This window comes from Actinoplanes sp. NPDC049599, from assembly GCF_044465625.1.
Taxonomy (GTDB): Bacteria; Actinomycetota; Actinomycetes; order Mycobacteriales; family Micromonosporaceae; genus Actinoplanes.
The window spans coordinates 55,210-112,880 of the sequence record NZ_JBITLX010000017.1; the positions used below are offsets into that span (position 1 = coordinate 55,210).

Annotated in this window: 41 protein-coding genes and 3 pseudogenes (2 of these 44 only partly in view); 17 read left to right on the top strand and 27 right to left on the bottom strand. The window is 73.1% G+C overall.

Going from position 1 to position 57,671, the window contains the following annotated elements; all coding sequences use genetic code 11:
- On the top strand, nt 1-837 hold the 3' portion of the coding sequence (locus ACIBQZ_RS26900) for an ABC transporter ATP-binding protein (protein ID WP_396091561.1). The gene continues 561 nt to the left of window position 1, outside the view; the window shows 837 of its 1,398 coding nt (coding positions 562-1,398); its start codon lies off the left edge, out of view; it ends in the stop codon at nt 835-837.
- A complete protein-coding gene (locus tag ACIBQZ_RS26905; protein ID WP_396091562.1) occupies nt 834-1,637 on the top strand; it encodes an energy-coupling factor transporter transmembrane component T family protein in 804 nt (267 codons plus the stop codon). Before ACIBQZ_RS26900 ends, ACIBQZ_RS26905 begins: the two co-directional genes overlap by 4 nt.
- Nucleotides 1,638-1,654: 17 nt before the next feature.
- Here the strand turns inward: ACIBQZ_RS26905 and ACIBQZ_RS26910 are convergent, their stop codons facing one another.
- From ACIBQZ_RS26910 to ACIBQZ_RS26920, 3 genes are all read right to left on the bottom strand, one after another.
- Nucleotides 1,655-3,859 (bottom strand): BTAD domain-containing putative transcriptional regulator, encoded by a 2,205-nt coding sequence (locus ACIBQZ_RS26910; RefSeq protein WP_396091563.1) that lies wholly within the window; start codon nt 3,857-3,859, stop codon nt 1,655-1,657.
- 175 nt (nt 3,860-4,034) lie between these two features.
- Nucleotides 4,035-4,313, bottom strand: coding sequence for a hypothetical protein (locus ACIBQZ_RS26915; protein WP_396091564.1), 279 nt, complete (start codon nt 4,311-4,313; stop codon nt 4,035-4,037).
- Between the two features lie 816 nt (nt 4,314-5,129).
- Nucleotides 5,130-8,921, bottom strand: coding sequence for a hypothetical protein (locus ACIBQZ_RS26920; RefSeq protein ID WP_396091565.1), 3,792 nt, complete (start codon nt 8,919-8,921; stop codon nt 5,130-5,132).
- Between the two features lie 164 nt (nt 8,922-9,085).
- Between ACIBQZ_RS26920 and ACIBQZ_RS26925 the strand changes: the two genes are divergently transcribed.
- The 4 genes from ACIBQZ_RS26925 to ACIBQZ_RS26940 all read left to right on the top strand — a co-directional run bounded on the left by ACIBQZ_RS26925 (nt 9,086) and on the right by ACIBQZ_RS26940 (nt 12,274).
- Nucleotides 9,086-9,595: a hypothetical protein gene (locus ACIBQZ_RS26925; RefSeq protein ID WP_396091566.1), complete on the top strand. Its 510-nt coding sequence runs from the start codon at nt 9,086-9,088 to the stop codon at nt 9,593-9,595.
- A 163-nt stretch (nt 9,596-9,758) separates the two neighbouring features.
- Nucleotides 9,759-11,480, top strand: coding sequence for a histidinol-phosphatase (locus ACIBQZ_RS26930; protein ID WP_396091567.1), 1,722 nt, complete (start codon nt 9,759-9,761; stop codon nt 11,478-11,480).
- Nucleotides 11,477-11,965 (top strand): hypothetical protein, encoded by a 489-nt coding sequence (locus ACIBQZ_RS26935; RefSeq protein ID WP_396091568.1) that lies wholly within the window; start codon nt 11,477-11,479, stop codon nt 11,963-11,965. The genes ACIBQZ_RS26930 and ACIBQZ_RS26935 overlap by 4 nt, the downstream gene beginning before the upstream one ends.
- Before the next feature lie 105 nt (nt 11,966-12,070).
- The gene (locus ACIBQZ_RS26940; RefSeq protein WP_396091569.1) at nt 12,071-12,274 is read left to right on the top strand and encodes a hypothetical protein; all 204 of its coding nucleotides are present in this window, start codon (nt 12,071-12,073) and stop codon (nt 12,272-12,274) included.
- On the opposite strand, the gene ACIBQZ_RS26945 is transcribed toward ACIBQZ_RS26940, so the two are convergent.
- The 3 genes from ACIBQZ_RS26945 to ACIBQZ_RS26955 are packed head-to-tail and all read right to left on the bottom strand — an operon-like array spanning nt 12,271 to nt 13,824.
- Nucleotides 12,271-12,765 carry a phosphotransferase gene (locus ACIBQZ_RS26945; protein ID WP_396091570.1) on the bottom strand — a complete coding sequence of 165 codons (495 nt, stop codon included), beginning with the start codon at nt 12,763-12,765 and terminating at the stop codon, nt 12,271-12,273. The two genes, ACIBQZ_RS26940 and ACIBQZ_RS26945, sit on opposite strands and share 4 nt — an antisense overlap.
- A gap of 32 nt (nt 12,766-12,797) precedes the next feature.
- A complete protein-coding gene (locus tag ACIBQZ_RS26950) occupies nt 12,798-13,205 on the bottom strand; it encodes a RidA family protein (RefSeq protein WP_396091571.1) in 408 nt (135 codons plus the stop codon).
- A 58-nt stretch (nt 13,206-13,263) separates the two neighbouring features.
- On the bottom strand, nt 13,264-13,824 hold the full coding sequence (locus ACIBQZ_RS26955; protein WP_396091572.1) for a GNAT family N-acetyltransferase: 561 nt from the start codon (nt 13,822-13,824) through the stop codon (nt 13,264-13,266).
- A gap of 199 nt (nt 13,825-14,023) precedes the next feature.
- On the opposite strand from ACIBQZ_RS26955, the gene ACIBQZ_RS26960 reads away from it, so the two are divergent.
- Together ACIBQZ_RS26960 and ACIBQZ_RS26965 are read left to right on the top strand one after the other, a co-directional pair.
- The gene (locus tag ACIBQZ_RS26960) at nt 14,024-14,320 is read left to right on the top strand and encodes an MTH1187 family thiamine-binding protein (protein WP_396091573.1); all 297 of its coding nucleotides are present in this window, start codon (nt 14,024-14,026) and stop codon (nt 14,318-14,320) included.
- Nucleotides 14,317-14,991 (top strand): HAD family hydrolase, encoded by a 675-nt coding sequence (locus tag ACIBQZ_RS26965; protein ID WP_396091574.1) that lies wholly within the window; start codon nt 14,317-14,319, stop codon nt 14,989-14,991. Before ACIBQZ_RS26960 ends, ACIBQZ_RS26965 begins: the two co-directional genes overlap by 4 nt.
- A gap of 16 nt (nt 14,992-15,007) precedes the next feature.
- On the opposite strand, the gene ACIBQZ_RS26970 is transcribed toward ACIBQZ_RS26965, so the two are convergent.
- Both ACIBQZ_RS26970 and recO read right to left on the bottom strand, forming a co-directional pair.
- Nucleotides 15,008-15,787, bottom strand: coding sequence for an isoprenyl transferase (locus tag ACIBQZ_RS26970; RefSeq protein WP_396091575.1), 780 nt, complete (start codon nt 15,785-15,787; stop codon nt 15,008-15,010).
- On the bottom strand, nt 15,784-16,560 hold the full coding sequence (gene recO, locus ACIBQZ_RS26975) for a DNA repair protein RecO (RefSeq protein WP_396091576.1): 777 nt from the start codon (nt 16,558-16,560) through the stop codon (nt 15,784-15,786). The genes ACIBQZ_RS26970 and recO overlap by 4 nt, the downstream gene beginning before the upstream one ends.
- 208 nt (nt 16,561-16,768) lie before the next feature.
- Between recO and ACIBQZ_RS26980 the strand changes: the two genes are divergently transcribed.
- A complete protein-coding gene (locus ACIBQZ_RS26980) occupies nt 16,769-17,572 on the top strand; it encodes a DUF4097 family beta strand repeat-containing protein (RefSeq protein WP_396091577.1) in 804 nt (267 codons plus the stop codon).
- Here the strand turns inward: ACIBQZ_RS26980 and ACIBQZ_RS26985 are convergent.
- The 11 genes and pseudogenes from ACIBQZ_RS26985 to ACIBQZ_RS27035 all read right to left on the bottom strand — a co-directional run bounded on the left by ACIBQZ_RS26985 (nt 17,569) and on the right by ACIBQZ_RS27035 (nt 28,179).
- Nucleotides 17,569-18,795, bottom strand: a complete 1,227-nt coding sequence (locus ACIBQZ_RS26985) for an MFS transporter (protein ID WP_396091665.1) — start codon at nt 18,793-18,795, stop codon at nt 17,569-17,571. The two genes, ACIBQZ_RS26980 and ACIBQZ_RS26985, sit on opposite strands and share 4 nt — an antisense overlap.
- Before the next feature lie 2 nt (nt 18,796-18,797).
- On the bottom strand, nt 18,798-19,856 hold the full coding sequence (locus ACIBQZ_RS26990; RefSeq protein WP_396091578.1) for an acyltransferase: 1,059 nt from the start codon (nt 19,854-19,856) through the stop codon (nt 18,798-18,800).
- Nucleotides 19,857-19,931: 75 nt separating this feature from the next.
- Nucleotides 19,932-20,816 (bottom strand): GTPase Era, encoded by an 885-nt coding sequence (era, locus tag ACIBQZ_RS26995; RefSeq protein WP_396091666.1) that lies wholly within the window; start codon nt 20,814-20,816, stop codon nt 19,932-19,934.
- Nucleotides 20,817-21,958: 1,142 nt separating this feature from the next.
- Complete coding sequence (locus ACIBQZ_RS27000; RefSeq protein WP_396091579.1) at nt 21,959-22,342, bottom strand: cytidine deaminase; 384 nt, start codon at nt 22,340-22,342, stop codon at nt 21,959-21,961.
- Nucleotides 22,335-23,702, bottom strand: coding sequence for a hemolysin family protein (locus tag ACIBQZ_RS27005; RefSeq protein WP_396091580.1), 1,368 nt, complete (start codon nt 23,700-23,702; stop codon nt 22,335-22,337). Before ACIBQZ_RS27005 ends, ACIBQZ_RS27000 begins: the two co-directional genes overlap by 8 nt.
- A 5-nt stretch (nt 23,703-23,707) precedes the next feature.
- On the bottom strand, nt 23,708-24,178 hold the full coding sequence (ybeY, locus tag ACIBQZ_RS27010) for an rRNA maturation RNase YbeY (protein ID WP_396091581.1): 471 nt from the start codon (nt 24,176-24,178) through the stop codon (nt 23,708-23,710).
- Nucleotides 24,179-24,196: 18 nt separating this feature from the next.
- Nucleotides 24,197-24,562, bottom strand: a pseudogene (locus ACIBQZ_RS27015) (PhoH family protein); the annotation flags it as partial.
- A gap of 258 nt (nt 24,563-24,820) precedes the next feature.
- Nucleotides 24,821-25,648 (bottom strand): annotated as a pseudogene (locus tag ACIBQZ_RS27020) (LAGLIDADG family homing endonuclease); the annotation flags it as partial.
- Nucleotides 25,637-26,335, bottom strand: a pseudogene (locus tag ACIBQZ_RS27025) (PhoH family protein); the annotation flags it as partial. The pseudogenes ACIBQZ_RS27020 and ACIBQZ_RS27025, both read right to left, overlap by 12 nt.
- Nucleotides 26,336-26,461: 126 nt before the next feature.
- Nucleotides 26,462-27,835 carry a serine hydrolase domain-containing protein gene (locus tag ACIBQZ_RS27030; RefSeq protein WP_396091582.1) on the bottom strand — a complete coding sequence of 458 codons (1,374 nt, stop codon included), beginning with the start codon at nt 27,833-27,835 and terminating at the stop codon, nt 26,462-26,464.
- Nucleotides 27,832-28,179, bottom strand: coding sequence for a histidine triad nucleotide-binding protein (locus tag ACIBQZ_RS27035; RefSeq protein WP_396091583.1), 348 nt, complete (start codon nt 28,177-28,179; stop codon nt 27,832-27,834). The genes ACIBQZ_RS27030 and ACIBQZ_RS27035 overlap by 4 nt, the downstream gene beginning before the upstream one ends.
- Before the next feature lie 23 nt (nt 28,180-28,202).
- On the opposite strand from ACIBQZ_RS27035, the gene ACIBQZ_RS27040 reads away from it, so the two are divergent.
- Together ACIBQZ_RS27040 and ACIBQZ_RS27045 are read left to right on the top strand one after the other, a co-directional pair.
- The gene (locus ACIBQZ_RS27040) at nt 28,203-28,964 is read left to right on the top strand and encodes an SDR family NAD(P)-dependent oxidoreductase (protein ID WP_396091584.1); all 762 of its coding nucleotides are present in this window, start codon (nt 28,203-28,205) and stop codon (nt 28,962-28,964) included.
- Between the two features lie 34 nt (nt 28,965-28,998).
- The gene (locus ACIBQZ_RS27045; protein ID WP_396091585.1) at nt 28,999-31,389 is read left to right on the top strand and encodes a beta-glucosidase; all 2,391 of its coding nucleotides are present in this window, start codon (nt 28,999-29,001) and stop codon (nt 31,387-31,389) included.
- 58 nt (nt 31,390-31,447) lie between these two features.
- On the opposite strand, the gene ACIBQZ_RS27050 is transcribed toward ACIBQZ_RS27045, so the two are convergent.
- The gene (locus tag ACIBQZ_RS27050) at nt 31,448-31,912 is read right to left on the bottom strand and encodes a hypothetical protein (protein WP_396091586.1); all 465 of its coding nucleotides are present in this window, start codon (nt 31,910-31,912) and stop codon (nt 31,448-31,450) included.
- A 1,057-nt stretch (nt 31,913-32,969) separates the two neighbouring features.
- Nucleotides 32,970-34,271, bottom strand: coding sequence for a lysine N(6)-hydroxylase/L-ornithine N(5)-oxygenase family protein (locus ACIBQZ_RS27055; RefSeq protein WP_396091587.1), 1,302 nt, complete (start codon nt 34,269-34,271; stop codon nt 32,970-32,972).
- Between the two features lie 103 nt (nt 34,272-34,374).
- Here ACIBQZ_RS27055 and ACIBQZ_RS27060 point away from each other — a divergent pair, with 103 nt between their 5' ends.
- Nucleotides 34,375-35,364 (top strand): methionyl-tRNA formyltransferase, encoded by a 990-nt coding sequence (locus tag ACIBQZ_RS27060; protein WP_396091588.1) that lies wholly within the window; start codon nt 34,375-34,377, stop codon nt 35,362-35,364.
- Here ACIBQZ_RS27060 and ACIBQZ_RS27065 read toward each other — a convergent pair.
- Complete coding sequence (locus ACIBQZ_RS27065) at nt 35,325-36,068, bottom strand: SDR family NAD(P)-dependent oxidoreductase (protein WP_396091589.1); 744 nt, start codon at nt 36,066-36,068, stop codon at nt 35,325-35,327. The two genes, ACIBQZ_RS27060 and ACIBQZ_RS27065, sit on opposite strands and share 40 nt — an antisense overlap.
- A gap of 317 nt (nt 36,069-36,385) precedes the next feature.
- On the opposite strand from ACIBQZ_RS27065, the gene ACIBQZ_RS27070 reads away from it, so the two are divergent.
- On the top strand, nt 36,386-37,054 hold the full coding sequence (locus ACIBQZ_RS27070) for a response regulator (protein WP_396091590.1): 669 nt from the start codon (nt 36,386-36,388) through the stop codon (nt 37,052-37,054).
- An 18-nt stretch (nt 37,055-37,072) separates the two neighbouring features.
- Here ACIBQZ_RS27070 and ACIBQZ_RS27075 read toward each other — a convergent pair whose 3' ends face one another.
- The gene (locus tag ACIBQZ_RS27075) at nt 37,073-37,531 is read right to left on the bottom strand and encodes a hypothetical protein (protein WP_396091591.1); all 459 of its coding nucleotides are present in this window, start codon (nt 37,529-37,531) and stop codon (nt 37,073-37,075) included.
- Between the two features lie 233 nt (nt 37,532-37,764).
- On the opposite strand from ACIBQZ_RS27075, the gene ACIBQZ_RS27080 reads away from it, so the two are divergent.
- Entirely contained in the window at nt 37,765-38,961 is a 1,197-nt protein-coding gene (locus ACIBQZ_RS27080) for a sensor histidine kinase (RefSeq protein ID WP_396091592.1), read from the top strand.
- On the opposite strand, the gene ACIBQZ_RS27085 is transcribed toward ACIBQZ_RS27080, so the two are convergent.
- A complete protein-coding gene (locus ACIBQZ_RS27085; RefSeq protein ID WP_396091667.1) occupies nt 38,949-39,287 on the bottom strand; it encodes a hypothetical protein in 339 nt (112 codons plus the stop codon). The genes ACIBQZ_RS27080 and ACIBQZ_RS27085 overlap by 13 nt on opposite strands.
- A 15-nt stretch (nt 39,288-39,302) precedes the next feature.
- A complete protein-coding gene (panD, locus tag ACIBQZ_RS27090) occupies nt 39,303-39,722 on the bottom strand; it encodes an aspartate 1-decarboxylase (protein WP_396091593.1) in 420 nt (139 codons plus the stop codon).
- Nucleotides 39,723-39,833: 111 nt separating this feature from the next.
- Between panD and ACIBQZ_RS27095 the strand changes: the two genes are divergently transcribed.
- Both ACIBQZ_RS27095 and ACIBQZ_RS27100 read left to right on the top strand, forming a co-directional pair.
- Nucleotides 39,834-40,850 (top strand): ABC transporter substrate-binding protein, encoded by a 1,017-nt coding sequence (locus ACIBQZ_RS27095; RefSeq protein WP_396091594.1) that lies wholly within the window; start codon nt 39,834-39,836, stop codon nt 40,848-40,850.
- A gap of 228 nt (nt 40,851-41,078) precedes the next feature.
- On the top strand, nt 41,079-41,819 hold the full coding sequence (locus ACIBQZ_RS27100) for a DUF6082 family protein (protein WP_396091595.1): 741 nt from the start codon (nt 41,079-41,081) through the stop codon (nt 41,817-41,819).
- Nucleotides 41,820-41,824: 5 nt separating this feature from the next.
- On the opposite strand, the gene ACIBQZ_RS27105 is transcribed toward ACIBQZ_RS27100, so the two are convergent.
- Nucleotides 41,825-42,079 carry a hypothetical protein gene (locus ACIBQZ_RS27105; protein WP_396091596.1) on the bottom strand — a complete coding sequence of 85 codons (255 nt, stop codon included), beginning with the start codon at nt 42,077-42,079 and terminating at the stop codon, nt 41,825-41,827.
- A gap of 151 nt (nt 42,080-42,230) precedes the next feature.
- Here ACIBQZ_RS27105 and ACIBQZ_RS27110 point away from each other — a divergent pair, with 151 nt between their 5' ends.
- A complete protein-coding gene (locus ACIBQZ_RS27110; RefSeq protein ID WP_396091597.1) occupies nt 42,231-42,926 on the top strand; it encodes a hypothetical protein in 696 nt (231 codons plus the stop codon).
- A 49-nt stretch (nt 42,927-42,975) separates the two neighbouring features.
- Here the strand turns inward: ACIBQZ_RS27110 and ACIBQZ_RS27115 are convergent, their stop codons facing one another.
- Nucleotides 42,976-57,671, bottom strand: partial view of an amino acid adenylation domain-containing protein gene (locus ACIBQZ_RS27115; protein ID WP_396091598.1) — the 3' portion only. Its footprint extends 6,370 nt past the window's final position; the window shows 14,696 of its 21,066 coding nt (coding positions 6,371-21,066); its start codon lies off the right edge, out of view; its stop codon occupies nt 42,976-42,978.

A 57,671-nucleotide genomic window follows, 5' to 3' on the forward strand; every position in this document is an offset into this window, starting at 1 on the left:
ACCACGCTGATCGTCGTGGAGCACCGGGTCGCGGAAGCGCTCCCGCTGGTCGACCGGGTGGTGGTGCTGGAGCCGGGCGGCGGGGTGCGCGCGGACGGCCCGCCGGGCACGGTCTTCGGCGCGCACGGCGACCGCCTGGCGGCGGAGGGGGTCTGGGTGCCGGGTCACCCGGTCGCCCCCCGCAAGGCCGTCACCGGTCCCGGTGCTCCCCTGGTACGCGCGGAAGCCGTCACCCTGCGGCACCGTCTCCCGGCCGCCACGCTGACCGCCCGGGCCGGCGAGGTGCTGGCCGTCACCGGTCCCAACGGCGCCGGCAAGTCCACTCTCGCGTTGCTGCTCGGCGGGCTGCTCAAGCCCACCTCGGGCACGGTCGACGCGGGACCGGGCGGGCCGCCGTACCGGTGGCGGGCGGTTGAGCTGACCACCCGGATCGGCTCGGTCTTCCAGGACCCGGAGCACCAGTTCGTCACCCACCGGGTCGCCGACGAGCTGGCCCTCGGCCCGCGCCGGATCGGCCGCACCGAGGCCGAGGTGAGCGGGATCGTCGACGAGCTGCTCCAGCGGCTGCGGCTGGACAAGCTGGCCGGCGCGAACCCGCACACCCTCTCCGGCGGCGAGGCGCGGCGGCTGAGCGTCGCCACCGCCCTGGCCACCGCGCCCCGGCTGCTGGTGCTCGACGAGCCCACCTTCGGCCAGGACCGGCGCACCTGGATCGAGCTGGTCGACCTGCTGGCCCGGCTCCGCGACGACGGCCACGGCATCGTCGCGGTCACCCACGACGAGGACTTCGTGGCGGCCCTCGCCGACTCGATCCACCGGCTGGAACGGGCCGCATGACGCTGACCCTGCCGACCTTCGAGGCCAGCACGGCACCGCTCGCGCGGCGCAACCCGGTCGCCAAGCTCGCCGCCGCGGTGCTGTTCAGCGGCCCGCTGATCGCGACCCTGGACCCGCTGACCCCGACCATCGCCCTGGCGGTCGAGCTGGCGGTGCTGCCGCTCTTCGGCGTCCGGTACGGCACCCTGTTCCGGCGCGCCTGGCCGCTGGTGCTGGCCGCCGCCGGCATCGTGATCACGCTGGTGCTGTTCGCCGCCGAGCGCACCGGCGCGACGCTGGCGACGCTGGGGCCGTTCGCGGTGACGACCGGGGTGCTGGTCACCGCGCTGGGCATGGTGCTGCGGGTCTTCGCGATCGCGCTGCCGGGCATCATCGTGTTCGCCACCACCGACCCCACCGACCTGGCCGACGCCCTGGTGCAGAACGTCCGGGCCCCGGCCCGGTTCGCGATCGGCGCGCTGGCCGCGTTCCGGCTGGTGCCGCTGCTCGGTCAGGAGTGGCAGATGCTCAGCCTGGCCCGCCGGGCCCGCGGCATCGACGCCGGCCACAGCCCGGCGGCCCGGCTGCGGCTGTTCGTGTCGACCGCGTTCGCCCTGCTGGTCGGGGCGATCCGGCGGGGCACCCGGCTGGCGGTGGCGATGGACGCGCGCGGCTTCGACTCGGGCCTGCCCCGCACCTACGCACGCCGGCAGGTGTTCGGCCGGGCCGACGCCGCCCTGATGGCCGGCGCGGCGTTGCTGTCGGCCGCGGCGCTGACCACCAGCGTCCTGCTCGGACTGTTCCGGCCGATCATCGGCTGACCAGCCAGGCGACGCTGTCAGTGTCGGCTGACGTCGTCATCGACCGGCGGGCTTCCCGCCATGGCTGCGAGTACGGCCTCCTCGCCCCGGGTATCGCCCTTCTCCCGGCACGCCCTCAGCGCCGTCAGGCTGGTCACTCGCCAGTCCTCGGTATACCCCCGGACGGCATAGAAGGGGCGTGCTGTGACGGCGAGACGCCAGCAGCACTCGGTCAGTCCGAGATCAGCAGTGTGCTCTACCGCGGCGCGTAGGTTAACCCGTTCCGATTCGAGCCAGTCGAGCGGAGGTCGGTCGAGACCCGCGGATGGATCCGGCGGCACGGGCGGATCGAGGTCGTGGCGACCGATGCCGAGCTCCGCTCGGGAAGCGAGGGTCAGCATCGACGCATACACCCTTCGCTGTACGGCGAGGCGGTCCTCGCGTGCCGGGTACCGGATCTCTGCCCGGCGAAGGGCGAACTCACGGGTCAGGTCATGCAGCGTGTACCGCGAGTCCAACCGCGCCGGTTCGACGAGGTGCGCGGCTGCCAGCGTCGCAAGCGTGTCCGCGGCGTCCGCGGCGTCCGCGCCGAGCACCGCTGCGGCTGTCCAGACCCCGAAGACAGGCAACGAGAGCAGTCCGAGTCCGAGGAGTAGCGACTGCGACGACTCGTCAAGCCGATCGAAGCTGGCTCCGATGGCGCGTTCCACGCTGTGGTCGCCGTAGACCAGCCCTGGCAGCACGGCACCGGCGAGCCGATCCGCAAGCAGCGTCCCCGTCTGACCCCGATCCCGGCCGCGGAGCGCGCCCGCCACTTTCAGCGCCAGTGGCAACCCCGCGCAGAGCTCGACTATCCGCGCGGTAGCTTCCGGCTCGCCGCTTATGTCCACCCCGGCCATCTTGGTCACGAGCCGATACACCTCCGTGGCCGACCTGCGGTCCAGGGGGTCGAGAGCCGGTAGGTGACGGGCGGAATCCAGGCCGGGGAGACGCCTGCGGCTGATGATCAGCACCCCACACTCGGGGGCGCCCGGAATGAGGTCACGGACCTGCGCCTCGTCGAGCACGTCGTCGAAGACGAAAAGGAGACGCCGTTCCGCGGCCAGGGAGCGCAACAACGCAGCCCGCTCGCCCCGCGATCCCGGCACCTCGGGCACCTGCAACGCCCGTAGCAGCTGTGCCAGCGAGTCCGACGGATTGACCGGCTGGAGGGAGGTTCCGAGAAGATCCAGGTACAACTGGCCATCGGGGTAGTGGTCGGCGACCCGGTGAGCCACATGGACGGCCAATGCGGTCTTGCCGATCCCGCCGGGGCCGGACAGCACCAACGATGTCTTCCGATCCGGCACCTGCGTCAGAAGCCACTGCGCCTCCGCGATGATGTCTGCACGGCCCACCAGATCGCCCGGGTCCGGCGGCAGCTGTCGGGGAGTGAGGGCCTGTATGGTGCGGCGGCCCGCGGCCGACGTCAGGACCACCCGGACGTGCTGGGTGACCGCGGCTTCATTACCGCTCCCGATCGCGTACGCGAGCCGACGCAGGGCCGGATCGGGTCGAGCGGCGGTCGACCGTTCCACCGCGGCGGCATGGCCCTCGTACATCTCCACCGCTTCGACGGAGCGCCCGGTAAGGTGCAGTGCGATCATGCCAAGCTCGCACAGCCGCTGGTCATCCGGGTAGTCCAGCGCGATGGCGAGGAGTTCGTCGAGGACCTGCTCGGTCCTGCCGGCGGAGAGGTCCAACTCGGCCAGCCGCGCCGCGGCGCGCTTGCGCCGCTGCTCGAGGATCGCGATGTACTGCCGAAACGAGTCCGCTCTGGTGCCGGGCAGCACCTGCGGGCCGCTCCACAACCGCAGCGCCTCGCGCAGCAGGTCAGCTTCGTCCTCGTTTCGTCCGGCAGAGCCTGCTCGTTCAGCCTCCAGGATGTGCCGCTCGAACAGGGTCTTGTCGAGGTCATCGGGCTCGACCCGCAGCTCATAGCCAAGCCGCGGATGGGTGACCACGTGCCCGCGGATGCCATCGCTCGCGAGCAGGTGACGAATCGCGGAAACCGCCTTGTGCAGCTGGGCTTCCGCCACTGCCGACCCGCCCCAAGCCACCCGCATCAGATCCGCGGTCCGCACCGGACGGTTGGCGTTCACCAGCAGGACACCGAGCACCGCCAGCCTGACCCCGGCCGGCAAAGGCACTTCCCGTTCTTGGTCGTCGCGCACTGAGAACTGGCCGAGGATGCGGTACTTCACGCGCGCTCCCCATGCATACACCGGCGTGCCTTCAGCGACGATCGGCGCGATGCCGCGCGTCGGCATGCCTCGGGCCGGCGCCCGAGCGGCGCAGTTCGCCCGGCCGAGGCGAACCGCACCCCTTCTGGTGAGACAGGCGGCGCAATGGAGGCGACAGAAGCTGCTTTCACACCGCTCAGCGTCTCAGGAACCGGCCGATGCTCAGCAAGGCGGGCCTGCCGTACACAGCCGCCAGACCGAGAGCCGTGGCTCCCGCAGCGGCACGCAGGGCAGCAGGAACATCCAGGCTCGCCCACCGGACGCCGGCGAAGACGAACGCCAACTGGCCGAGCACCATCACCACCGCCGTGAACCCGGCGTGGGGACTGCTGTCCGGCGTGACCGGACCGGCCTCCTGCGGAGATGGCGTTGGGTGTCGGTTCAACCCGCCGGTGGGGATCGGCGCGTAGTCCACAAGCTTCCCTTCCCGCGTGGGAAGCGACCGATCTGCGCAGACGATCATGCCATTCCCTCGCTCAATCGACCCGGATAGGACTTCGGTCGACGATGCTGATTGGCGTCACCACGTCGACTTGGGCGAATATTCGCAGAATCCGGAAGCACAATCCAGGGGCTTCCGTCAAGATGGCACACCGTTCGACGGTAGGAAAACGGTAGAGAACCGGAAGGTCGACGTCGCACGCTGGTCGAAGGCACGGCGTGCCTGGAGTTCCCGATGCTTGCCATACCCGGATAGGCGAACGGAACCCCGGTGGCAACCCGTTGGCGCGGGCCCACCGACGAAGCCTCCCCCTCGGGGAGGCTTCGTCATTGATCATCCCGGATCGCACGCCTCAGTGATTCGAGGCTGAGGTAACCGTCACCTGTTCGCTCGCCGGCCACTCCGGCGACACTCGATGTTGCGATGCGGCCGCCGTATTGACCTGGTCATCCTTGTCGGTCATCGGGAGCCACAGGACATGGGTCACGGCCATCACCACCACGACCAGGTAGATCGGGCGTCGAGCGCTGTCCGCGCGGCGCGTTCGGCGCGAGCGCCGCCAGGTACGAAGTGATCTCCGCTTTGCCGATCGCCTGCGGCTCGCCGCGCTCCACCGGCACGGCGGCCGACCCGGCCGTGGGCGCGGCCGGGGTGGGTCCGGCGGCGACGGCGACGAGGGACCCGATCGTGAGCATCCCCGCGAGGACTGTGCGCTGCGGCATGTGTCTGGTCATGGATCCAGTTCTCGCAGCTGAACAGTGTTCGCAGCCCTCGCCGCCACACCGAACATCACCGCGGGCAGACATCCCGGTACGGAGCCTCGGGCAGGTACGCCGCCCACACCGCACGGGACAGGGTGCCGCCGGCGCGCCCGCACACCTCAGCGGCGACCGCACGAGATCCGACCGGGTAGGTGCGGAGTCCGGTGTGCTGTCCCACCGCGGACAACTGCTCGCCGTCCGGGCTGAACGCCACCGCCAGTTGCGCGTCGCCCGGCGTCGGCAGCGGGGCGCCCAGCCGCAGGTGCGCCGACGTGTCCCAGAGTTGCAGCGTGCCCGCGCTGCCCGCCACCGCCAGCGTGCGGCCGTCCGGGGAGAACGCGAGACCCGACACGGCCTCGGTCCCGTCCGCGGAGGTGCCCGGGTAGACGCCGAGCCGGCGCCGGACGTCGCCGTCCCAGAGGGTCACCCGGCCGAGGTGGTCGCCGGCCGCCAGGTACCGCCCGTCCGGGCTGAACGCCAGCACCGACGTGTCCCCCACGCCGAGCGCCCGCTGCTCGACCCGCCGCGACCGCAGGTCCACCAGTTGGTCGTGGGAGGTCACCAGGAGCGCGCCGTCGGGCCGGATCACCAGCGCCTCGCCGCCGACGTCGGGCACCGTGCCGGTGCGCACGCCGCGGCGCACGTCCCAGATCTCCGTGACCTCACCCTCCGGGGTGTGGGAGATCAGCAAGGTTGCGCCGTCCGGGCTGAGCGCGATGCCGTTGGCCTCGTTGACGGTCTGCTGCTCGGGGTCGTCGGGCGGCTCCGCGAGGCGCAGCGTCCGCGCCGCCCGGCCGGCCGCCAGGTCCCACACCGGGAAGAGCACCGGTAGCTCCGGCGGGGTGGGTCCGGCGGCGTAGGCGGCCGTCCGCCCGGCGGCGTCGAACGTCAGCAGGCTCAGACACGAGTCACCCTGCCCGATGCCCACCCGCGGCTCGTCCGAATCCGCCGCGAGCGGGATCAGGTCCGGCGACGGCTCCGGCCCGGCCGGGTCGGCCGGGCAGAGGTCGCCGGGCAGTTCCCGGCCGCGGCGACCGGTCCGGCCGTCCCACAGCTGCCAGCGGGCGTGGTCCCCGGTGCGCGGCATGGTCGCCAGCGTCGCCCCGCCGGGGCTGAACACGGCGGCTTCGAGCGGCTCGGCGTGCCAGGCCGGCTCGACCGCGCCGGTAACGTCGAGCGTGCGCACCACCGAGCCGGAGAAGCTGTCCAGGTAGCGGATCCGGCGCTGGGCCACGTCCAGGCGCAGCTGGGTGGGCTCCTCGCCGGCCAGCGGGTGCCGGAAGACCGGCCGGTCGGATTCACCGGTGCGCCACAGCCGGATGTCGTCCGCGTCCGAGGTCACCACGAACGCACCATCCGGGCTGACCGCGATCTCCTCGATGCCGGGCTGGGCGAAGACCGCGCGCAGCCGTCCGGAGGCGACGTCCCAGACCCGTACGCCGGCGCCGACCACGACCACCAGGGTGCGGCCGTCCGGGGTGAGCCGGGCGTGCTGGACGCAGCCCTGGCGGACCCCGGACGCGGTCAGCGCGGGCAGCCGCTTGCGGCGCACCACGTCCCACACCTCGAGCGGACGGCCGGACGAGCAGAACGCCACGGTCCGGTCGTCAGCGCCGGCGTCCGCATGCAGCGTGCCCTCCGGTCCGGCGGATTCGAGGGGCTGGTGGAACAGCATGCGCCGCTGCCGCAGGTCCCAGATCTGGACCCCGGTGCGGCCCGTGCCCGGATCGGTGACGTCCCTCAGGAAGATCCGCCCGCTCGGCCCGAACGACCCGCTCTCGTCCTGCGTGGCGTCCGGCAGCACACCCGACAGACGGCCCGACGCCAGGTCGCGGAACTGGATCCCGCGGTCTGTCGACAGCGCCAGTGTCCGCCCGTCCGGGCTGACGTCGGTGAGCACGGACCAGGCGTCGGCGTCCAGGCCCGGCGCCGTGGCGGTCCGGCGGTGGGTGGCCACGTCCCAGGTCAGCACCGCCTTGGCGCCCACGCTGACCAGCGTGCGGCCGTCGGCGGTGAGGAAACGCTCCGCGCCCGGCTCGGGATCGGGTTCGGCGAACGCGTCCTGCTCCCGCTGGGCCAGCGCCGCGAGCAACGCCGACCGGGTCTCCGGGGTGTCGGTGGTCCGCCAGGCCGCCACGCTGAGCAGCATCGCCGAGGCCGGGTCGACGAAGCGGCGGCCGTCCGCGACCGCGGTGAGCCGCAGGGCCGCCGCCTGGATCCGCTGCCGCCGGCTGGTCTCGTTCTGCCGCCAGGCGACCAGCCCGCTGGCGGCGGCCAGCACCAGCAGCACGGTCAGCCCCGCGACCAGCGCGCGCAACCGCCTGGTGTTGCGGGTCGCGGCCCGCTCCCGCAGCTCCCGCGCGGCGCGGCTGGCGTCGAGGAAGTCCCGCTCCGCGGCGTTCAACTCGGCGGTGTGCAGTTGTTGCTCCGCCGTGGCCAGCTGGATCCCGCCGTAGAGGGCGCCGGGATCACGCCCGAGCTCCCGCCAGGTCTGCGCGGCGGCGGCCAGCCTGCGGTGCACCCGGAGCCGGTCGCGGTCCTCGTCCAGCCAGCCGCGCAGCCGCGGCCACGACGACAGCAACGCCTCGTGCGCGATGTCCACGGTGGAGCCGTCGAGCGTCAGCAGGCGCGCTTGGGCGAGCCGTTCCAGCACCCGGTCGACGTCGGCCGGCGAGCCGGTGTCCAGCTCGGCGCGGTCCACCGGGCGCCGGGTGTCCGGCGCGCCGTCACCGGGGTTGACCAGCCGCAGCAGCACCCACCGGGCCAGCGCGGCCTGCTCGGGCGACAGCTCCGCGTAGACACGTTCGGCGGTCAGCGCCACCGCGCCGCGCACCCCGCCGCTGGTCTCGTACGCTTCCAGCGTCAGCATCCGCCCGCGGCGCCGCCGCCACGTCTCCAGCAGCGCGTGCGACATCAGCGGCAGCCCGCCGGGCTCGGCCGCGACATCCGCCACCACCCGGGCGGTCAACGCCCGCTCGACCACCAGGCCCGCGGCGGCGGCGGGCTTGCCCACCGCCGCGCGCACCTCGTCCGGGCTCATCGGCCCGACCAGCAGGTTGGCGTCGCGGAGCGCGCGGACCAGCCCGTCGTGGTCGGCGCAGCGCCCGTAGAAGTCCCCGCGCACCCCGAGCACCACGCGCAGCCCGCTGCCCCGCTCCCGGGCGGCGAGCAGCAGGTTGATGAACTCGGTGCGTTCCGCGGCGTCGCCGCAGAGCGTGAACACCTCCTCGAACTGGTCGACCACGACCACGGTCTCCCGGCCGGGTTCGCGGGCGGTCAGCAGGGCGGCGTGGGTCCGGGCCGGCCGGTCGCCGGGGGTGATCACCCGGGTCGACACCGGCCGGCGCGGCCCGCCCGGCGCCGGCGCCAGCGCGGGCAGCAGCCCGGCGCGCAGCAGCGACGACTTCCCGCTGCCCGACGGGCCGAACACCGCGACGAACCGGCGCCGCCGCACCAGCGTGACCAGCTCGGCGACCAGCCGTTCCCGGCCGAAGAACCGCTCCCGGTCGGCGAACTCGTAGCGGTTCAGCCCCAGGTACGGCGCGTCCGGCCCGTCGTCCGCCGCGGCCTGCGCCACGGCGTCCTCGACGGTGGCCCGCCAGCGGCGCTCCCACTCGGCCGCGTCCCCGCCGCAGGCCGCCACGTAGGCCAGGGTCACCGCCAGCGACGGCATCCGCTCCCCGGCCGCGGCCTGCGACAGCGTCGTGACCGAGTAGTGCACCCGGGCCGCCATCACCCGGTACGTGAGGTCGCCGGCCTCCCGGCGCAGCTTGCGGAGGTCGTAGGCGAAGGCCTGCACCGCTCCGGCGCTCGGGTCCACCGCCTGTTCCGGACGGCCCGTTCCACCCATCTCCGATACACCCGCCTCGCCCCCGACGACAGGACCGCAGCGTATCGATCGATGTCGACAGCCGTTGTTCGGTGTGGCGCCGGGGGCTGCCGAACAACGGTTCAGCTGCGAGAACTGGAGCCATGACCAGACACATGCTGACACGCACAGTCCTGGCGGGAGCCCTGACGATCGGGAGCCTGCTCTCCGTCGCGGTAGCGCCCAGCGCCTCCGCAGCCGCCACACCGCCGGCCACCACGCCCGCGGCCAGCACCCGGGAAGCCACCACCGACCCGGCCGCGGCGACACAGTGGACGCTCACCTCGGTCCGGCCCGGATACGAGCGGCAGGCCGCCGCGTGCATCCGGCTCTGGAAGCCGTACGGCCAGAAGATCAAGGGCAAGTGGCACGTCGTCGCCGGCGGCCGGCTGCGCGACTGCGGCCTCACCTACTTCTCGGTCACGCTCCAGCAGAAGCGCTGGTGGGGCTGGGACAACCGGTCCAGCAAGACGATCACCCGCAAGGGCGACGTGAACCCGAAGGTCAAGTGCAAGACCTTCGGCAAGTACTCCTGGCGCACCATCGGCACCTGGTACCGGCGGACGAACAAGGGCTTCGAGACCCTCGCCGTGGTCACCACCAAGTCCTGGCGTACCCGCTGCTGACCCCGGCCTGAGGAACCGGTGACGGCCCCGTCGGCGCAGCTCGCCGGCGGGGTCGTGCAGCCCTCCCCTGTTCGCCCGGCCGACACCGCACCGCCATCGGGCGTTGGACTGTGGCCGCGACATTGACCAGGTCATCCTTGTCGATCATCGGGAGCCACGGGACATGGGTCACGGCCATCACCACCACCACGATCACGATCACTCGCACGACGCCGGCGGTGCTGCCGACGTACCCCCGGCTCTTGATCTGGGTGTGCCCGACAGCGAGCTGTCGCCCTCCGACGTCTCCCGCCGCGGTTTCCTGCGCAACGCCGGTCTGCTCGGCGCCGGCGCGGCCGCGTCGGTGCTCGCCACGCCGTCGGCGGCCGCGGCCGCCGGGCTGCCGCACGCGCACGGCCCGGCCGGCGGTGGCACCGCCCGGGGCGGGTTCCGCTGGCTGGCCGGCGACCACCACATCCACACCCAGCACAGCTCCGACGGCCAGTACCGGGTCATCGACCAGGCCGGGCACGGGCGCGCGTTCGGGCTCGACTGGGTCGTCATCACCGACCACGGCAGCACCACGCACGCCAAGATCGGCGTGGAGAAGGTCAACCCGGACATCCTGGCCACCCGCAAGGAGCTGCCCGACCTGCTGACCTTCCAGGGTCTGGAGTGGAACATCCCGGCGGCCGAGCACGCCACGGTGTTCGTGCACCCGGGCCGCCACGAGGTCGCGGTGCTCAAGCAGTTCGAGCAGACCTTCGACGGCTCGCAGCTGCCGGCCACCAACACCAACGAGCAGAACGAGGCCGCCGCGATCGCCGGCATCAGGTTCCTCGGCGAGCAGGTCAAGCAGCGCAAGGTGGACGGCGCGCTGTTCCTGGCCAACCACCCGGCGCGGCGCGGCATCGACTCCCCGCACGAGATCCGCAACTGGCGCGACGCCGACCCGACGGTCGCGATCGGCATGGAGGGCGCGCCCGGGCACCAGGCCGCCGGCATCAAGGCCCCGAACGGCCGGGGCGGCGCGCGCGGCCTCTACGACAACAACCCGTCGGCCGCGTCCTACGCCGGCTACCCGCTGGAGGCGTACCGCACCTGGGGCGGCTTCGACTGGATGACCGCGACGGTCGGCGGGCTGTGGGACAGCCTGCTGGCCGAGGGCCGGGCCTGGTGGGTCACGGTCAACTCGGACAGCCACGTGAACTACCTGGACACCTCCGCACGCGGCCCGGGCAGCGACTTCGAGGCCAACGGCCGCTACAACGACCCGGTATACACGCCCACGGTCAACACCACGGCCGGTGACTTCTGGCCCGGCTTCTACGGCCGGACCAGCGTCGGCGCGACCTCGTTCTCCTACCGGGCCGTCATGGACGGCCTGCGGGCCGGCCGGGTGTGGGTGGACCACGGCCGGCTGATCAAGAGCCTGGACGCGCGGCTCCGGGTGGCGGGCGACCGCCGGGCTTCCTCCGGTACGCCGCTCGGCGGCGTGCTGCACGTCAGGCGCGGCACGGCCACCGAGCTGACCCTCGAGATCGACCTGCAGGACGTGCCGAACTGGGCGCAGTTCGTGCCGGTGCTGTCCCGGGTGGACGTGATCGTCGGCCAGGTGACCGGCCCGGTGGCCGCCGGCGACACGTTCACGGCGCCGAACACCCGGGTCGTCAAGTCGTACGAGGTCACCCCCGGCACGAAGAAGCTCACGGTCACCTACCCGCTGGGCCGCCTGGACAAGCCGTTCTACCTGCGCCTGCGCGGCACCGACGGCAAGCGCACCCAGCCCGGCCTGATGGGCGCGGCGGTCGACCCGGCCGGCCCGCAGCTGGACGTGATCGGCGACGCGGACCCGTGGAGCGACCTGTGGTTCTACACCAACCCGATCTGGGTGCTGCCCCGGTGACGACCTCCTCCGCCGCGGCCGTGCACGGGGTGTCCCTGGGCCACCCGGACACGGCCGCGGCGGAACACTGGCTGGCGTCGCTCTCGGCCGTACCGGTGCTGGCCTGCACCCACCTGGTCCGCTCGCCCCGGCCGCACGTGGCGCTGAGCCTGGTCTTCGCCGGGGCGGCGCCGGCCGGGCTGGGCGCGCCGAGCCCGGAGGCGGTTGCCCAGCACACCGTCTCCGGCCGGGCGGTGCTGTTTCCGGGCGTGCAGCTGCTGGTCGGCACGCTGAGCGTGGCCGAGGTGCGGGAGCTGAGCGCGATCGAGCGGGTCGAGGTGCTGGGCGGCGGCGAGGCGGACCCGGCGGCGCTGATCAGCACCGGCGGGTTCGTCCGGCCGCAGTGGCGGGCCGGGGTGCTCACGCTGACCACGACGCCGGCCGCGGGCGGGCTGCTGGTGCCGTTCGAGACCCGCCACCCGACGCCCTGCTGCGCCGCCCACTGAGGCGCCCGGACCGGTCAGGAATCGAGAAGCACCGGTCACCGGCCGTCACTAGCGTGACGGCCAGGGCAGCCCACCAGGGGTTGCGCGTCGCAGAGGAGGTTCCCGGTGACCTGGAACAAATGGGTACGGCAGATCCACCGCTGGCTGGCCATCGCGTTCACGGTGACCGTCGTGGCCACGTTCATCGCCCTGGCCCAGGAGGAGCCCGTGGTCTGGGTGTCCTATGTGCCGCTGCTCCCGCTCGCGCTGCTGTTCTTCACCGGGCTGTACATGTTCGTGCTGCCGTACCTGGCCAGGCGGCGCGGTTAGGCGTCGGCGATCCGGTTGCCGAAGCGGGCCATCCAGGTCAGCAGGTCGGCGAAGACGCGTACGGCGCCGGGCAGCCCGGCGGCCAGGTGCTGATCGTGCGCCCGGCGGAACCGCGCGGTCAGCGCCTCGACGACCGCCGGCGGGGTCACGCCGCCGTAGACGTCACACATCAGCCGCGTCCTGCGCGCCTGCTCGGCCAGGGGCACGGCGGCGTCGGTCAGGTCCGCGAAGCCCCACACCGCCTGGGCGAAGTCGTCCAGCCGCCGGCCCGGCCCGACGTCGTCCTCGAAGTCGATGAGCGCGACCGCCCGCTCACCCCGGAACACGGTGTTGTGCGGCCCCAGGTCGCCGTGGCAGACGACCTCCTGACCGGCGCACAGCCCGGAGCCGGCCGTCGCGTCGTGGAAGGACCGGATCAGGGTGGTGGCGCTGCGGATCCGGGCGTCGGGGAGCCGGAACGGGCCGGTGTCGTCGGGCACCTCGCCGGCCACGAAGGTGAGGATCTGCCGCCCCGCGCCATCGGTCAGCTCAGGACGGCGGTGGCCTCGACCTCGACCAGCATGTCCGGCTCGGCCAGCGCCGCGACGCCGATGCCGGTGAGCGGCGGGAGCGGGTCGACGCCCAGCGCGGCGGCGGCCCGGGCGACGCCGGCCACGAACAGGGGCATCTTGTCGGGGGTCCAGTCGACCAGGTAGACGGTCAGCCGCACCACGTCGTCGAACGTACCGCCGACCTCGGCCAGGGCCGTGCCGATGTTGCGGTAGCACTGCTCGACCTGCTCGGCGAGGTCGCCCTCGCCCACCTTGCCACCGTCGGCGTCGCGGGCGACCTGACCGGCGATGAACACCATCCGGGTGCCGGTGGCGACCGCCACCTGCCGGTAGATGCCGGCCTTGGGCAGTCCTTCGGGGTCCACCAGGGTGATGGGCATGCTGTCTCCTCGGGGTTCGGGCCGATCGTCCTGCGCTCGATGGTGGCCGGCAGCGCCGTCAACCGGTCGTCCGCGGCCGGCCGCCGGTCGCGGTCTGACCGAGCTCGAACCAGTATCTCCGGGCGGGGCCGAACGGGGTTTCCCCGATGCCCTCGGCGACGCCGCCGCAGCGTTCGATCGTCCGTGCCGAGGCGAGGTTGTCGGGCGCGCAGACGGCCAGCACCCGCTCGAGGCCGAGCGCCCGCGCCTCGTCGAGCATCCGGTGCAGCGCCCAGCCGGCCAGCCCGCGCCGGCGCGCGGACGGGCGGATGCCGTAGCCGAGGTGCCCGGCCCACCGCACGTAGTCGTCGTCGCCGTGTCGCAGAGCCATCCCGCCGAGCACGCGGTCGTCCTCGACGATCCAGCGGTAGGTGCAGCGGTGCCGGCCGAGGTCGCTGGTCAGCGCCGGGTCCGACTGGCCGGCGAGGCGCGCCAGCCAGGCCTCGAAGCCGGCGGGTGTGTCGACTTCATCAGACGGAGCCAGGCCGAAGCCGTCCTCGTGCGGGCCGGGTCCCCACTCCGCGCGGGCCTCCAGCCAGGCGGCGTGCAGGCGGGCGGTGGGGGCGATCAGCTCGGGCACCCGGCGACAGTAACGCGGATCCATCCACGCACGGACCTGGCAGGGTGAGGGCGGCCGTCCATGAGCCGCCAGGCGATTGGCCGCCCTCGCCCGGTCTCGGCGGGAGCGACGGTCCGGGCCATGCAACCAGGCACGACAGCAGGCTCTTGATCTTGATCTTGGTTAGCTGCCGGTCCCGCCGACCTGTCAGGATGGGGTCATGCTGGTCGCCTTTTCTGTCACGCCGCTCGGTGCCGGCGATTCCGTCGGTGATCTGGTCGCCGAGGCCGTGCGGGTGGTCCGGGCCTCCGGGCTGCCGAACCGCACGGATGCCATGTTCACCACCGTCGAGGGCGAGTGGGACGAGGTCATGGCCGTCGTCAAGCAGGCCGTCGACGCCGTCGCCGCGCACGCGCCGCGGGTGAGCGTCTCGCTCAAGGCCGACATCCGGCCCGGCGTCTCGGACGCGCTGCACGGCAAGGTCGAGCACATCGAGCGGCGGCTGGCCGAACGGTGAGACGCCTGATCATGTGGGACATCGACTACACGCTGCTGCGCGGGGGCGGGGTCGCCGCGCAGGCGTGGAAGGCCGCGTTCACCGAGCTCACCGGCGTGGCCTGGCGGGCGACGCCGACCTTCGGCGGGCGGACCGACCTGGACATCTGCGCCGAGGTCTTCGCCACGCACGGGGTCACCGACTGCACGCCGGAGCGGTTCTTCGCCCGCTACGTCGAGCAGGTGCACGGCTCGCGGCATCTCTTCGCCGAGCAGGGCGCGCTGCTGCCCGGGGTGCCGGCCGTGCTCGACGCGCTGGGCGAACGGCCCGACGTGGTGCAGACGCTGGTGACCGGCAACGTGCCGCAGGTGGCCGCGGCCAAGCTCGCCGCGTTCGCGCTGACCGGCGCCTTCGACGCGGAGATCGGTGGCTACGGCACCGACCACAGCGTGCGCGCCACGCTGGTGCGGCGCTGCCTGGAGCGGGCCGAGGCCAAGTACGGCGAACGCTTCCGGCCGGTGGTCATCGGCGACACCACCAACGACGTGTCGGCGGCGCTGGCCAACAACGCCCTCGCCGTGGGGGTGGCGACCGGCTCCACCAGCATGGCCGAGCTGGTCCGGGCCGGGGCCCACGCGGTGCTGCCCGACCTGTCCGACGTGACCGCGGCCGTGACTGTCATCACCACCTGACCCTGCCGCCGGGCTGTCACCGCGGGGCGACGGGGTTCGGGATCGCCCCGCCGAACCGGCGGTCGCGCTGGGCGTAGAGCTCGCATGCGTACCAGAGGTGGCGGCGGTCGAAATCCGGCCAGAGCGTGTCCAGGAAGACCAGCTCCGCGTACGCCGACTGCCAGAGCAGGAAGTTCGAGGTGCGTTCCTCGCCGGACGGGCGCAGGAACATGTCCACGTCCGGGATCTCCGGGTGGTAGAGGTATTTCCGCAGGGTCTTCTCGTTGACCTTGTCGGCCTTGAGCCGGCCCGCCGCCACGTCCCGGGCGATCGCCGCCGCGGCGTCCGCGATCTCCGCGTGGCCGCCGTAGTTGACGCAGAACTGCAGGGTCAGCGTCTTGTTGGCCTTGGACATCTCCTCCGCGGTCTGCAGCTCGGAGATCACGCTCTTCCACAGCCGGCCCGGCCGGCCCGACCACACCACCCGGACGCCGAGCTCCACCAGCTGGTCGCGGCGGCGCCGGATGACGTCGCGGTTGAAGCCCATCAGGAAGCGGACCTCTTCCGGCGAGCGCTTCCAGTTCTCGGTGGAGAACGCGTACGCCGACAGGTAGGGGATGCCCAGCTCGATCGCGCCCTCGATGGTGTCGAACAGCGAGTATTCGCCCTGCTCGTGGCCCTTGGTGCGGGACAGCCCGCGCTCCTTGGCCCAGCGGCCGTTGCCGTCCATGACCACCGCCACGTGCTTGGGCACCGCCGCGGCGGGCAGGGCCGGCGGCCGGGCGCCGGAGCTGTGCGGGGTGGGCGGACGCGTCACGAAGTGCTCTCCCGTCGGTCGACCAGCGGCAGGGCGCGCAGGTTGCGCTCCATGTGCCATTGCAGGTGTGCGGCCACCAGCCCGCTGCACTCGCGGCGCACCGGTTGCTCGGTGGCGTCGGCCAGCTGCCAGTCGCCGCTGGTCAGGGCCTGCATCAGGGCCACCGTCGCCGGGGCCGGGTGGGCCGCGCCGGGCGGCCGGCAGTCCGGGCAGACCGCGCCGCCGGCGGGCACCGAGAAGGCGCCGTGCTGCCCCGGGGTGCCGCAGACCGCGCACTCGCCCAGGGCCGGCGCCCAGCCCGCGAAGGACATGCCGCGCAGCAGGTAGGCGTCCAGCACCAGGCTGCTCGCGTGCTCACCGGCGGACAGCGCCTTGAACGCGCCGAGGGTGAGCTGGAACAGCCGCAGCGCGGGCTCCCGCTCGACCGGGGAGAGCCGCTCGGCGGTCTCCGCGATGGCGCTGGCCGCGGTGTAGCGGGGGTAGTCGGTGAGGAACCGCTTGCCGTACAGCACCAGGGCCTCGACCTGGCTGACCGAGTGCAGGCTGCTGCCGACGCCCTCGGGCGAGCCGGCGAGCTGCAGGTCGATGTGGCCGAACGGCTCCAGCCGGGCGCCGAACTTGCTGCTGGTGCGGCGCACCCCACGGGCGACCGCGCGCAGCCGGCCGTGCCGGCGGGTCAGCAGGGTGATGATCCGGTCGCTCTCGCCGAGTTTTTGCACACGCAGCACCACCGCGTCGTCGCGGTAGAGCTGGCGTCGGTATCCGGCGGGCACGACGCCATTCTGCCCCCTGGGTACGACACACCCTGACCCGGATCTCAGGGTCTTCTCGGGGCCGCCTCAGTGGGAGGACCGATGGTGCCCGGGCGCGGCGGCACCCTAGCGTCAGGGGCATGACCGCATGCACCGAGCGTCGCCGACCGCAAGCCGGCCACAGCCATGACCGCGAGGGCCGTAAGGGCATGCCGAAGGAGACTCAGCCATGACCCCGACTCTCGCCCGGCGCGCCGGCGCCGTCACCCTGATCGCCGCGACCGCGGTCGCCCTGGCCGGCTGCGGCGGGGGGATCGGCGCCAAGCTGACGTACGACGACACCGAGAAGGTGAAGGTCTCCGAGATCGTCCTGACGGGCGGCAGCGGCGACGTCACCGTCACCACTGCGGCGATCGCCGACACCCGGGTCAAGCGGATCGTGCGCACCGACGGCTCCGCCGACCCGCAGAGCTCGTACCAGATCGACGGGACGGTGCTGACCCTCGACACCAGCTGCGGCCCGCACTGCCAGGTCTCGTACGAGATCCAGGCGCCGGCCGGGGTGGGCGTGCGCGGCAAGCTCGGCTCGGGGGATCTCACGCTGACCGCCATCGGCACCGCCGACGTGGTGGTCGGCTCCGGCACCGCCGGGATCGACGGCGCAACCGGCGCGGTGTCGCTGCGCGCCGGGTCCGGCGAGATCACGGTCAACGACCTGCGCGCCGAGGCCACGCTGGTCACCGGCTCCGGCGGGATCGAGGCGCACGGCCTCACCGGCGGCAAGCCGGTCCGGGTGCAGACCGGCTCCGGCGAGATCTCCGTCGAGCTGGCCCAGGCCGCCCCGGTGACGGCGCGCACGGGCAGCGGCGAGATCGACCTGCTGGTGCCGGACGGCGCCTACCGGCTCAAGACGCACACCGGCTCGGGCGACGCGGAGGTGCTCGGCCTGGTCGACGACCCGTCCGCCAAGACCGTCATCGACGTGCAGACCGGCAGCGGGGACGCCACCATCACCGCGGTCCCGGGCAGCTAGGCGGTGTCGGCCGGGGCCCGTTCGCGCCGCGACAGCCAGACGAAGGGCAGCGCGAGCGCGGAGATCCCGGCCGACACCAGCAACGACGGCGGGTAGCCCCAGAGGTCCGCGGCCCGGCCCAGCGCGGGCTGGGTCACCACCCCGCCGGTGGAGGCCATCAGCGAATCGAAGGACAGGATGGTCGCGCGCTGCTGCGACGGGATCATGTCGTTCAGGTACGCCTGCCGCACCGGCTGGGCCGCCGCCCCCAGCAGCCCCCAGGCCACCACCAGCCCCAGCACCGCCCAGAAGCTCGGGATCACGGCCATGAGCAGCACCACAACGGCGCTCAGCCCGAGCGTGGTGAGCAGGGTCGAGGTGCGCCGGACGAAGACCCGCCGCAGCAACGGGGTGACCAGCCCGCCGACGATCTGCGCCGCGGCCAGCAGCGCCGCGGCGAGGCCCGCCATCCCGTACGCGGTCTTGTCGCCCCACAGCTCCAGCAGGTACGGCTGCAGCGCGTAGTGGACGTAGATCATCGCGCCGCCGGTGAACGGCGCGGCCAGCATGAGCCAGCGCACCGGCCGGACCCGCAGGCCGTACTCGACCGACTGGGCGGCGATCCGGCTGATCTCGGCCCGATAGCCGCCCCCGCGCTCCGGGGTGAACCCCAGGTCCCGCATCAGCACGGCGGCCACCCCGAACATCACCACCAGCACCCCGGCCCGCAGCAGGTACGGCGCGGCGAGCCCGGCGAACTGGGCCAGGTATCCGCCGCCGCCCGCACCCAGCAGCATCCCCACGCCCGTCACGACCTGGCCGCGGGCGAAGACCTCGTCCAGCGTGCCGGTCCACCCGGTGGCGCGCAGCGCGTCGACCAGCCACGCCTCGGTGGCGCCGGAGAAGAACGTGAAGCCGAGCCCGAGCAGCGCCGAGGACACCGCCCAGGCCCAGAACGGCCCGTCGATCCGCCACAGCCAGACGTAGAGCGCCGTGGTGACGGCCAGGGTCACCGTGCCGAGCAGGTACGACGCCCGGCGCCCCCAGGAGTCCGCGACGATCCCGGTCGGCACCTCGAACAGCACCATGCCGGCGGTGAAGAACGCGTTGGCGGCGAACGCCTGGAAGTTGGTCAGCCCGGCGTCCAGCAGGAAGATCGTGTTGACGCCCCAGATCAGCGACGCCGCCAGGGTGTTGCCGAAGCCGAGCACGTAGTACGTCCGGCGGACGTGCGCGGCCGTCATCCTCACCTGGGTACGGTCTCAGACAACTGCCGCACCGGGGGCACCGCGGGTGACACCGGCGCGACGGCCGGCCGGCGCGGGCGCCCACCCGGCACCAGCACGGGCCGGCGCCCGGCGGCCACGTCCTCGACCCAGCCGAAGAGCGCGACGGCGAGCGCGACCAGTGCGACGATCACCACGAACCGCCAGCTGATCCCGGCCGCGCCGCGCACCGGCAGCCCGTGCGCCTCGCCGATCCGGGTGACCGCCACGATGATCGGCACGTGCCACAGGTAGATCGTCAGGGCCCGGGCGTTGAGCACCGTGACCAGCCGGGACGGGCGGGCGGCGCCGGCGGCCGGCGCGAACCCGAGCACGACCAGCACGAACGCCGCCGACCAGAGGGCGTTGCCGAGCGGGATGTCGTTGAGGTCGAACCCGCGCGGGCCGGGATGGGTGAGCACCCAGGCGGCGCCGGCCGTACCGAGCGCGGCGGCCAGGCCGAGCAGCCGGCGCGGGGCGAGCCGGCGCAGCATCCCGTCGTGGTGGGCGAAGCCGAGCAGCCAGGCGCCGCCGTACAGGGCCAGGTCGCGCAGGATGGCGTGCGGGGTCAGGCCGAGCAGCGTGATGACCGCCAGGGCGGCGTAGGGCGTCGCGACGGACAGCTTGGGGAAGCGCCGGAAGACCGGCAGGACCAGCGGCGAGAGCAGCACGAACCAGAGGAAGTCACGCAGGTACCAGGTGGCGCTCAGGGCCATCGAGCCCCAGCCGTTGGCCGGCGGGTCCTGCAACGGGAAGGCCCAGTACAGGATCTTCCAGTCCCAGGCCAGCCCGGTGAGCAGCATGGCGGGCACGGCGAGCGCGGACATCGCCCACAGCGACGGCAGCAGCCGGCGCAGCCGGCGCTCCACGGCCAGCGGCCCGGACCGGTCGAGCGACGCCGCCATCAGCGACCCGGCCAGCGCGAACATCACCGACATCGCGGGGAAGGCGATGGTCAGTGCGACCCAGCCGGTGGAGTGGTAGACGACCACCCGGACGATGGCGATGGCACGCAACAGGTCCAGGTACCGATTCCGCATACCTCAAGGGCTATCTAAATAACCCCGGCAAAGCAAACCGAAACCGGCATCCCGTGATATGACCCACAAACGCGACTAAAAACCCAATCGACGAAGCTGCTTGGGGTCGCGCTGCCATTCCTTGGCGATCCGCACGTGCAGATCCAAATAGATCTTGCGGCCGAGCAGCTGTTCGATCTCGGCCCGCGCCTTGGTGCCGACATCCTTGAGCCGGGCCCCCTTGGTGCCGATCACGATCGACTTCTGGCTGTCCCGCTCCACGTACAGGTTCGCATAGATTTTGGTCGATTTCCCCTCGACCACCATCTCCTCGACCAGCACGGCGATCGAGTGCGGCAGCTCGTCCCGGACGCCCTCCAGCGCGGCCTCCCGGATCAGCTCACCGATGAGCACCTGCTCGGGCTCCTCGGTCAGCACATCGTCCGGGTAGAGCGGCGGCGACTCCGGCAACTGCCTGATGATCACGTCGACCAGCGTGTCGACCTGGTGCCCGGAAACGGCGCTGACCGGCACGATCTCGGCGAAGTCATAGAGCTTGCTGACATCCAGCAGCCGCTGCGCGAGCGTCGCGGGATCCACCAGATCAACCTTGGTGACCACGGCGATGACGGTGGCCTTGAGCTCGGCCATCTCGGCCGAGATGAACCGGTCACCGGCGCCGACCGGCTCGTCCGCCGGGAAGCAGATGCCGATCACGTCGACCTCGCTCCAGGTCTCCCGCACCAGATCGTTGAGGCGCTCACCGAGCAGCGTCCGAGGACGGTGCAAGCCGGGGGTGTCGACGAGGACAAGCTGGGCGTTCTCCTGGTGCAGAATGCCCCGGATGATGTGCCGCGTGGTCTGCGGCTTGTTCGACGTGATCGCGATCTTCTGACCGATAATCGCATTCGTCAAAGTCGATTTGCCGGCATTCGGCCTTCCGACAAAACACGCAAATCCGGCACGGTAGACATCCTCCACCCGAGCGGCCCGGGCGGCGGCTTTGTGCCGCCCCTTCTTCCTTCCGGTACGGGGTTCAGCGGCCGGGCTCGGCTTTTCCGGAGTGCCGTCGGCGTCCACCGCGGCGGCAGGCGGCACGGAAACGGCGGCGTCGTCGCGTCGCGCGGGAGCCTTCGCCGTCCGCGCGGGGGTGGTGGCGTCGTCGCGGCGCGCGGAAGTTTTCGCCGTCCGCGCGGGGGCGGTGGCGTCGTCGCGCGCGGGAGCCTTCGCCGTCCGCGCGGTCGCGGGGGTGGTGGCGTTGGCGCGCCCGCCCGCACCGCTCCGCTTTTCGGCCACGGCTTCGCGCCGGGCGACGGGGGCGCTCTCCGCTCCGCCGGCGCTCGCACCGCGCCTGGCGCCGCCGGAAGCCGCGCCGTCCTGCTCCCGCCGGGCGGCCCGCCGCTCCTGCCGCCGGAGCTCGTTGCGCTCCCCCGCGGTCAGCCGCCGTTCCGCCACGGCACCGGCACCGGCCTCAGCAGCGGCTACCGGCCCTGTGGTCTTGGCGACCGGGCGACTTCCGCGCCCGGTCGGGGCCCGGCCTTCACCGGCTGCTCCGGCCGCCCCGGCCGCCGCGGACCGCACGGACGCGGACCGTCCGGCCGCCGGCGGACGCCCGACCCGTGGGCTCCACTTCGGCTTGCCGGAATCCCGTCGCAACTCGCCGTTCTCACCGACCGCATCCGACCGCCGCGGCAACGCCGCCCGGCCGCCCGCGCCGGCGGAACGCCCGGCGCCAGGAGACCGCTCACCGCCGGCGGAACGCCCGGCACCAGCAGACCGCTCACCGCCGACGGAACGCCCGGCACCAGCAGACCGCGCCGCGCCGGCAGACCGCTCACCGCCCGCAGACCGCCCAGCACCAGCAGACCGCTCGCCGCCCGCAGACCGCCCAACACCAGCAGACCGCGCCGCGCCGGCAGACCGCTCACCGCCCGCAGACCGCCCAGCACCAGCAGACCGCGCCGCGCCGGCAGACCGCTCGCCGCCGATCGGCCGCGCGGCACCGCCGGATCGCTCGCCGCCGGATCGTCCGTCGCTGGACCGCTCGGGTTTGCCGCTTGTGCGGGCCTTGCGGCCGTCGCCCGAGGCCGGACGCTCGGCGCCCTTGTCCTCCGCAGCGGCCATCACGCCGTCACCGTGCCCAGCAGGGCACCGGTCGGGCCGGCCACATGAATCGGCGCCTCAACCGCCAGATCCCGCACCGCGGCATGCCCCGCGCCGTCCAGCGTCGAAGCCTCGGTCACCACCGCCGCCGCCTCGAGCTTCGTTGCGCCCGCGGCCACCGCCGAGGCGACCGCGAGCTGCAGTGCGGTCACCGACAGGCTGGGCAGCACCACGGTCGCCGCCGCGTAGGTGCGGCCGTCCTGGTCGCGTACCGCTGCTCCTTCGACCGCGCCTACCCGGGCGCGGGCGCCGCGGGCCAGCGTGACCAGCTTGGCGTCCTCGGCGGTCAACTCGCCCTCGGTGGCGGGGACGGTGGGTCCGGCGGGGCTGGTCTGGTCAGGCATCAGCGTGCTGTCTTTCCTCGGTCTCGGGGGCGTTCTCGGTGTCCTCGGCTTGTTCCGAGGCGGGTTCGACGCGGCGCACCAGCACCGAGTCGATCCGGTTGCGGCGGCCGGTCGTGCCCTCCGCGATCAGGTGCAGCCCGCCGACGTCGACGGACGCGCCCGGGATCGGCACCCGGCCCAGCGTCTGTGCGAGCAGGCCGCCGACGGTCTCGACCTCGTCGGCCGGCAACTCCACGTGGAAGATCTCGCCCAGGTCCTCGATCGGCAGCCGCGCGGTCACCCGCACCGCCCCGCCCTCGAGGTGGTCGACCGGCGGGCGCTCGACGTCGTACTCGTCGGTGATCTCGCCGACGATCTCCTCGAGGATGTCCTCGATGGTGACCAGGCCGGCCGTGCCGCCGTACTCGTCGACGACGATGACCAGGTGGGTGCGGGCCGCCTGCATCTCCGAGAGCAGGTCGTCGACCGGCTTGGACTCGGGCACGAAGGTGGCGCTGCGCATGAGGTCGGCGACCGGCGAGGAGGCCGCCGCCGGGTCGCCGTTCTGGGTGCTGCGCACGACGTCCTTGAGGTAGAGCACCCCGAGCACGTCGTCCACGCTCTCGCCGATCACCGGGATCCGGGAGAAGCCGGAACGCAGGAAGAGGAAGAGCGCCTGCTGCAGCGTCTTGGGTGCCTCTATCCACACCATCTCGGTGCGCGGCACCATCACCTCGCGGGCGATGGTGTCACCGAGCGCGAAGACGGAGTGGATCATCTCGCGTTCGCCGTGCTCCACGACGCCGCGCTGCTCCGCGAGGTCGACCAGCTCGCGCAGCTCCACCTGGCTGCCGAACGGCCCCTCCGGGAAACCCTTGCCGGGCGTGACCGCGTTGCCGATCAGGATCAGCAGCGACGCCAGCGGGTTCAGCACCCGGCCGAGCCAGCGGACCAGCGGCGCGGCGGCCTTGCCCACCGCGTACGCGTGCTGGCGCCCGACCGTACGCGGCGCGACACCGACCACGACGAAGCTGACCAGCGTCATCGCGCCGGCCGTGACCAGAGCGGCGCGCCAGCCGACGCCCCAGCTGTCCACCGCGACGAGCGCGACCAGGGTGGTCGCGGTCAGCTCGCAGAGCAGCCGGAGCAGCAGCAACAGGTTGAGGTGGCGGACCACGTCACCCGCGACGGCTTCCAGGGCGGCCGCGCCGCGCTGGCCGTCGCGGGCCATCTCCGCGGCGCGCGCCGAGGAGACCGCGGCCAGCGCCGCGTCGGTCATCGACGCCAGTCCGGCCAGGAAGACCAGCACGGTGGCGTAGGTGACCAGTTGCACGTCGGGCAGGCCACTGGCCGGGCCCGCCGCGAGTAAGAGCGGCTCCACGGGGATCAGCCGGCCCGCCGTCCGGCGCGCCAGCTCTGCAGCAGCCGGGCCTGGAGCGCGAACATCTCGCGTTCCTCCTCGGGCTCGGCGTGGTCGTAGCCGAGCAGGTGCAGCACCCCGTGCACGGTGAGCAGGTGCAGCTCGTCCGCCGGGGTGTGCCCGGCGGCCGCGGCCTGCTTCGCCGCGACCTCGGGCGCGAGCACGATGTCGCCGAGCAGCGCCGGCTCACCGGTGCCGGCCTCGCCGGGACCGTGGTCGACACTGCCCTCGTCCATGGGAAAGGCGAGCACGTCGGTGGGACCGTCGCTGCCCATCCAGCGATGGTTCAGCTCGGTCATGTAGTCGATGTCGACCAGCAGGATCGAAAGCTCGGCGAGGGGGTTGACCCCCATCTCCTCGAGCGCGTGCCGGGCCACCGCCAGGATCGCGTCGGTGTCGACCTCGACTCCCGACTCGTTGGCGATCTCGATGGACATGTAGTGCCTAACCCCTTATCAGCGCCGGCGGTTCGGGCGGCCACCGCTGGCGGCCCGGCCCGGCACGGCATGGACGGACTGCGTGGCCTGTTGTTCCTGCTCGACGTCGTACCGGGCGTACGCGTCGACGATCTCGGCGACCAGCCGGTGCCGGACCACGTCCGAGCTGGTGAGCTCGGAGAAGTGCACGTCGTCGACGCCCTGCAGGATCTCCCGGACGATGCGCAGCCCGCTGGTGGTGCCACCGGGCAGGTCGACCTGGGTGACGTCGCCGGTGACCACGATCTTGGCGCCGAACCCCAGCCGGGTCAGGAACATCTTCATCTGCTCGGGCGTGGTGTTCTGCGCCTCGTCCAGAATGATGAACGCGTCGTTGAGCGTGTTGTGCGTAACGATCATGTCGTCGGTGACGTACAGCGAGTCGGCGGCCGCGACCTGGATGCAGACGGTCTCGGTTTCCCCGGCCGGCTCGATCTCGTGGATGAACCGCATCGGCCGGCCGCTGCCGCACCGGTCGTAGACCTCCCGCTTGCGGGCCAGCCGGAACGGCTGCATCCCGGCGGGCATCCGGATGTCGAGCACGAAGGCGTCGTTGCGGTAGGCCACCGGGCGCCCGTGGGCCAGGCCCGGCTTCCTGCCTTCTGCCGGGCGCCGACGCCAGTACGCCACCCCGCCCAGCGAGCGGACCAGGAAGATCACGTCGTCCCGGAGCTGCTCGGAGCAGGTCGTGTACTGGATGCGGCAGGTGCGGGCGCGCTGACTGACCGGTCCGCCGTCGCTGTCGAGAAGGCCCTGCAGCATCGCGAGCCGGACCTCGGCGCTGTTGAAGCGGTACTGCTCGGGCACGAACTTGGTCTCGGACTTGGTGCCGGCCAGCTTGAGCTCGCGGAGGACCGCGGTGACCGGGTTGGCGGTGATGACCCCGCCGCGCCCGCCCCCGCCGACCCGGCGCAGCACGTAGTCGACCTCGTTCTTGCGGAACAGCTCGATCCCCGGGATCGCGGCATCGAGCGCCTCGGCCAGCTCCGGATCGACGGTGCTGAAGCTCGGCGTGGTTGCCGTCGTCAGGCAGCCGTCGCCGAGCAGCAATCCGAGCGCGTAGGCGTCCATCGGGACGTCCTGGGGCACGAACTCGACCGCGTCGACCAGGGGCAGCTCGTACCGGTGCACGGCGCCGCGGCGCAGGTTGCCGATCATGTCCTGGGTCTGCAGCACCCGGGCCGGGCGGTGATGGCTCCGGCCGTCCGGCGTCTGCACCGTCCACAGGTGCTCACCGCAGGCGAGCGTCGATGCGCCGTCCTGGGTGGTGACCCGGTAGACCGGCTTGCGGCCCTGCGGGAAGACCCCCAGCACCGGGGTGGGCAGCCCGTCCGAGCCCACGACGAGGTCGCCGACGGCCAGCTCGCCGATCGGCCGCCACCCCTGCGGGGTCAGCACCTGGGCCGACAGCGGCTGCGCCCGGCCCCGCATGTAGGCCAGCGGCGCGACCTCGATCGTGCCCGCCGCCATCAGCCGCGGGATCGACTCGGGGTCGAGCATGTCGTGCAGCGCGTCGTACAGCGGCCGCAGGTACGGGTCGATCTTCTCGTTGAGCGTGCCGGGCAGGAAGCCCAGCCGCTCGCCGGCCTCGACCGCCGGGCGGGTCAGGATGATCCGGCTGACCTGCTTGGCGGTCAGCGCCTGCACGGCCTTGGCCATCGCCAGGTAGGTCTTGCCGGTGCCGGCCGGGCCGATGCCGAACACGATCGTGTTCTCGTCGATGGCGTCGACGTAGCGCTTCTGGCCCAGCGTCTTGGGGCGGATGGTCTTGCCGCGCCGGGAGAGGATGTTGAGGGTGAGCACCTCGGCCGGGCGCTCGGCGGTGTTCTGCTCGAGCATGGCCACGGTGCGCCGGACGGCGTCGACGCTGAGCGTCTCGCCCTTTTCGATCAGCTCGATGAGCTCCGCGAAGAGGCGTTCGGCGGTGGCGTTGTCGGCGGGCGCGCCGGTGATGGTGATCTCGTTGCCGCGGACGTGCACGTCGCTGATGAGGGTCCGCTCGAGCATGCGGAGGATCTCGTCCTTGGCGCCGAGCAGGTTCACCATGATCTTCGGGTCGGAGACCGAAATCCTGGTCTGCACCCGAGCGGCAGCTTTGCTGGGGTCGGTGCCGGTCATAGGGGCGGCCCTGAGGCCTCAGCCACCTGCTCTCATTCTCGTCGCAAGGATCGTGCCATCGTATCCGGTCGGCGGCGCCCGCGCCGATGCCATTATCGGTGCTCCCGCCCCGCGGCGGGCACCGGGTCAACCCTGCGAGACCGGCACGCCGTCGAACGTCTCCTGCACCCGGGTGAACCGGTACGTGGCCCAGTGCATCCGCACCACCGTGCCGTCGGCGTCGCGGGTGAGCCGGAGCAGCTCGCCCGCCTCGCGCCCGGAGACGGTCCGGAGCACGTCCGGCCGGTCCGGCAGCGGCTTGAAGATCGACGCGGGCCGGTCGGCCGGCGCGTCGGCGGCCCGGGACTGCAGGGCGCCGTCGTGCCAGCTGAAGACGTGGGCGAAGCCCTCGCTCCACCACGGCCCGAGCACCGACCGGTAGGCCTGCGGCGCGGCCCGCCCCGGCGACCACGGGCGCACCTCGGCGGGGTCGGCCTCGACCGCCAGCGCCAGCAGCTCGTGCACCAGGTCGTTGATCTCGATGGCCGTGCCGGAGGAGGCAAGCACCGCGGCGCCGAGCGCGCCGGGGTTGCCCTCGCCGCCGCGCCGGCCGTAGACGCCGGCGAGGAAGCCGGGCATCGCGCCGTCGTGGCCCACGTGCATCACCCGGCGGCCCTGCGGCGCCAGGATCAGGCCGAGGCCGAAGCCGCCGGCCCAGAGGGTCTCGTCGGTGGTGGTCTGCGGCCAGCGCATCTCGTCGACGGTCCCGGGCGCCAGCACCAGCGCGCCCGGGTCGATGAGCTCCGGGCCGGCCAGGAACGCGGCCCACCGGGCCATGTCGCCGGCGGTGCTCCAGAGCTGGGCGGCCGGGCCCGCACCGCCCATGTCGAGCTGCGGTTCGGGCCGGGCGGCGTCGGAGTAGGTGTCGACCAGGTAGCCGACCACGGCCGCCGCGGTCGGCTCGACGGTGGTCGAGCTCAGCCCGAGCGGTTCGAGGATCCGCTCGCGCAGCACCCCGGCCCAGGTGCCGCCGCGCAGCTTGGCGACCAGCTGGCCGAGCACGGCCAGGCCCAGGTTGGAGTAGTGGTAGCGGCGGTTGTTGGGCAGCACCCGCTCGGCCCGGGCCAGGTCGGCGAGCAGGGCCGCGTCGTCCGGCGCGACCAGCACGTCCCACACGTCGCCGTACGGCTCGCGCTGGAGGCCGGCGGTGTGCGAGAGCAGCCGGCGGATGCTGGCGCCGCCGTGCGCGGGCACGTCGAGGTGGGCCGAGATGGGGTCGTCGAGGTCCAGCAGGCCGTCGTCGCGGGCCTGCATGACCAGCACCGCGGTGAAGGTCTTGGTCACCGAGCCGATCCGGAACCGGCTCTGCGCGTCCAGCGGGCGCCCGGGGTCGCCGGAGGTGCCGACGGTGCAGGTCCAGAGGCTGCGGTCGGCGCGGTGCAGGGCGACCGAGAGGGCCGGCACCCGGGCCTCGGCCTGCACCTTGCGGACGGCGCGCTCCAGGCGCTGCTGCGGGGTCACCCGGACACCATCGGGCCCAGGGGCCGGCCGCCGAGGACGTGCGCGTGCACGTGGAAGACCTCCTGGCCGCTGTGCCGGCCGGTGTTGAAGATCAGCCGGAAGCCGTCGGCGGTGAGCCCTTCGGCCTGGGCCACCTCGGCGGAGGCGGCCAGCACCTCGGCGGCGGCCTGCGGATCGCGGGCGAGCGCGAGGACGTCACCGTGGTGCGCCTTCGGGATCACCAGGACGTGCACCGGGGCCTTCGGGTCGATGTCACGGAAGGCCAGCGTGGTGGCGGTCTCGTGCACGACGGTCGCGGGGATCTCGCCGGCGACGATGCGGCAGAACAGGCAGTCGTTGTCCACGTCGAAGATCCTAGAGTGAGGCGATGACAGGACGCGCGATCCTCGTGACCGGTTCCTCCCGCGGCATCGGCCGGGCGGTCGCCGCCCGCTTCGCCGCCGACGGCGACCGCGTCGCGATCCACCACCGGGACTCGGCCGACCTCGCCGGGGAGCTGGCGGCCTCGCTGCCGGGCCGCGGCCACGTGGTGGTCCAGGCCGATCTGGCCGATCCGGCGGCGGTACGCGCCATGGTCGACCTCGCCGCGGAACGCCTCGGCGGCCTGGACGTGCTGGTCAACAACGCCGGTACGTTCGGCGCCTCGGACCCGCCGCACCCGGTCTTCGGCACCGGCTACGACCAGTGGCAGGCGATGTGGCGCCGCACCTTCGACGTCAACCTGTTCGGCGCGGCGAACGCGGCCTGGGCGGCGGCGCAGCACATGCGCGAGGGCGGCGGCCGGATCGTCAACGTGTCGTCGCGGGGCGCGTTCCGGGGCGAGCCGGAGCAGCCCGCGTACGGCGCCAGCAAGGCCGCGCTCAACGCGATGGCGCAGTCGCTGGCGGTGGCGCTGGCCCCGTACGGGATCGCGGTGGCCTGCGTGGCGCCCGGGTTCGTGGCCACCGACATGACCAACGAGCACCTCAAGGCCGAGCGCGGCGACACGATCCGGGCGCAGAGCCCGTTCGGCCGGGTGGCGCGGCCGGAGGAGATCGCGAGCGCGGTGCACTGGCTGGCGTCCCCGGAGGCGGAGTGGGCCTCGGGCACGATCATCGACCTGAACGGGGCCTCCTACCTGCGCACGTAGGATCTTGCCAATCAACGTGAATGGGAGCGCTTCCATGGATGACCTGCTGGCCCGGTTGACCCTCGAGCAGAAGGTGTCGCTGCTGGGCGGCCAGGACTTCTGGTCCCTGCCGGCGATCCCCGAGATCGGGCTGCGCTCGCTGGTGATGTCGGACGGGCCGATCGGCGTACGCGGCACCGGCTGGGCCCCCGAGGACCCGTCGATCGCCCTGCCCAGCCCGACCGCACTGGCCGCCACCTGGGACCCGGAGCTGGCCCGCACCGCCGGGCACCTGCTCGGCCAGGAGTCCCGGCGCAAGGGCGTGCACCTGCTGCTCGGCCCCACGGTCAACCTGCAGCGCACCCCGCTGGGCGGCCGGCACTTCGAGTGCTACTCGGAGGATCCGCTGCTCAGCGGCGAGATCGCGGTCGGCTTTGTGGCCGGCGTGCAGGCGCACGGCGTCGGCACCACGGTGAAGCACCTGGTGGGCAACGACTTCGAGACCGACCGGATGACCGTCGACGTGCGGATCGGCGAGCGGGCCCTGCGCGAGCTGTACCTGGCGCCGTTCGAGCGGGTCGTGCGGGCCGGCGGGTGGGGCGTGATGAGCGCGTACAACGCCGTCAATGGGCTGCCGATGGCCGCCAACGGGCCGCTGCAGTCCGACGTGCTCAAGGACGAGTGGGGCTTCGACGGCATCGTGGTCTCGGACTGGCGGGCGGCCCGGGAGACGGTGCCGGCCGCGCTCGGCGGCCTGGACATCGCCATGCCGGCGATGGAGAACCCCTGGGGCGCGAAGCTGGTCGCGGCGGTGCGGTCCGGCGCGGTGCCGGAGGAACTCGTCGACGACAAGGTACGGCGGGTGCTGCGGCTGGCCGCGCGGGTGGGTGTGCTCGACGGCGTACCCCCGGCGGTGACGTCCTTCCCCGCGGAGCTGGACGGCGACGCCGTGGCCCACCAGGTCGCGGCCCGGTCCTTCGTGCTCGCCCGCAACGAGCACTTCACGCTGCCGCTGGAGCCCGCCGCGCTGACCCGGGTGGCGGTCATCGGGGCGCTGGCCACCGACGCCCGGGTGCTCGGCGGCGGCAGCGCCCAGGTGGTCCCGCCGCACGTCATCTCGCCGTTGGAGGGGCTCGGCCGGGCGCTGTCCGGGGTGGACGTGAGTTACGCCGTCGGCGCCGACCCGCGCCCGTTCCTGCCGGCCCTGCCGCAGCCGGCGCAGGTCGAGCTGCTCGGCGCCGGGCACACCTTCGGCGTGGACACGGCGGCGGTGCGCTGGATCGGCGACCTGCCCGGCGGCGTCGACAAGGACGTCGTCACGGGCCTGGAGCTGCGCACCACGTTCACCCCGGAGCAGGACGGCGAGCACACGTTCGCGGTGTCCGGCTTCGGCACCTTCGACCTGCGGGTCGGCGACCGGCGGCTCTACGTCGGCACCCTGCACCCGCCCGGCGCCACCCGCGCCGACCTGCTGCTGTCGCCGCGGGAGCACCGGGCGATCGCCGAGCTCACCGCCGGCGAGCCGGTCGAGGTGGTGCTGCGCCAGACCATCCAGCCGGGCATGGCGCACACGGTCAGCGCGACGCTGGGCCACCTCGCGCCGGGCGTCTCCGCGGACGGCATGATCGACGAGGCGGTGGCGCTCGCGGCCGAGTCCGACGTCGCGGTGGTCGTCGTGGGCACGACCGAGCAGGTGGAGTCCGAGGGCTTCGACCGCACGTCCCTCTCGCTGCCGGGCCGCCAGGACGAGCTGGTGGTACGGGTCGCAGCGGCCAACCCCCGCACCATCGTGGTGGTCAACGCCGGCTCGCCGGTGCTGCTGCCCTGGGCCGACGACGTGGCGGCGGTGCTGCTGACCTGGTTCCCCGGTCAGGAGGCCGGCGCGGCGCTGGCGGACGTGCTGCTCGGGGTCGCCGAGCCGGGCGGCCGGCTGCCCACCACCTGGCCGCGCCGCGAGCACGACTGCCCGATCCTGGAGGTGGTCCCCCGCGACGGCCGGCTCGGCTACGACGAGGGCGTCTTCATCGGCTACCGGGCCTGGGAGCGCGCGGGCCGCAAGCCGCTGTACGCGTTCGGCCACGGCCTGGGCTACACCTCCTGGCAGTACGAGACGCTGGCGGTGTCGGCCACCGAGGCCGTGGTGACGCTGACCAACACCGGCGCCCGGGCCGGCCGCGAGGTGGTCCAGGTGTACGTGGGCCCGCAGGGTGAGCCGCCGGTGGGCGTGGGCCCGGCCGGCGTGGTCCCGGAGCGCCCGGCCCGCTGGCTCGCCGGTTTCGCCCCGGTCGAGGCCCACCCGGGCGAGACCGTGACGGTGCGTGTCCCGCTGCCGGAGCGCACCTGGCAGGTCTGGGACGCCGGCTGGCACTCGGTGCCGGGCACCTACACGGTGACCGCGGCGCACGCCCTGGACGACCCACGGCTGACCGCCACGCTGACCCGGTAACCACGCACGCGGAAACGGGCCACGACCGCCGCGGTCGTGGCCCGTTGCGCTCGGTCGATCAGTCGCGGGTGACGGTCAGCCCCAGTCCGTCGGTCGGGCTGTTGGTCCAGGAGACCGTGAAGCCCGGCCATTCGCCCTGCAACCTGCCGTCGGCCTCGACCGTGCTGTACATCCGGTCGGCCAGCGCGCCGGGCACCTGCAGGGTGTCGAAAACGCAGGTCAGAGCGCTCTCGGAGAGGCCGTTGGGGTGTTTCTTCCCGATCCCGGTGACGGTGAGCTGGCGGTTCTGGTCGCCGAGTTTGGTGCCCTCCTTGGCGGGATCGCACTTCTGCACGGCGACGAGCAGCGGATCCTGCTCGGCGGCGGCGACGGGCTGCGGTCCGGTGTCGGCACTGTCGTCGTCGAGCAGCTTGGGCACCAGGACGATGCCGGCGACCACCACGAGCACGGCGAAGATCACCCACGGGAGCGGGCTGCGCTTGCGGACGTGCGGTGTGGGTGGGGCCTGGCGGGGCTGTGTCATGTGGGTTCCTTCGCGCCTGGGGGAGGGGGCGGACGCGCGGACGAAAGTGTGCGCTCCGACACGCGACAAGACAACGATCACACTGCGAACTGACTAATCGGACGAGTCGACTGTGGAAGTAAGTCTTACCAGACCCCTCACGATCCGTCACGCAGAGTTATATTCACCACTGTCAGAGATCAAGGGTTGACGCAGAGCCATGTCGGCCGCGTGCGGTGTCGGCAACCCGACAGTGGTAGCCGTGCGAATAGGAGAAACCGGCCTCGGCGTACAGGTGACGGGCCGCGATGTTGTCCTGCTCGACTTGCAGGTACAGCCCGGCGCAGCCCCGGCCGGCCGGCCGGCCCGCCCCGGCGCCCAGCACCGCCCCAGCGACCGTGGAGGTGTCGGCCGGACCGTTGAGCGCCTGACAGGCGGCGAGCCAGGCCGGGCTTGCCGCTCGGCGGGGCTGACCTGCACCGTGCTCGGCAGGCCCGCCGCCGCGTAAAAGGCCTCCACCGCGTCCAGGGCGCGCTCCGGATGCCGGTCGGCGGCCGGCGGCAGGGCCGAGTTGGACCGCCGCCGGGACACGCCGGGCGTGTGGCGCAGCAGCCACCCGGCCACGTCCTCGGTGCGGCCCGCCGGCCAGGCCGCCGCAGCGGCCCGTTCCACCTGGACGGCGTCGTGCCAAGAGTCTTTTGCGTGGTTGGTGTATCGGGCGATGGCAATAGCCCGCCGGAGTGACGTGGGCCGCGCGCCGACCGCCACCGACGCGCAAGATTTCGATCTTGTTGATGTGGTGTGAGCTCCGAACCTTAAGTCCACAAGATCGACAATTTACTGCTCGCTTCGTGACTTTTACGCCCTCTGTTCTCTTAGGAGTTCCGTGATGTGAGAATCCTGCTCAATATGTGGGCCAGTGCTGCGGGTTCGGCGGTGGGCAGGCCTCCGGCAATGCTTGGCGCGGCCGTTTCGGCGCGGCAGAAGCGTGTCGCCCGTCCGGGGGATGGCGATCGATCATCACAACAGCCATGCAAAAGACTCACAAGCTCGGACACTACCCCGAGATTCCCGGCCGCTAGACGCCGACCAGGGCGGGGGCGGCCCTGCGGGTCAGCACCGAGTCGAGGATCTCGCCGACCCGGATCGCGGTGTTCGACAGCAGCGCCGACGTGATGCCGTGCGAGTGCTCCGTGCCGCCCTGCAGGTAGACGCCGACCCGCAGGCGGGGGTCGGCCGCCGCCCGGTAGTCGCGGTCCACCCGGGGCCGGCCCTCGGTGTCGCGGTGGCACAGGTCGCCGAGCTCGCCGAGGATCGCGTACGGGTCGGCCTGGTGGTAGCCCGTCGCGCAGACCACCACGTCCGCCGCCAGCCGGGTGGTCTCGCCGGTGACCAGCGACCGCACGCTCGCCACCACCTGGTCCGGGCCGTCGGCCACCTCGGTCATCCGGGACACGTTGAGCATCCGCAGCCGCTGCTTGCCGAGCACCTTCTCCTGGTACGCCCGCCGGTACAGGTCGTCGATCAGGTCCATGTCCACCACGGAGTAGTTGGTGTTGGCGTGGTAGCCCATCAGCTGCCGCTTCACGTCCTCCGGCGCCACGTAGAAGTCGTCGACCGCCGCCGGGTCGAAGATGCGGTTGGCGAAGCTGCTGTCGTCGGCCGGCGAGTAGCCGTACCGGGAGAAGACCGCGCAGATCTCGGCGGTGGGGAACTCGCGGTGCAGGGTCGCGACCGCCTCGGCCGCGCTCTGGCCGGCGCCGACCACGACGATCCGGCGCGGCTCGGTGCCGCGCAGCTTCGGCAGGTTGTGCATCAGGTCGCTGGTGTGCCAGACCCGGTCGGAGGCGGTGACGCCCTCGGGCAGGCGCGGGCGCAGGCCGGTGCCGATCACCAGGTTCCGCGCCCGGTGCGTGCTGAGCTGCTCGCCGAGCCGGGACAGCACGTCGACCGCGACGACCGCACCGCCGGACGCCGTCACCGGGGTCACCGAGAGCACCTCGGTGTCGTAGGTGACCTGGTCGTCGACCTGCGCGGCGGCCCAGGCGAAGTAGTCGTGGAACTCGACCCGCAGCGGGAACAGGTTCTTGTGGTTGATGAAGTCGATGAGCCGGTCCTGGCTGTGCAGGTACCGCAGGAAGCTGAACTCGCTGGTCGGGTTCCGCAGCGTCACCAGGTCCTTGAGGAACGAGACCTGCATGGTGGCGTCGTCGAGCAGCATGCCGCGGTGCCAGCCGAAGGTGGCCTGCCGTTCCAGGAACCGGGCCCGGACCCGGGCATCCGGGCCACGGGAGTCGTTGTGCTCGGCCACGGCGATGGCCATCGCCAGATTGGACGGCCCGAAGCCGATTCCCACGACATCGAGTTCAGGCTCAGACATGTCCGTCCCCTCCACGGCGGGGCCGACCTGACCCCAGATTTTGGTTAGCCTAACCTAAGCATCGGCGGTGGCATCCGCCGTGCCGAGTGAGGGAGAAAAATTCATGCGCGTCGTCATGTTCGGCTTCCAGACCTGGGGGCACCGGACCCTCCAGGCGCTGCTGGATTCGGCACACGACGTGGTCATGGTGGTCACCCATCCGGCCGGCGAGGGCGCGTACGAGAAGGTCTGGTCCGACTCGGTCGCCGACCTGGCCGCGGCCCACGGCGTGCCGGTGCTGCTCCGCGAGCGCCCCGACGACGAGGAGCTGTACGAGGCCCTCAAGGACGTGGCGCCGGACGTCATCGTGGCCACCAACTGGCGCACCTGGATCCCGCCACGGATCTTCACCCTCCCGCCGCTCGGCACCCTGAACGTGCATGACGCGCTGCTCCCGGCGTACGCGGGCTTCTCGCCGTTGATCTGGGCCCTGTTGAACGACGAGCGCGAGGTGGGCGTCACCGCCCACCTGATGGACGACACGCTGGACGCCGGCCCGATCGTGCTGCAGCGGGCCGTCCCGGTCGGCCCGGCCGACACCACCACCGACCTGTTCCGCCGCACGCTGGAGCTGTTCGGGCCGATCACCGTCGACGGCCTGGCCGAGATCGAGAGCGGCCGCCGCGACTTCGTCCCGCAGGACCGCTCGCGGGCGAGCTTCTTCCACAAGCGGTCGGAGGAGGACATCCGGATCGACTGGACGTGGCCGGCCGAGGAGCTGGAACGCCTGGTCCGGGCGCAGTCGGCGCCGTACCCCCAGGCCTTCTGCTTCCACAAGGGCCGGCGCCTGGAGATCGTCACGGCCGCGGTCTCGCAGGCGGTCTACGGCGGTACGCCGGGCCGCATCTTCTTCCGCGAGGGCGACGGCGTGGCGATCGTGGCCGGCGCGGAGGCCCGCCGCGGGCGCAGCAAGGCCCTGCTGATCCGGTCGGTCCGCACCGACGAGGGCATGGAGCTGCCGGCGCAGGAGTACTTCACCACCATGGGCGGTTACCTGACGAGCCACCCGGACCGTCAGCCGAGCACCAGCCCCGCGCCGACCTCCACCACCTGACCGGTCATCGCCTGAGAACCGTCGGCGACCAGGAACCGGACCGCGGTCAGCAGATCCTCGGGCACCAGCCGGCGCGGCACGGCCTGCCCGGTGACGATCCCGCCGTGCGGGTCGTCGCCCAGGATCTCCACCTCCCGCTCGGTCAAGATCGCGCCGGGCGACAGCGCGTTCACGGTCACCCCGGCCGGCCCCAGCGCCCGCGCCAGCGAGCGGGTGAGGCCGACCAGGGCGGCCTTGCTGGAGACGTACGCGGGCCCGGACGGCCCGCCGAGCGCCACGGTCGCCGAGGTGACGTTGACGATCCGGCCCCAGCCGCGCGCGGCCATCCCGGCGCCGAGCACCTGGGCGAGCAGCATCGGCGCGGTCACGTTGACGGTGAACGTCTCCTGCCACTCCGGCAGCGACAGCGCGGCGAGGTCGACGTTCGAGGCCCGGGAGGCGTTGTTGATCAGGATGTCGACCGGGCCGGCGCGGTCGGCGAGGGCAGCGACCGCCCCCGGGTCAGCAAGGTCGGCCTCGAGCACGTCCACCTGGGCGCCGCGCTCCCGGCAGCGCCGGGCCACGGCCTCGGCCTCGGCGGACGCGGCGAGGTGATGCAGGAGCAGCGTCCAGCCCGGCGCGGCGAGATCGACGGCGATGGCAGCGCCGATCCCCCGCCGCGCCCCGGTCACCAGCACCCGTCGACCCGCGGCAGCATCCGGCATGCCCGCAGCCTAAGGCCACCGCCGGGGTCGGGGATGCGCTTCGGCGGCGGGCGGCGGAGATCGAGGTGCATCGGTACGCTGCTCGGCGTGCCGCCTGCCGAGGTCCTGGACCGCCGCCGTGACCTGTCCGGGTGGGTGCTGACGCCGGGGGTGGCGCGGGCTGCGCGTGGCCCGGATCGTGCCGGCAGTGGTGGTCTGCGGGGTGCTGGTGGCCGCGCCGCCGCGGATGGGCGGCGTCGGCTGACCCGGACCCGGCGGGCTGTCGGATTTGTTCCAGCGCTTGCCGCGCACGGGTGCGGACTGGCCAGAATGGCGCGATGATTCGGGTCCTGGTGGTCGACGATCAGGTGCTCATCCGTGCCGGGCTGGCCGCCCTGCTGCGGCTCGCGCCCGGCATCGAGGTGGTCGCCGAGGGGGATTCCGGCGCCGCCGCCGTCCGGCTCGCCGCGCAGCACCGGCCGGAGGTGATCCTCATGGACATCCGGATGCACGACATGAGCGGCATCGAGGCGACCCGGCTCATCCACGCCCAGCAGGCCGAGCGGCCGCCCCGGGTCCTGATGCTGACCACCTTCGACCTGGACGAGTACGTGTTCGAGGCGCTGCGCGCCGGAGCGCACGGCTTCCTGCTGAAGGACACGCCACCGCAGCGGCTGATCGCCGCGGTGACCACGGTGGCCGAGGGCGAGATGTTGTTCGCGCCCAGCGTGACCCGGCGGCTGGTGGAGTCCTACACCAACCGGTCGGCGCCGGCCGACCGCCCGCCGCCCGCGCTGGACCCGCTGACCGCCCGGGAGTGCGAGGTGCTGCGCCTGGTCGGCGGCGGCCTGTCCAATGCGGACATCGCCGCCCGGCTGGTCATCTCCGAGGCGACCGTGAAGACGCACCTCAACCGCGTGATGGCCAAACTGGGCCTGGCCAGCCGGGCGCAGGCGGTGGTCCTGGCGTACGAGGCGGGGCTGGTCGCGCCGGGGCGCCCCGCCTGACCCGGCTGCGCCGCCGGCTCAGTGCCAGATCGACTCGCACTCGACGATCGCCCCGGAGGACGTGGCGTGGCAGACCCGGGAGTGCACGTTGCGGGTGTCGTAGCGGGAGTAGGCGTAGCGGGCCACCTCGGCGTCGCCGTTGGCCGAGCAATCTTTCACGGCGGTGCGGTAGTGCCAGTGTCCGGCCCAGCTCGACGAGGACCTGATCTCGTAGCGGATCTGCACGGCGCCGCAGTAGCCGTCGTTCCCCAGATCCGAGACGGCGGCCCGGACGACCACGGAGTAGCCGGTCCACGAGATCTCCGTCTTCTGGCGCACATTGCCTGTGGTCGACTCGGCGTAGCGCGAGTTCTCCACGTACTCGGGCGCGGGCCCGTTGGACCAGTCGTCCGTGGAGTGCGCGCTCGCCGGGCTGGCGGCGAGCAGGGCGGTGGCGAGCGCGGCCGCCGTCGACGCGAGCAGGATTCGTGCCTTCATCGGTTCATCCCTTCGGTTGGCTGACGTCCCTCACCGTGCCAAGCGGGAAAGCGATGCGCGTCAATCCAATGCCGTATCTTCCCCGGGCCGCGCTCAACTTCCGCGGTACGCGACTGTCCACGATCCCTTGTGGAACGGGGCCGCCAGCGGCGGTTCGCGTACACCGCTGGTTGGAGACCCGGGTCGTACCTGGGATGGACGTGCGGCCCGGGCCGGGCAGCTACGGTTTGCCGATGCGCGCATCGGCGACAGGTGACGGCGTGCCGGGCCGGGTCGGGCCCTTCCTCCGGCGCCGCCCGGTCGTCGTCGACGCGGCGCTCGCGGCCGCGACGCTGTGCGTGAGCCTGGCCCTGGGTAGCCAGCAGCCACCCGCGGGCATGCGCCCCTTCGACCTGGCCGGGTACGCGCTGACGACCCTGGCCTGCCTCACCCTGACCGCCCGCCGCCGGTTTCCCGTGACCGTGCTCGTCGCCTACTGCCTCACCTGGTCGGTCTACGTGGCGGCGGGCTACTGGCCGGTCGTCAACAGCGCCGGCGCCCTGCTGGCGCTCTACACCGTGGCCGCCCACCGCACGGTCCGCGCCGTGGTCGCCGCCGTGGTCATCCTCGACGCCGTCTGGCTGTACGCGGGCCTGCGCGGCGGACAGGACGCCGGCCTGACTCTGCTGACCCAGATCCTGGTGTGGCCGGCGGTCATCTGCTGGCTCGGTTCGCGGACGCGGCGGCTGGCCGAGCTGACCGCCCAGCTGCGCCGGGAGCAGGCCGAGCGGGAGCGACGCGCCGTCAACGACGAGCGGATCCGGATCGCCCGCGAGCTGCACGACGTGGTGGCGCACCACATGGCCGTCGTCTCGGTGCAGGCCGGCCTGGCCTGGTACGCACTGGACGCGGACCGGGAGACGGCGCGCACCGCGCTGGCGGCCGTGCTCGAGACCGGCGGGCAGGCGCAGGAGGAGATGCGCCGCCTGCTGGCCCTGCTGCGCGAGGCGCCACCGGACGGCGCGGGCGCGGTGGGCGCCGAGGCCACCTCCGCCGGGCTGGCGCGGTTGCCGGAACTGGTCGACCGGGTACGGGGCGCGGGTCTCGCCGTTGAGCTCTCCGTCATCGGCACCGAGCGGCCGCTGCCGCGTGGGGTTGACGTGTGCGCGTACCGGGTGGCCCAGGAGGCGCTGACCAACGTGCTCAAACACACCCGGCAGGCCCGGACCACGGTCACCGTGCGGTACGAGCCCGACCAACTGGTGGTGCAGGTGCGCGACACGGGCCCGGCACCGGCGGCGAGCCGGGGCGCCGGCGGACACGGCCTGCGCGGGATGAGCGAACGCGCCGCCCTGTACGGCGGCACCCTCGAAGTCGGGCCGGACCCGGGCGGCGGGTTCGGCGTGCTGCTCACGCTGCCGATCCGGTACGCCGGGACTCAGTCGGCGTAGTCGGCCGGGTTGAAGACGCGGGCGGTCAGGGGTCCCGGGAGGTCGGCCAGGCCGGGTCCGCCCGCGTCGAGCCAGGCGGCCACCGCGCCGACCAGCGTGTCGTCGAGGACGTCGCCCAGGTGGACCAGGCGGGCGCCGGCGCGGCGGGCGGCGGGGGTCGGGTGCACCACGACCACGTTGGAGCGCTCGCAGACGCGCAGGCACTCGCTCACGCGTACCCGATGCCGGTCACCGACCGCGCCGCGGATCGCCGCCAGCTGGGCGTCGTGGTCGGTGTCCGGGTGTTTGTCGGCGCTGCCGCAGCAGCAGTCCCGGCAGATCGTCAGCGCGCCCATCTGCTGCTAGTGGACCAGGACCTTGCCGGAGACCTGGTCGTCCGCGCCGGGCCCCGGCGCGGACGGGTCCGAGCCGATCTCCACCAGTTCGTTGCGCTCGTTGACGTGCGCGACCCGCGGCGCGTAGCCGGCCCGCTCGCGCTCGTCGACCAGCTTGAACGACATGATGATGATCAGGTCACCGACTGCGACCAGGCGGGCGGCCGCGCCGTTGATGCCGATCACGCCGGAGCCGGCCGGACCCTCGATGACATACGTCACCAGCCGCGCGCCGTTGTTGATGTCGACCACCTGCACCTGCTCACCCTCGACCAGATCGGCCGCGTCCATCAGGGTCTTGTCGATCGTGATCGAACCCACGTAGTGCAGGTCAGCCTGGGTCACGGTGGCCCGATGGATCTTGCCGCCGAGCAGGGTCCGCTGCATGTGCCGTCCTCCTGAAGGGGTCGTCGCCGCGAGGGGGTCGTCGCGGAAGCAAAGTTAGCCTAGCCTAACCTCAGCACTGATCAAACGCCCCCTCTGCTAGGAGCCCCATAGATGAACCGCCGCCCGGGCGGCTGGCGACGCGCCCTCACCGCCGTCGCCGCCGGCCTGCTCGCCGCCACCGCCGTCACCGGCTGCGCGTCCGATGAGGACAGCACCGCCGCCCCCGCCGCATCCGGCCCGGCCGCCGCGGCCTTCCCGGTCAGCATCGCCCACAAGTTCGGCTCCACGACGATCGAGAAGCAGCCGGCACGGGTCGTCACCGTCGGCTGGAACGACCAGGACCCGGTGCTGGCGCTCGGGGTGGTGCCGGTGAGCACCCGCGAATGGTTCACCGAGTACCCGACGTACCCATGGGTCAAGGACGCGCTGGGCGGCAAGCCGCTGAGCACGTTCTCGGCGGAGCTCAACTTCGAGGCGATCATCAAGCAGCAGCCGGACCTGATCCTGGCGATCTACGAGACGATCAACAAGGAGACGTACGACAAGCTCTCCCAGATCGCCCCGACCGTCATCCAGTCCGCAGACTACGCCGACGAGCAGACCCCGTGGGACGTGCAGACGCTGACCACCGGCAAGGCACTCGGCAAGTCCACCGAGGCGCAGGCCCTGGTGGCCGAGGTCAACGCCAAGATCGACGCGGCCAGGGCGGCGAACCCGCAGTTCGCCGGCAAGACGCTGGTGGTGGACTTCGGCCCGGAGAAGGGCCAGCACTGGCTGATCCCGGCCAAGGACCCCCGCCGCGCGCTGTTCGACGCGCTGGGCTTCGCCGCGCAGCAGGAATCCGAGGACGTCAGCGAGGAGCGGCTGGACCTGCTCGACCGCGACGTGCTGTTCGTCAACGGCGCGACCAAGAAGGACATGCTGGCGTCCCCGGCTTACAGCCGGCTGAAGGTGGCTGTCGAGGACCGGGCGCTGTACACGTCGTTCTCCACGCCGCTGGGTGGGGCACTGGCTTACAGCGGGCCGAAGGCGCTGCTGTACGCGCTGGATCTGCTGGTGCCGCAGCTGAAGAACGCCACCGACGACGACCCGGCGACCAAGGTCGAGGATCTGTCCAACGCCGCCTGAGCTGCCCCAGGAAGGGGTGGCCGCAAAGGTCACCCCTTCCTCGTGCAATTGCGATTTCGAGAACCGATAGCTGGATGATTGCCATCCCGCAATGTGCCAGTTGGCAGCCTGATACCAAGCTTTCCGCGGACTCATTCACCATCGCGTGCTAGCGCGACTTGGCGTGGCAATGCAATATGAAGGCAAAGAATATGAGATAGCGGTTTGCAGTCCCGGGGGCGTGACGCCATGGAAGATTCAACGGTCCGCATCGAGAGCCGCAGGGCCCCGACCGCGAGCCGCATCGCGTCGTGGCTGGCGATTGTCGGTGGCGTCGTGATCGCGACTCTTCTCGCCGGCGTCGGTGTCGCCGCCATTCTCGCCCGTCAGGGCGGCTCCGAGGAGTGGCGCACGTGGAGCGACGTAGGGCAGACATTCGGCGTGCTCAGCTCGATCATCAGCGGCCTCGCCCTGCTCGCGGTGGTGATCACGGCACGGCAGAATCGCGCCGAACTCGAACATCAGCGGCGATTCCTGATCCACAATCATGCCGAACTCCGGCGCACCTCACACGCCAACCTCGGCATGCTCCACCAGCAACTCGTCAAGCTGAGCATCGATGACGAGGAACTGGCCGCGGTCTGGCCGTCATTTGATCCGAACCTCACCCCCGGCACCAACCGTCAACTGCTGTACGCCAACCTCATCTACTCGTTCCACATCCGGGCGCTGCAGTCCGAGAACCACACCGAAACGACGATCATCGGAAGTATGCGGTACCTGTTCTCGAACCCGGTCATGCGCGCCTATTGGCATGCGGCCGAGAGCGGGCGCGATCAACTCGACCCGGAAAGCACCGAGTTCGCCTTCGCCAAGCGGGTCGACAAGATCTGCGCCGAGTACGAAAAAGTCGTGGCCCGGAACGGGCACCATCCCGCCTCCGGACCCAGCCTGGTGCCCGATCGGTCCGATCCGGCACAGGCCGCGTAAAACCCTCAGCCGGCGGGAATGTCACCCCGGGCGGCGATCAGCGTTTCCCGCGTGATCACGACGATGCGCTCGTAGTCGGCGCGTCCGGCATCCTTGGGCAGCACGCCCTCAAGCTCCTCGGTGCGGTCAGTCCCGATCACGGCCCATGATCCGTCGCTCAATTCAAAAATATCCGGACATGTAGCGTTATTGACGCTTCCGCGCTCTCGGGGGCTCTTCCCCAGACGACGAACGATCTCCACCCCGGCACCCTTCTCCACGCTTACCAAGCCAAGAGCTACAGCCTGCCCGGCAGCAGCGGCGGAGATCAACGGTCAAGGTCGCTGGTGGTGCGGTGTTTCATCAGTTGGTGGCGCGCCGACCACCTGATGGTGGGCGTGTTTCATTGCGGTGAGCTGCGACGATCAGCCGGTGAGTGACGCGGTGGTGCAGCAGGTGGGCCGGCCGAAGATTTCGTGGTGGCAGGTGCTGCGGGTCGTGCTGGTGCTCGGCTGGGTTGCCTGGGCCGCCCTCACCTGGTGGATGGCCCCGCGCGAGTCCACCGCCGCGCAGGCCCGGGCCGACATCGCCGCGCAGCGGCTGACCTACTACGAGTGGGGTGACGGCTGGCAGAACGACGGCGGTCTGGTCAGTCCCTTCCCCGCCGGCCTGGAGCAGTGGGGTGGTCCCGGTCCGATGCTGCTCTGGCACACCACCGACGGCCGCCGGCACTTCACCACCATCGACGAGCCGACCGCCGCCGCCACCGGTGTTGTCGGCACTCTGCTGTCCGGGCCCGAGGCCACCGCTCTCGACCAGGAGTTGCAGGCCTACGAGACGCGGCGGCCCGCCGATCCGCCGACCGGGGCGGTCCAGGGCGGCCTGCTCATCGCCGGCAGCGTGTTGTTCCTCTGGGCCCTGGTCTCCGCGGCCGAGCCGGTCACCGGCACCAAGTGGTTCTGGTTCTGGCTCGTCTCCGGCGTTCCGCTCGGGCTCGGCCTGCTCTGGTGGCTGGCCCGGGAACGACCGTGGTCGTCCCGGGCCGCCGAGCGGGAGCCCCGGCTGAGATGGTGGGCGGGCATCGGCATCGGCATCCTCGCCGGGCTGGTGGTCAGCCTGGCGCTGTGAGGACTGGAGACCACCTTCGGCGAGGGCCTGGTGCCGACGGTCCGCTGACTCAGCTCAGGCGCTCGGCCAGCAGCGGGCCGAGGCGTTCCAGGGTGGCCGGGTCGAGCAGTGCCGAGTGGGTCACCGGCAGTTCGTGCACCTCGATCCCGCCGCACACCGACCGCCACGCCGGCGCCGCCGGTCCGCTGAACCCCTGTTCCGGCACCGTCGCCTCGACGAAGAACACCTTGCCCGGGTAGACGGGGTACTCCGCCGTCGCCATCAGCCGGTCCGCGGCCAGGTAGTTCTCCAGGACCAGGGCGATCTGCGGGTCGGACAGGGCGGCCACGCTGCCGCCCGCCGCGCGGACGAAGGTGACCGCTTCGGCCACCGTCAGGTCGGCTTTGCTCACCTCGTACCCCATCTCGGTGAGCAGGGCCGCGACCGTCGACGGCGCTTGCACCGCGTCGCGCCGGGCGTCGAGCATGCCGACGAAGTCGACCGTGCGGCCGCGCGCGGTCAGCACGGCCGCCACGCACAGCGCCAGCGCCCCGCCGAAAGACCAGCCCAGCAGCCGGATCGGGCCGGTCGGCCGGCGCGCGGACACCCGGTCCGCGTGGGCCTCGGCCAGCTCGGTGAGCGAGGCCGGCAGCGGGCCGCCGGAGAGCAGCGGCGACTGCAGGCCGATCAGCGGCACGTCCGCCGGCAGGTGCCTCTTCAAACCGGCGAACTGCCAGGCCAGGCCGCTCGCCGGGGCCAGGCAGAACAGCGGCGGGCGGTCGCCGCCCGGGTGCAGCGTCAGCACCGGGTCAAGAGCATCCCCGGCCGGTGCGTCGTCGGCCAGCAGGCGGGACACGCCCGCGACGGTGGGCGCGGTGAAGAGCCGGGCCACCGGTACGTCCACAGCCAGCTCCCGCCGCAACGCCGTCGCCAGCCGCACGAGCAGCAGCGAGTGCGCGCCCAGCGCGAAGAAGTCGTCGTGCACCCCCACCTCGGGCACGCCGAGCACCTCGGCCACGATCCGGGCGACCGTCGCCTCGGCCCGTGACCGTGGTGCGGTGCCGGTGACGGCCACCACGAGGTCCGGCAGCGCCGCCCGGTCCACTTTGCCGTTCGGCGTCAGCGGCAGCGCGTCCAGCACGTGACACGCGGCCGGCACCATGTAGCCCGGCAGCGCGTCGCCCCAGAGCCCGGCCGGCACCGTCCCGCTCGTCGTCGTCAGGTACGCCACCAGCCGCTCACCGCGGGCCACCACGACGGCCCGGGTCACGTCCGGGTGGGCCAGCGCGACCGCCTCGATCTCGCCCAGTTCGATCCGGAAGCCGCGCACCTTCACCTGGTGGTCGGTCCGGCCCAGGTAAACCAGCCGCCCGTCGCGCAGGACGACCAGGTCGCCGGTGCGGTACAGCCGATCCCCGCCGGCGGCCGCGACGAAGCGGGACGCGGTCAGCGCCGGCCGGCCCAGGTAGCCCCGGGTGACCTGGGCGCCGCCGAGGTACAGCTCCCCCACCACGCCCGGCGGCACCGGCTGGAGCCGCTCGTCGAGCACGTGCGCGGTGGTGCCGGGCAGCGGGCGTCCGATGGAGCCGTTCCAGTCCGCGGTCACGTCCTCGCGGGTGGCCCACACGGTGACCTCGGTGGGACCGTACAGGTTGACCACTGCGGCGGTCCGGGCGATCAGGTCCGCCGCGAGCGGGGCGGGCAGCGCTTCGCCGCCGACGAGGGCCCGCACCCCGGAGAGGTCCACATCGGATGCCTCCAGCAGCGCCGCCCAGAGCGACGGGGTCGCCTGCAGCGCGGTGATCCGCTGTTCGCGCAGCAGTGCCGCCAGCAGCAGCGGGTCGCGGACCTGCGCCGGCGAGGCCAGCACGATCGTGCCGCCGGCCAGCAGCGGGCCGATCAGCTCCAGCACGGAGATGTCGAACGACAGCGTGGTCACCGCCAGCAGCCGGTCGGCGCCCCCCAGCGGTACGGCGGCCAGAAACGTCGCCAGGTCCCGGTGGGTGACCACCACGCCCTTGGGCCGGCCGGTCGAGCCGGAGGTGTAGATGACGTACGCGGCGTGCCCGGGGCGGAGCGCCACGGGCGGCGCCGGGGCGGGCACCGCCTCGGCCGGCCGGATCGTCGGCACCCCGGCGAACTCGCCGTCACCGATGACGGCTGCCGGTCGCGCGTCTTCCACCATGAAGGCGAGCCGGGCCTGCGGGAAGGCGGGGTCGAGGGGCAGGTAGGCAGCGCCGGCCTTGGCCACGGCGAGCACCGCCACGACCAGGTCGGCCGAGCGAGGCAGGTGGATGCCGACGATGCTCTCCGAGCCGATCCCGCGCGCCGCCAGCAGCGCGGCGAGGGCGTCGGAGGCCCGGTCCAGCTCGGCGTAGCTCCAGCTGACCCCGTCGGCGACCAGCGCCTCACCGTGGTGCCGGGAAAGCGCGGAGAACCAGGGATCGCCCACAGTGGGCGAACCGGCCACCGCAGGAGGCCCGGCCAAAGCCGGCAGCCCAGCCAAAGCCGGCAGCCCAGCCAAAGCGGGCGGCCCAGCCAAAGCGGGCGGCCCAGCCAAAGTGGGCAGCCCGGCCAAAGTGGGCGGCGGGGCAAGAGCCAGGTCGCGGCGGTCGGCGTCGGTCAACAGGTCGGCGGAGGCGACCGGCTGCCCCGGGTCCGCCGCGAAGGCGATGAGCAGCGTCGTGAGCCGCTCCAGCAGCCGCCGGGCCGTCCCGGGGCGGAACCGGCCCGCGTCGTACTCCAGGCTCACCTCGACCCCGTCCGCGCCGCCGTCGATGAACGTGATGTTCAGGTCGACCTTCGGGTCGGCCGCCACCTCCGGGGCCGGCAGCACCGGCAGCCCGAGCACCGGGCCCGGGTCCGCCGGCCGGTGGAAGTAGCCGATCATCGCCTGGAACAGCGGGTTGCGCCCGGCCGCCCGCGGCGGGTTGACCAGCTCCACCACCTGCTGGAACGGCACCGCGGCGTGCTCGAACGCGGCCAGGTCGGCGGCGCGCACCCGGCGCAGCAGCTCGGCGAAGGTGGGCGCGCCGGACAGGTCGGCGCGCAGCACGACGGTGTTGACGAAGAAGCCGACCAGGTCGTCCAGGGCCGCGTCGCCGCGCCCCGAGGTGGGGCTGCCGATCGGCACGTCGGTGCCCGCGCCGTGCCGGGAGAGCAGCACCGCCAGTGCGGCGTGCAGCACCATGAAGAGGCTGGCCGACTCGGCGCGGGCGATCTCCCGCAGCGGGTCGATCAGGCCGGCCGGCAGGTTCGCGTGCACCAGCCCGGCCGTCTTGCGTCCCGGCATGCGGGGCGCGTCGGCGGGCAGGGTGATCTCGTCGGGCAGCCCGCGCAGCGCCGAGCGCCAGAAGTCCCGCGCGGCCGCGTCGTCCGACAGGGACAGTGCGTAGTCCGCGTACTGCACCGGCAGCGGGGTGAAGGCCGGCGCCCGGCCGTCGAGGCGGGCGAGGTAGGCGGTGCTCAGGTCGCGCAGCAGCGGCCCGTCGGACCACTCGTCCATGGCGATGTGGTGCAGCACCAGCGCGAGCACCGTGCTGTCGCCCTCGTTGAGCACGGCCGCGCGGATCGGCAGGTCGGCCGCCAGGTCGAAGGGCCGGCCGACCAGCTCGTCCACGGTGACCTCGGTCAGCACCGGCAGCCGGTCCGGCGGGTCGGCGATGTGCTGGGCCGAGCCGGTGACCAGCGTGCGCAGCACCTCGTGCCGGGCCACCACGTCGGCCAGCGCCAGCGACAGCGCCGGCACGTCGATCCGGCCGGCCAGCCGCAGCACCAGCGGATAGTGGTAGGCGCTGGAGCCGGGGTCGAGCCGGTCGAGCAGCCAGAGCCGCTGCTGCGCCGGGGAGAGCGGCAGCACGTCCGGGCGGGTCCGGGCGGCTAGGGCGGCCCGCGCCGGGCCGGCGGTGGCCCGGGCCAGCCGCTCGGGGGTACGCGCGTCGAACAGCGCCCGCAGCGACAGGTCCCCGCCCAGCTCGGCGCGGATCCGCCCGAGCAGCCGCAACGCCGTCAGCGAGTGCCCGCCCGCGTCGAAGAAGTCGTCCTCGACGCCGACCGACGGCAGCCCCAGCACCTCGGCGAACAGCTCGCAGAGCCGGCGTTCCCGGTCGTCGGCGGGCGGCCGGGATTCCGTGGCCACCGGGGCGGTCGGCGGCAGTGCGGCAGTGTCGAGCTTGCCGTTGACGGTCAGCGGCAGGGCGTCCACGACCGCGTAGAGCGACGGGACCATGTAGGACGGTAGGCGCTCACCCAAAGCGGATTTGACGGCAGCGGGTGCCACGGTGCCGACCAGATATGCGTGCAGAGCACCGTCGCGGGCCAGCACGGCCGACTGCCGGATGCCGGGCACCGCGGACACGGCGGTCTCCACCTCGCCCAGCTCGATCCGGTAGCCGCGGATCTTCACCTGGTCGTCGGTGCGGCCGAGGAAGTCCAGGTTGCCGTCCGGACGCTCGCGGACCAGGTCACCGGTGCGGTAGAGGCGGGTGCCGTCCGGGCCGGCGACGAAGCGGGCGGCGGTCAGGCCGGGCCGGTGCAGGTAACCGCGGGCCAGGCCGGCACCCGAAATGTAGAGCTCCCCGGCGACCCCCGGCGGCACCGGACGCAGCCAGCCGTCGAGCACATAGCCGGTGGTGTTCCAGATCGGCTTGCCGACGGTGGCGGTGGCGCTGTCGGCCGTACCGCCGCCCAGGGTGTTGATCGTGTACTCGGTCGGGCCGTAGAGGTTGTAGCCGGCCACGCCCTCGGTGTCGCGCAGCACCGCCCAGAGCTTCTCGGAGACGGCCTCGCCGCCGAGCAGCACCAGGCACGGGCGGTGGTCGCCGGCGAGCAGCCCCTCGTCCAGCAGCGCCTGCGCGTACGTCGGGGTCAGGTTGACCACGTCGACCCGGTGCTCGGCGCAGTAGGCGACCAGGGCCCGGCCGTCGCGGCGCAGCTCCTCGTCCGCGACGTGCACGTGGTGGCCCTCGACCAGCCAGAGCAGCTCCTCCCAGGACATGTCGAAGGAGAAGCTCACCGTGTGCGCGATCGTCAGCACCCGCCCGCCGGCCGCCGCGACGGTCGGGGCGAAGATCGCCTCCCGATGGTTGAGCTGCATGTTCGTCAGCCCCCGGTACGGCGTCACCACCCCCTTCGGCCGCCCGGTCGACCCCGAGGTGTAGATGACGTACGCGGGCCGGTCCAGCCGGCCGGGCGTGCCCGGGGCGAAGTCGGCCAGCCACGGCTCGCCGACCTCGGCGTACAGCCCGGCCAGCGAGTCCAGCACCGCCAGCGGCCGGGCGTCGTTGATCATGTCCTGGCGCCGTTCGGCCGGCAGGTCCAGATCCAGCGGCAGGTACGCCGCCCCGGCCCGCAGCACCGCGAACAGCGCCACCACCATGTCCACCCCGCGCGGCAGGGCGAGCCCGATGATCGTCTCCGGGCCGGCGCCGAGCGCGCGCAGTCCCCGGGCCACGGCGCTGACCCGGCCGTCCAGCTCGGCGTAGCTCAGCGTCACGCCGTCGTGGGTCAGCGCGGCCCGGGCCGGGGTCCGCCAGGCCTGCTCGGCCAGCATCTCCGCGATGGTCAGGTCGGGGATCCCGGCGACCCGGCCGAGCTGCGGCGGCGGCACCGGCAGGGCCACCGAGGCGACCGTGGCGCCGGTGTCCAGCGTGCGCAGCACCCGGCCGAGCCGCGCGAGCAGCGCCCGGGCCTCCGCCTCGGCCACCACGTCCGAGCGGTACTCCAGGCGGATCCGCAGCTCCCGGCCCGGGGTGACGACCCAGGTCAGCGGGTAGTGGGTGGCATCGACGGCCTCGACGCCGACGATGCCGTGCGCGGTCTCCAGGTCGGTGAACGTGTCGTCGTCGAGGAAGTTCTGCAGCACGTACAGGTTGTCGAAGAGCGGGCCGCGCCCGGCCGCGCGCTGGATGTCGCCCAGCCCGAGGTATTCGTGCGCCATCAGGTCGATCCGCTCGGCCTGCACCCGCCGCAGCACCTCGCGCACCGGCTCGCCGGCGCCCAGGGTGACCCGCTGCGGGACGGTGTTGAGGAAGACGCCGACCACCTCGTCGATGCCGTCCAGCTCGGTGGGCCGGCCGGCGACGGTCGTGCCGAAGGTGGCCTCGGCGCGGCCGGACGCGTGGCTCAGCACGATGCCCAGCGCGGTGCTCAGCACGGTGTTGAGGGTGACCCCGGCGGCCCGGGCCTGCTCGGTGAGCCGCACCGTCTGCGCCTCGGTGAGCTGCAGGGCGAGGCTGGTGGCTAGCACCGGCCGGGTGCCCGCGGCGGCCGGGTGGAGGATCGTCGGCTCGCCCAGCGCGTCCGCCCAGGCGCGGGCGGATGCCTCGGTGTCCTGCCGGGCGATCCACGCCAGGTAGTCGGTGAAGCTCGCGCCCCTCGGCGCGACGGGCCGGCCCGCGTACGCGCCGAAGAGGTCCCGCAGCACCAGCTCGCGCGACCAGCCGTCCCAGAGCAGCAGGTGGTAGGTGAGCAGCAGCCGGTCCCGGCCGCCGGGCAGCCGCAGCACGGTGAGCCGGGCCAGCGGCGGCCGGGCCAGATCGAACGGCCGGGACCGGTCGGCCGCCATGATCTCGTCGAGCCGGTCCGGGTCGGCCGCGACGACATCGACGATCGCCGGCACCTCGGTGCCGAGGATTGCCACCGCGTGGTCGCGGCCCTCGTCGGTGAAGGCCAGCCGGGTCGCCGGGTGCGCCGCCAGCACGGCCGCGAAGGCGCGTTCGAGGGCGGGCACGTCGAGCCGGTAGCCGACGTCGAAGGCGTTCTGCGCGATGTAGACGTCCGCGTCGCCGGCCAGCTTCGCCTGGAAGAACAGCCCGTCCTGCAGCGGCGACAGCGGCCACACCTGCTCGGCCGGCGCCAGCGCCGCGGCCCAGCCGTCGGCGATGGCCCGGGTGGCGTCCAGCCCGAGCCCCTCGTCCGCATAGGTCAGGACCGCGTGCAACTCCCGGCCGCGGATCCAGACGTTCACCTCCAACAGGTACGGCGTCCCGGCCTCGGTCCGTACCGTGATGTCCTCGTCGGCCGGCGACCAGTCCGAGGTGTCCTCGGCGAAGCGCCCCAGGTAGTTGAAGAGCACCTGCGGGGTGCCGAGCCGGACCAGCACGGCGGCCGAGCGCGGGTTGACGTAGCGCAGCAGACCGTAGCCGAGGCCGTCGTCCGCGGGGGCGGTCGCGGGCAGGCGTACCGGGGAGATCGCGGTGAACCAGCCGACCGTGCGGGACAGGTCCGCGTCGCCGAGCGGTTCGCGGCCGTGCCGTTCCAGGTCGACCACGAGGTCACCCTCGGCCCCGCGCCACCCGTTGACCGCGGTGTGCAGGGCGGTGAGCAGCTTGCCGGTCACGTCCCCGCCGAGCTGCTCCATCGGGAAGCGGATCCGGTGGTCGCGGGTGGGACCGCCGGCGAGCACGCCCGGCACGAGTTCGCCGCCGGGAGCGAGGGCGGCCTGCCAGGCCGGGAACCCGGCCAGCCGGGACGCGCTGCCCGCTTCCTCGGTGAGCTGCCGGGCGAAGGTCCGCAGCGAGGTGCCGACCGGGTCGAGCGTGCGGCCCGCGTAGGCCTGGCGCAGGTCCTCGGTGAGGATGTGCCAGGAGACCCCGTCGACCACCAGGTGGTGGGCGACCAGCAGCAGCCGGCCCTGGGTGTCCGGGCCGCCGTCGAAGAAGACCGCCTCCAGCACCCGTCCGGCGTCCGGGTCGAGCCGCGCGACGGCGTCCGCGGCCGCCCGCTTGATGACGCCCGGGTCGATACCGTCCACTGTGGTCAGCGTGACCCGGCCGGTGGCGGTGATCTCCTGGGACCACAGCATCGGCGCCGGGCGGCTCAGCCGCAGCCGCAGCGCGTCGTGCCGCTCGACCAGGGCGTCCAGGGCCCGCTGGAGCCGGGCCGCGGTCGCGCCCGGCGGGGTGCGCAGCAGGTCGGACTGATGCAGGCGGCTGACGTCGCCGCCCAGCTCGGCCAGCCGGTGCACGATCGGCAGCAGCGCGACCTCGCCCACCCCGTCGCTCGGCGCCGCCACCGGGGCCGGCGCGGTCCCGGTCGCGGCCAGCGCGGCGGGCGTGCGCTTCACGAAGACGTCGCGGGGAGAGATCCGGACGCCGCTGCGCTTGGCCCGGTTGACGAGCTGGATGGCCACGATGCTGTCGCCGCCCAGGGCGAAGAAGTCACCGTCGGCCGGCACCGGGACCCCGAGCACCTCCGCGAACAGCTCACGCAGCGTGGTGACCGCTGGGGACTCGTCCTTCGTTTCCGTAACGGTCGCTACGACGGGCGCCGGCAGCGCGTCCCGGTCGAGCTTGCCGTTGACGGTCAGCGGCAGCGCGTCCAGCGTCACGAACGCCGCCGGGACCATGTAGTCCGGCAGCACCGTGGCGAGGTGGGCGCGGACGGCGTCGACATCGGGCCGGGTGCCGGCGCGGGCGACCAGATAGCCGACCAGCTTGCCGTCACGAACGGTCACGGTCGCGTCGGCGACGCCGCCCAGCGCCAGCAGCGCCGCGGTGATCTCGCCCAGCTCGATCCGGTAGCCGCGGATCTTCACCTGGTGGTCGGACCGGCCGAGGTAGACCAGCTCGCCGTCCGCCCAGCGGGCCAGGTCGCCGGAGCGGTAGAGCCGGCCGGGCCCGAACGGGTTGGCGACGAACCGGGACGCGGTCAGCGCCGGCCGGTCCAGGTAGCCGCGGGCGAGCTGCGCGCCGGCCACGTACATCTCGCCGGTCACGCCCTCGGGCACCGGCTGCAGGTACGCGTCCAGCACGTGCACGGTCAGCCCGGGCAGCGCGGCGCCGATGACGCTGGGCCGGCTCACGTCCTCCGGGCGCAGGGCACGGAACGAGACGTGCACGGTGGTCTCGGTGATGCCGTACATGTTGACCAGTTCGGGGGTGGTGTTGCGGGCGTACCAGGCGGTGAGGCGGGACAGGTCCAGGGCTTCGCCGCCGAAGACGACGTATCGCAGCGGCAGCCGGTCCGGCTCGGCCGCGTCCGCCTCGATCAGCGGGTAGAACGCGGACGGCGTCTGGTTGAGCACGGTCACGCCCTCGGTGCGCAGCAGGGCACGGAAGCGCTGCGGGTCACGGGCCATGTCGTGCGGGACGACAACCAGGCGGCCGCCGTGGAGCAGCGGGCCCCACAGCTCCCAGACCGAGAAGTCGAACGCGGACGAGTGGAACATCGTCCACACGTCGTCCGCGCCGAAGGTGAAGTGCCGTTCGGCGGCGGCGAACAGCGCCCGCACGTCGCGGTGGGTCACCACGACACCCTTGGGCCGGCCGGTCGAGCCGGAGGTGTAGATGACGTACGCGGCGTTGTCGCCGGTCAGCGCCACCACCGGCCGGGTGTCCGGGCGACCGGGTGCGTCGACCGCGAGGCCGCCGTCGCCGATCCGGCAGACCGGTGCCGCGTCGGACAGGATGCACTCCTGCCGCGCCACCGGGGCGCCGAGGTCGACCGGCACGTAACAGCCGCCGGCCTTGACCACGGCCAGCAGCGCCACGATCAGGTCGGCGCCGCGCGGCAGCATGACCGCGACGCGGGACTCCGGGCGGACCCCCTGCGCGATGAGCTCGTGCGCGAGCCGGTTCGACCGCGCCTCCAGCTCGGCGTAGGTCAGGGTGGTGTCCCCCGCGGTCACCGCGACGGCGTCCGGGCGGTCCAGGAACAGGTCCAGCGTCGCGTCGCGGACCTCGACGGTTTCCCCGCCGCCGGCCACCGCACCCAGGTCCAGGGTGGACACCGGGCGGTCCAGGCCGTCCGCGAACTGGTCCAGGATCCGGTGCACCAGACCGGCGAGTCGCTGCGCGCCCCGGGCGCCGACGTCGTACTTGATCTCCAGCGTCAGGGTCTCCCCCGGGAACGCGACCAGCGACACGGGATAGTGCGGCGAGTCCGTGCCGGTGAAGCCGCGCACCCCGAGGCCCTCCGCGTCGCCGCCCCCGACGGCCGGGAAGTTCTCCACCACGACCATCGAGTCGAACAGCTCGCGGACCCCGGCCAGCCGGTTCAGCTCGGCCAGGCCCACCTGCTGCACGTTCAGCACGTCGGTCTGCTGCTCCTGGAGCCGGCGCAGCACGTCGCCGAGCGGCTCGTCCGGGCGCCAGGCCATCGGCACCGGCACGGTGTTGATGAGCAGGCCGACGACGGACTCCACGCCGGGCAGCCCGCCGCCGCGGCCGGAGACGGTCGAGCCGAAGACCACCCGGTCGCGGCCGAGCAGCCGGCCGAGCAGCAGCCCCCACGCGCCGTGCACGAGCGTGCTGACGGTGACCCCCGCCGCGCGGGCGGCGTCGGCCAGCTCGCGGGTGCGGGCGAAGGTGGCGAAGGCGCTGTCGTGACGCGAGACCGTGGTGACGTCCGGGTAGAGCGTGGTCGGCTCGACGCCGGCCAGCGCGGTGGCCCAGGCGGCTCGGGCGGCCTCCCGGTCGCGGGTGACCACGGATTCCACGTGGTCGCGGAACGTCGCGGCCGGGGCCGCCGGCTCCGTGCCGTGGTACGCGGCCACGACGTCGGAGAACACCAGCGGGTACGACCACCCGTCGGCCAGGATGTGGTGCATGGTCTCGATCAGCCGGTGCTCGGTGGCGCTCAGCGAGACCAGCGCGTACCGCAGCACCGGTGCCCGGGCCAGGTCGAACGGCTCGGCCAGCTCGGCGGCTGCGAGCTCGGCCAGGCGCTCGGGGCCGTCGGCGGTGTACTCGCGCCACGGTACCCGCACGTCGGCCGCGATGACCTGCACGATCCGCCCGTCGCGCAGCTCCCGGAAGGACGCCCGCAGCGCGTCGTGGCGGCGGACCGCGGCCTCGACCGCCCGCCGCAGCCGGGCCGGGTCGACCTCGCCGGTCAGCTCGGCGATCTGCTGCACCGCGTACGTGTCCACCTCGGCGGTCACCGCGTGGAAGTACATGCCCTCCTGCAACGGCAGCAGCGGCAGCACGTCGGCGGCGCCGGCGAACGCGTCCACGTCGTCCTGGGTCAGCGAGACCAGCGGGAAGTCCGACGGGGTGTGCCCGCTGAGGTCGGCGGCGGCCAGCTCGCGCAGCGCGGCCATCCACTGCTCGCCCAGCGCGATGACCCGCTCCTCGGCGAGGATGCCGGCCGGCCAGGACAGCGTGGCGGTGAGGACGTCCCCGGTGGCGTGCGCGTTGATCTCCAGCGGCATCGCCGGGTTGGCCGGGTCCACGCCCTCGCGCAGCGGCGCGGCGGGACTCCAGTCGCCACCGCCGCCGGCGCCGAAGCGGCCCAGGTAGTTGAAGAGGATCTGCGGGGCCGGGCCGAGGTGCTCGTCGCGCAGCCAGCGCAGGTGGCCGTACCCGATGCCGTCGGCCGGCACCGCACGCAGCTGTTCCTTGACCGCCCGGGCCGCGGCGGCGAGGTCCCCGGCCGGGCCGGGGTCGAGCCGCACCGGGTGGATCGCGGTGAACCAGCCGACCGTGCGGGACAGGTCCAGCTCGCCGGTGCGGCCGTGGCCCTCCAGGCTGACCAGCACCGGCGCGTCGGCGCCGCGCCACCGGTTGACGGCCACCGCCAGGGCGGTGAGCAGCACGTCGTTGACGCCGCCGAACATCGCGGCGGGCACGGTGGACAGCAGCGGGACGGTCACCTCGGCGGGCAGGCCGACGGTGATCGAGCGCACCGTGGCGGCGGTGTCGACGGCCGGATCCACCGGCCGGTCGCCCAGCTCCGGGCCCGGCTCAGCGAGCGTGGCGCGCCAGAAGGCGGCCTCCGCGGAATGGTCGGCCCCGGTGGCGGCGAAGGTGCGGAAGGACGCGCCCACCTCGTCGAGGGTGACCGGGCGGCCGGCGGACACGTCGGCCCAGGCACGCGCCAGGTCGCCGGTGAGGATCCGCCAGGAGACGCCGTCGATCACCAGGTGGTGGATCACCAGCGTCAGCCTGCGGCCGGTCCACACGGCCTGCAGCATGATCCCGCGGCCGGGGTCCAACCGGCGGACTGCCTCCGTCTCGTCGGGAGCGAACAGGTCCGCGGCGCGCAGGCCGGGTGGCGGCACGTGCAGGGTGCCGTCGAAGCTCGCCCGGAGCAGGTCGTGCCGGTCCAGCAGCGCCTGCAGGATCGTCTCGAGCTGGGTGCGGGTCAGCGCGGCCGGGGTGTGCCAGGCCATCGACTGGTAGAAGTTCGCCAGCGGCGTCGCGGACTTCACCGTCTCGGCCAGCATCGGGGTGAGCGCCACGTCGCCCAGGCCGCTGTCCGCCCGCACGGCCACCGTGGTCGCGGGCAGGCCGGCGGCGAGCGCCCGGACCGTCCGGCGGCGGAACACGTCGCGCGGGGTGACGTGCAGGCCGGCCTTGCGGGCCCGGCCGGCGACCGCGATCGAGGAGATGCTGTCGCCGCCGATGCCGAAGAAGTCGTCGTCGATGCCGACCTCGGGCAGGTCGAGCACGTCGGCGTAGATGCGGCAGAGCAGGGTTTCCCGCTCGTCGCGGGGGGCGCGGGCGGCCGACCTGACCGGGGCGCCCGGCGGCAGCGCGGCGGTGTTCAGCTTGCCGTTGACGGTCAGCGGCAGGGCGGGCACGACGGCGTACCGCGACGGGACCATGTAGGACGGCAGGCGCTCGCTCAGCGCCGACTTCACCAGCGCGGGCTCCACCGGGCCGACCAGGTAGGCGACCAGCTTGCCGTCCCGGGCGAGCACGGCGGCCTGCCGGACGCCGGGCACCGCGGCGACCGCGGTCTCCACCTCACCCAGCTCGATCCGGTAGCCGCGGATCTTCACCTGGTCGTCGCTGCGGCCGAGGAAGTCCAGGTTGCCGTCCGGACGCTCGCGGACCAGGTCACCGGTGCGGTAGAGGCGGGTGCCATCCGGGCCGGCGACGAAGCGGGCGGCGGTCAGGCCGGGCGCGTGCAGATAGCCGCGGGCCAGGCCGGCGCCGGCGATGTAGAGCTCGCCGACCACGCCGGGCGGGACCGGGCGCAGCCAGCCGTCCAGCACGTGACCGGTCGTGTTGAAGATGGGCCTGCCGACCGTGGGGGTGGTGCTGTCGGCCGTGCCGGCACCCAGGGTGTTGATCGTGTACTCGGTGGGGCCGTACAGGTTGTAGCCGGTCGGGCCGTCCGGGTCGCTCAGGCGGGACCAGACCGCCTCGGTGACGGCCTCGCCGCCGAGCAGCACCAGCCACATCCGGTGCCCGTCGAGCAGGCCCTCGGCGAAGAGGTGGTGCGCGTACGTGGGGGTCACGTTGATCACGTCGATGCCGTGCGCGTGGCAGTAGCCGACCAGCGCGGTCGCGTCCCGCCGCAGCTCCTCGTCGCAGACGTGCACCTCGTGGCCCTCGACCAGCCAGAGCAGCTCCTCCCAGGACATGTCGAAGGAGAAGCTGACCGTGTGCGCGATCCGCAGCCGCTCGACGCCGGCCGCCCGGGCCCGCGCCACGGTCGGTTCGAAGATCTCCGCCCGGTGGTTGAGCTGCATGTTGGTCAGCCCTCGGTACGGCGTCACGACACCCTTGGGCCGGCCGGTGGAGCCGGAGGTGTAGATGACGTACGCGGGCCGGTCCAGCCGGTCGCCGGTGAAGTCGGGGTGGGTCACCGGGCCGTCGTCGGTGGCCAGACCGTCCAGCGAGGTGAGCACCAGCAGCGGCCGGGCGTCGTCGACCATCTGCTGCCGCCGCTCGGCCGGCAGGTCCAGATCCAGCGGCAGGTACGCGGCCCCGGCCCGCAGCACGGCGAACAGCGCCACCACCATGTCCACGCCACGCGGCAGCGCGAGGGCGACAATCCGCTCCGGGCCGGCGCCTCGGGCGACCAGTCCACGCGCGACGGCGTCGATCCTGGCGTCCAGCTCGGCGTAGGTCAGCTGCTGGTCTCCCGCGACGAGCGCAACCGCCGAGGGGGTGGTCGCGGCCTGCGCCGCGAGCATCTCCGCGATCGTCTCGTCGGGAATGTCGGTTTCCTGGCCGGAGAGGTCGGTCGCATCGAACGGCACCGCGCCGGCGGTGATGTCGAGCCCGTCGGCCAGCGTCCGCAGCACGGCCGTCAACGAGTCCACCATGGACTTTGCGGTCGCCGCGTTGATCACATCCGGGCGGTACTCCAGCTTGATCCGCAGGTTCGCGCCCGGCGTCAGCACCCAGGTCAGCGGGTAGTGCGTGGTGTCGGTGTACTCCACGTCGACGATGCCCTGGGCCGCCTCCAGCTCGGCGAAGGTGTCGTCGGCGAGGAAGTTCTGCAGCACGTACAGGGTGTCGAAGAGCTGGTCGTGGCCGGCCGCGCGCTGGATGTCGCCCAGCCCCAGGTACTCGTGCGGGGCCTGGTCGAGCCGGTCCTGCTGGGCCCGGCGGGCCAGGTCGGCCACGGTGTCGCCGGCGGCGGCGGCGACCCGGGCGGGCACGGTGTTGAGGAACAGGCCGATGACGTGCTCGATGCCGGGCAGGTCGGTCGGGCGGCCGGCGACCGTGGTGCCGAAGGTGACGTCGGCGCGGCCGGTGCGGTGGCCCAGCACCAGCCCGAGCGCGGCGGTGAGCACCGAGTTCAGCGTGACCCCGGCCCGGCGCGCCTGCTCGTGGAGCCGGGTGGTCACCGCGGTCGGCAGGGCGGCCAGCACCCGCTCGGAGAGCATCGGCTCGCGGCCGACGGCCTCCGGCACCACGATGGTCGGCTCGTCCAGCACGGCCTTCCAGGCGGCGGCCGAGGCGGCGGTATCCCGCGCGGCGATCCAGGCCAGGTAGTCGGTGAACGCCGGGCCGTCCAGCGGCAACGCGCCCCGGGCGCCGCGGGAGTCGTACAGGGCGAACAGCTCGCGCAGCACCAGCTCGCGCG

Excerpts from the sequence above, each read along its gene's own strand:
- ACIBQZ_RS26905 (WP_396091562.1), top strand. The coding sequence starts at position 834 with ATGACGCTGACCCTGCCGACCTTCGAGGCCAGCACGGCACCGCTCGCG.
- ACIBQZ_RS26925 (WP_396091566.1), top strand. The coding sequence starts at position 9,086 with ATGCTGACACGCACAGTCCTGGCGGGAGCCCTGACGATCGGGAGCCTG.
- ACIBQZ_RS26930 (WP_396091567.1), top strand. The coding sequence starts at position 9,759 with ATGGGTCACGGCCATCACCACCACCACGATCACGATCACTCGCACGAC.
- ACIBQZ_RS26950 (WP_396091571.1), bottom strand. The coding sequence starts at position 13,205 with ATGCCCATCACCCTGGTGGACCCCGAAGGACTGCCCAAGGCCGGCATC.
- ACIBQZ_RS26960 (WP_396091573.1), top strand. The coding sequence starts at position 14,024 with ATGCTGGTCGCCTTTTCTGTCACGCCGCTCGGTGCCGGCGATTCCGTC.
- ACIBQZ_RS26980 (WP_396091577.1), top strand. The coding sequence starts at position 16,769 with ATGACCCCGACTCTCGCCCGGCGCGCCGGCGCCGTCACCCTGATCGCC.
- ACIBQZ_RS26985 (WP_396091665.1), bottom strand. The coding sequence starts at position 18,795 with ATGACGGCCGCGCACGTCCGCCGGACGTACTACGTGCTCGGCTTCGGC.
- ACIBQZ_RS26990 (WP_396091578.1), bottom strand. The coding sequence starts at position 19,856 with ATGCGGAATCGGTACCTGGACCTGTTGCGTGCCATCGCCATCGTCCGG.
- ACIBQZ_RS27000 (WP_396091579.1), bottom strand. The coding sequence starts at position 22,342 with ATGCCTGACCAGACCAGCCCCGCCGGACCCACCGTCCCCGCCACCGAG.
- ybeY (WP_396091581.1), bottom strand. The coding sequence starts at position 24,178 with ATGTCCATCGAGATCGCCAACGAGTCGGGAGTCGAGGTCGACACCGAC.
- ACIBQZ_RS27040 (WP_396091584.1), top strand. The coding sequence starts at position 28,203 with ATGACAGGACGCGCGATCCTCGTGACCGGTTCCTCCCGCGGCATCGGC.
- ACIBQZ_RS27045 (WP_396091585.1), top strand. The coding sequence starts at position 28,999 with ATGGATGACCTGCTGGCCCGGTTGACCCTCGAGCAGAAGGTGTCGCTG.
- ACIBQZ_RS27050 (WP_396091586.1), bottom strand. The coding sequence starts at position 31,912 with ATGACACAGCCCCGCCAGGCCCCACCCACACCGCACGTCCGCAAGCGC.
- ACIBQZ_RS27055 (WP_396091587.1), bottom strand. The coding sequence starts at position 34,271 with ATGTCTGAGCCTGAACTCGATGTCGTGGGAATCGGCTTCGGGCCGTCC.
- ACIBQZ_RS27060 (WP_396091588.1), top strand. The coding sequence starts at position 34,375 with ATGCGCGTCGTCATGTTCGGCTTCCAGACCTGGGGGCACCGGACCCTC.
- ACIBQZ_RS27065 (WP_396091589.1), bottom strand. The coding sequence starts at position 36,068 with ATGCCGGATGCTGCCGCGGGTCGACGGGTGCTGGTGACCGGGGCGCGG.
- ACIBQZ_RS27070 (WP_396091590.1), top strand. The coding sequence starts at position 36,386 with ATGATTCGGGTCCTGGTGGTCGACGATCAGGTGCTCATCCGTGCCGGG.
- ACIBQZ_RS27075 (WP_396091591.1), bottom strand. The coding sequence starts at position 37,531 with ATGAAGGCACGAATCCTGCTCGCGTCGACGGCGGCCGCGCTCGCCACC.
- ACIBQZ_RS27080 (WP_396091592.1), top strand. The coding sequence starts at position 37,765 with ATGCGCGCATCGGCGACAGGTGACGGCGTGCCGGGCCGGGTCGGGCCC.
- panD (WP_396091593.1), bottom strand. The coding sequence starts at position 39,722 with ATGCAGCGGACCCTGCTCGGCGGCAAGATCCATCGGGCCACCGTGACC.
- ACIBQZ_RS27095 (WP_396091594.1), top strand. The coding sequence starts at position 39,834 with ATGAACCGCCGCCCGGGCGGCTGGCGACGCGCCCTCACCGCCGTCGCC.
- ACIBQZ_RS27100 (WP_396091595.1), top strand. The coding sequence starts at position 41,079 with ATGGAAGATTCAACGGTCCGCATCGAGAGCCGCAGGGCCCCGACCGCG.